Source organism: Streptomyces bikiniensis (genome assembly GCF_000716625.1).
Lineage (GTDB): Bacteria > Actinomycetota > Actinomycetes > Streptomycetales > Streptomycetaceae > Streptomyces > Streptomyces bikiniensis.
Genome location: NZ_JNXJ01000002.1, coordinates 1 through 57671 on the forward strand (window position 1 = coordinate 1; position 57671 = coordinate 57671).

45 protein-coding genes and 1 pseudogene (1 of these 46 running past the window's edge) are annotated in these 57671 nt (G+C 73.0%); 20 read left to right on the top strand and 26 right to left on the bottom strand.

The window, feature by feature from the left end; translation table 11 throughout:
• Positions 1-94: 94 nt before the first annotated feature.
• Positions 95-1003, bottom strand: coding sequence for a phosphatase PAP2 family protein (locus tag OO47_RS01275; protein WP_033207696.1), 909 nt, complete (start codon positions 1001-1003; stop codon positions 95-97).
• Positions 1004-1071: 68 nt separating this feature from the next.
• A pseudogene (locus OO47_RS33205) lies at positions 1072-2113 on the bottom strand (LacI family DNA-binding transcriptional regulator).
• A gap of 368 nt (positions 2114-2481) precedes the next feature.
• On the opposite strand from OO47_RS33205, the gene OO47_RS01285 reads away from it, so the two are divergent.
• The 7 genes from OO47_RS01285 to pulA all read left to right on the top strand — a co-directional run bounded on the left by OO47_RS01285 (position 2482) and on the right by pulA (position 15687).
• On the top strand, positions 2482-3762 hold the full coding sequence (locus tag OO47_RS01285) for an extracellular solute-binding protein (RefSeq protein ID WP_030205863.1): 1281 nt from the start codon (positions 2482-2484) through the stop codon (positions 3760-3762).
• A 20-nt stretch (positions 3763-3782) separates the two neighbouring features.
• Positions 3783-4796 carry a carbohydrate ABC transporter permease gene (locus OO47_RS01290; RefSeq protein ID WP_030205856.1) on the top strand — a complete coding sequence of 338 codons (1014 nt, stop codon included), beginning with the start codon at positions 3783-3785 and terminating at the stop codon, positions 4794-4796.
• Entirely contained in the window at positions 4790-5662 is an 873-nt protein-coding gene (locus tag OO47_RS01295) for a sugar ABC transporter permease (protein ID WP_030205854.1), read from the top strand. Before OO47_RS01290 ends, OO47_RS01295 begins: the two co-directional genes overlap by 7 nt.
• Before the next feature lie 50 nt (positions 5663-5712).
• Entirely contained in the window at positions 5713-7380 is a 1668-nt protein-coding gene (locus OO47_RS01300) for a glycoside hydrolase family 13 protein (RefSeq protein WP_030205853.1), read from the top strand.
• Positions 7368-8474 (top strand): LacI family DNA-binding transcriptional regulator, encoded by a 1107-nt coding sequence (locus OO47_RS01305; protein ID WP_030205851.1) that lies wholly within the window; start codon positions 7368-7370, stop codon positions 8472-8474. The genes OO47_RS01300 and OO47_RS01305 overlap by 13 nt, the downstream gene beginning before the upstream one ends.
• A 122-nt stretch (positions 8475-8596) precedes the next feature.
• The gene (locus OO47_RS01310) at positions 8597-10288 is read left to right on the top strand and encodes a carbohydrate-binding module family 20 domain-containing protein (RefSeq protein ID WP_030205849.1); all 1692 of its coding nucleotides are present in this window, start codon (positions 8597-8599) and stop codon (positions 10286-10288) included.
• 107 nt (positions 10289-10395) lie between these two features.
• A complete protein-coding gene (gene pulA / locus OO47_RS01315) occupies positions 10396-15687 on the top strand; it encodes a pullulanase-type alpha-1,6-glucosidase (protein WP_030205848.1) in 5292 nt (1763 codons plus the stop codon).
• Between the two features lie 113 nt (positions 15688-15800).
• On the opposite strand, the gene OO47_RS01320 is transcribed toward pulA, so the two are convergent.
• Positions 15801-16544 carry a TetR/AcrR family transcriptional regulator gene (locus tag OO47_RS01320; protein WP_030205845.1) on the bottom strand — a complete coding sequence of 248 codons (744 nt, stop codon included), beginning with the start codon at positions 16542-16544 and terminating at the stop codon, positions 15801-15803.
• A gap of 37 nt (positions 16545-16581) precedes the next feature.
• Here OO47_RS01320 and OO47_RS34560 point away from each other — a divergent pair, with 37 nt between their 5' ends.
• Positions 16582-17109 carry a hypothetical protein gene (locus tag OO47_RS34560; RefSeq protein WP_078489431.1) on the top strand — a complete coding sequence of 176 codons (528 nt, stop codon included), beginning with the start codon at positions 16582-16584 and terminating at the stop codon, positions 17107-17109.
• Positions 17110-17157: 48 nt separating this feature from the next.
• Here the strand turns inward: OO47_RS34560 and OO47_RS01330 are convergent, their stop codons facing one another.
• The 3 genes from OO47_RS01330 to OO47_RS01340 all read right to left on the bottom strand — a co-directional run bounded on the left by OO47_RS01330 (position 17158) and on the right by OO47_RS01340 (position 20043).
• The gene (locus OO47_RS01330) at positions 17158-18231 is read right to left on the bottom strand and encodes a PDR/VanB family oxidoreductase (RefSeq protein ID WP_030205839.1); all 1074 of its coding nucleotides are present in this window, start codon (positions 18229-18231) and stop codon (positions 17158-17160) included.
• On the bottom strand, positions 18231-19115 hold the full coding sequence (locus OO47_RS01335) for a metal-dependent hydrolase (RefSeq protein ID WP_030205837.1): 885 nt from the start codon (positions 19113-19115) through the stop codon (positions 18231-18233). Before OO47_RS01335 ends, OO47_RS01330 begins: the two co-directional genes overlap by 1 nt.
• 127 nt (positions 19116-19242) lie before the next feature.
• Complete coding sequence (locus OO47_RS01340; protein ID WP_030205835.1) at positions 19243-20043, bottom strand: tyrosine-protein phosphatase; 801 nt, start codon at positions 20041-20043, stop codon at positions 19243-19245.
• Positions 20044-20207: 164 nt separating this feature from the next.
• Here OO47_RS01340 and OO47_RS01345 point away from each other — a divergent pair, with 164 nt between their 5' ends.
• Entirely contained in the window at positions 20208-20627 is a 420-nt protein-coding gene (locus OO47_RS01345) for a hypothetical protein (protein WP_234323049.1), read from the top strand.
• A 48-nt stretch (positions 20628-20675) separates the two neighbouring features.
• Here OO47_RS01345 and OO47_RS01350 read toward each other — a convergent pair whose 3' ends face one another.
• Positions 20676-21677: an NAD-dependent epimerase/dehydratase family protein gene (locus tag OO47_RS01350; protein WP_030205833.1), complete on the bottom strand. Its 1002-nt coding sequence runs from the start codon at positions 21675-21677 to the stop codon at positions 20676-20678.
• 231 nt (positions 21678-21908) lie between these two features.
• On the opposite strand from OO47_RS01350, the gene OO47_RS01355 reads away from it, so the two are divergent.
• Positions 21909-22541 carry a hypothetical protein gene (locus OO47_RS01355; protein WP_234323050.1) on the top strand — a complete coding sequence of 211 codons (633 nt, stop codon included), beginning with the start codon at positions 21909-21911 and terminating at the stop codon, positions 22539-22541.
• Between the two features lie 56 nt (positions 22542-22597).
• Positions 22598-24046, top strand: coding sequence for a PepSY-associated TM helix domain-containing protein (locus OO47_RS01360; protein ID WP_030205829.1), 1449 nt, complete (start codon positions 22598-22600; stop codon positions 24044-24046).
• On the opposite strand, the gene OO47_RS01365 is transcribed toward OO47_RS01360, so the two are convergent.
• The 4 genes from OO47_RS01365 to OO47_RS01380 all read right to left on the bottom strand — a co-directional run bounded on the left by OO47_RS01365 (position 24047) and on the right by OO47_RS01380 (position 28772).
• Positions 24047-24601, bottom strand: coding sequence for a winged helix-turn-helix domain-containing protein (locus OO47_RS01365; RefSeq protein WP_030205820.1), 555 nt, complete (start codon positions 24599-24601; stop codon positions 24047-24049).
• Positions 24602-24973: 372 nt separating this feature from the next.
• Entirely contained in the window at positions 24974-26005 is a 1032-nt protein-coding gene (glnII, locus tag OO47_RS01370; protein WP_030205817.1) for a glutamine synthetase, read from the bottom strand.
• 212 nt (positions 26006-26217) lie between these two features.
• A complete protein-coding gene (locus OO47_RS01375; RefSeq protein WP_030205812.1) occupies positions 26218-27381 on the bottom strand; it encodes an ARPP-2 domain-containing protein in 1164 nt (387 codons plus the stop codon).
• On the bottom strand, positions 27378-28772 hold the full coding sequence (locus OO47_RS01380) for a hypothetical protein (protein ID WP_030205809.1): 1395 nt from the start codon (positions 28770-28772) through the stop codon (positions 27378-27380). The genes OO47_RS01375 and OO47_RS01380 overlap by 4 nt, the downstream gene beginning before the upstream one ends.
• Before the next feature lie 203 nt (positions 28773-28975).
• Here OO47_RS01380 and OO47_RS01385 point away from each other — a divergent pair, with 203 nt between their 5' ends.
• The gene (locus OO47_RS01385; RefSeq protein WP_030205807.1) at positions 28976-29881 is read left to right on the top strand and encodes a Gfo/Idh/MocA family protein; all 906 of its coding nucleotides are present in this window, start codon (positions 28976-28978) and stop codon (positions 29879-29881) included.
• Positions 29882-29923: 42 nt separating this feature from the next.
• Here OO47_RS01385 and OO47_RS01390 read toward each other — a convergent pair whose 3' ends face one another.
• Positions 29924-30286, bottom strand: coding sequence for an arsenate reductase family protein (locus OO47_RS01390; protein ID WP_030205805.1), 363 nt, complete (start codon positions 30284-30286; stop codon positions 29924-29926).
• Positions 30287-30435: 149 nt separating this feature from the next.
• Between OO47_RS01390 and OO47_RS01395 the strand changes: the two genes are divergently transcribed.
• On the top strand, positions 30436-30711 hold the full coding sequence (locus OO47_RS01395; RefSeq protein WP_030205803.1) for a hypothetical protein: 276 nt from the start codon (positions 30436-30438) through the stop codon (positions 30709-30711).
• 77 nt (positions 30712-30788) lie between these two features.
• Here OO47_RS01395 and glnA read toward each other — a convergent pair whose 3' ends face one another.
• The gene (gene glnA, locus OO47_RS01400) at positions 30789-32213 is read right to left on the bottom strand and encodes a type I glutamate--ammonia ligase (RefSeq protein ID WP_030205800.1); all 1425 of its coding nucleotides are present in this window, start codon (positions 32211-32213) and stop codon (positions 30789-30791) included.
• A 275-nt stretch (positions 32214-32488) separates the two neighbouring features.
• Here glnA and OO47_RS01405 point away from each other — a divergent pair, with 275 nt between their 5' ends.
• Complete coding sequence (locus OO47_RS01405) at positions 32489-32956, top strand: RDD family protein (protein WP_030205798.1); 468 nt, start codon at positions 32489-32491, stop codon at positions 32954-32956.
• A 79-nt stretch (positions 32957-33035) separates the two neighbouring features.
• On the opposite strand, the gene OO47_RS01410 is transcribed toward OO47_RS01405, so the two are convergent.
• The 4 genes from OO47_RS01410 to lipB form a co-directional block, all read right to left on the bottom strand.
• A complete protein-coding gene (locus OO47_RS01410) occupies positions 33036-33740 on the bottom strand; it encodes a DUF4191 domain-containing protein (protein WP_030205795.1) in 705 nt (234 codons plus the stop codon).
• A gap of 10 nt (positions 33741-33750) precedes the next feature.
• Positions 33751-33966: an SCO2195 family GlnR-regulated protein gene (locus tag OO47_RS01415; protein ID WP_030205790.1), complete on the bottom strand. Its 216-nt coding sequence runs from the start codon at positions 33964-33966 to the stop codon at positions 33751-33753.
• 393 nt (positions 33967-34359) lie between these two features.
• Positions 34360-35313, bottom strand: coding sequence for a lipoyl synthase (lipA, locus tag OO47_RS01420; protein ID WP_030205789.1), 954 nt, complete (start codon positions 35311-35313; stop codon positions 34360-34362).
• A gap of 132 nt (positions 35314-35445) precedes the next feature.
• Complete coding sequence (gene lipB, locus OO47_RS01425; RefSeq protein WP_033207791.1) at positions 35446-36273, bottom strand: lipoyl(octanoyl) transferase LipB; 828 nt, start codon at positions 36271-36273, stop codon at positions 35446-35448.
• 298 nt (positions 36274-36571) lie between these two features.
• On the opposite strand from lipB, the gene OO47_RS01430 reads away from it, so the two are divergent.
• Both OO47_RS01430 and OO47_RS01435 read left to right on the top strand, forming a co-directional pair.
• Complete coding sequence (locus OO47_RS01430) at positions 36572-38041, top strand: hypothetical protein (RefSeq protein WP_030205786.1); 1470 nt, start codon at positions 36572-36574, stop codon at positions 38039-38041.
• 354 nt (positions 38042-38395) lie between these two features.
• On the top strand, positions 38396-38938 hold the full coding sequence (locus tag OO47_RS01435) for a hypothetical protein (RefSeq protein ID WP_030205784.1): 543 nt from the start codon (positions 38396-38398) through the stop codon (positions 38936-38938).
• Positions 38939-39277: 339 nt separating this feature from the next.
• Here the strand turns inward: OO47_RS01435 and OO47_RS01440 are convergent, their stop codons facing one another.
• Together OO47_RS01440 and OO47_RS01445 are read right to left on the bottom strand one after the other, a co-directional pair.
• Positions 39278-40639 (bottom strand): FAD-dependent oxidoreductase, encoded by a 1362-nt coding sequence (locus OO47_RS01440; RefSeq protein WP_051715188.1) that lies wholly within the window; start codon positions 40637-40639, stop codon positions 39278-39280.
• Between the two features lie 245 nt (positions 40640-40884).
• Complete coding sequence (locus OO47_RS01445) at positions 40885-41796, bottom strand: TIGR01777 family oxidoreductase (RefSeq protein ID WP_030205776.1); 912 nt, start codon at positions 41794-41796, stop codon at positions 40885-40887.
• Between the two features lie 290 nt (positions 41797-42086).
• Here OO47_RS01445 and OO47_RS01450 point away from each other — a divergent pair, with 290 nt between their 5' ends.
• Entirely contained in the window at positions 42087-42569 is a 483-nt protein-coding gene (locus OO47_RS01450) for a GNAT family N-acetyltransferase (RefSeq protein ID WP_030205774.1), read from the top strand.
• A 55-nt stretch (positions 42570-42624) separates the two neighbouring features.
• On the opposite strand, the gene OO47_RS01455 is transcribed toward OO47_RS01450, so the two are convergent.
• Positions 42625-43146, bottom strand: a complete 522-nt coding sequence (locus OO47_RS01455; RefSeq protein WP_030205772.1) for a DUF4240 domain-containing protein — start codon at positions 43144-43146, stop codon at positions 42625-42627.
• 99 nt (positions 43147-43245) lie between these two features.
• Between OO47_RS01455 and OO47_RS01460 the strand changes: the two genes are divergently transcribed.
• On the top strand, positions 43246-44184 hold the full coding sequence (locus OO47_RS01460) for an SDR family oxidoreductase (protein ID WP_030205770.1): 939 nt from the start codon (positions 43246-43248) through the stop codon (positions 44182-44184).
• A 53-nt stretch (positions 44185-44237) separates the two neighbouring features.
• On the opposite strand, the gene OO47_RS01465 is transcribed toward OO47_RS01460, so the two are convergent.
• The 6 genes from OO47_RS01465 to OO47_RS01490 form a co-directional block, all read right to left on the bottom strand.
• Entirely contained in the window at positions 44238-45203 is a 966-nt protein-coding gene (locus OO47_RS01465; protein WP_033207708.1) for a helix-turn-helix transcriptional regulator, read from the bottom strand.
• Positions 45204-45247: 44 nt separating this feature from the next.
• Positions 45248-47962 carry a pyruvate dehydrogenase (acetyl-transferring), homodimeric type gene (gene aceE, locus OO47_RS01470; protein ID WP_030205767.1) on the bottom strand — a complete coding sequence of 905 codons (2715 nt, stop codon included), beginning with the start codon at positions 47960-47962 and terminating at the stop codon, positions 45248-45250.
• Between the two features lie 395 nt (positions 47963-48357).
• Positions 48358-48981 (bottom strand): GntR family transcriptional regulator, encoded by a 624-nt coding sequence (locus OO47_RS01475; RefSeq protein WP_030205765.1) that lies wholly within the window; start codon positions 48979-48981, stop codon positions 48358-48360.
• Positions 48982-49111: 130 nt separating this feature from the next.
• The gene (gene sucB, locus OO47_RS01480; RefSeq protein WP_030205764.1) at positions 49112-50950 is read right to left on the bottom strand and encodes a 2-oxoglutarate dehydrogenase, E2 component, dihydrolipoamide succinyltransferase; all 1839 of its coding nucleotides are present in this window, start codon (positions 50948-50950) and stop codon (positions 49112-49114) included.
• 62 nt (positions 50951-51012) lie between these two features.
• On the bottom strand, positions 51013-52401 hold the full coding sequence (gene lpdA, locus OO47_RS01485; RefSeq protein ID WP_030205762.1) for a dihydrolipoyl dehydrogenase: 1389 nt from the start codon (positions 52399-52401) through the stop codon (positions 51013-51015).
• Positions 52402-52656: 255 nt separating this feature from the next.
• Entirely contained in the window at positions 52657-54165 is a 1509-nt protein-coding gene (locus tag OO47_RS01490) for a leucyl aminopeptidase (protein WP_030205759.1), read from the bottom strand.
• A 316-nt stretch (positions 54166-54481) separates the two neighbouring features.
• Here OO47_RS01490 and OO47_RS01495 point away from each other — a divergent pair, with 316 nt between their 5' ends.
• The gene (locus OO47_RS01495) at positions 54482-56566 is read left to right on the top strand and encodes a hypothetical protein (RefSeq protein WP_030205752.1); all 2085 of its coding nucleotides are present in this window, start codon (positions 54482-54484) and stop codon (positions 56564-56566) included.
• Between the two features lie 27 nt (positions 56567-56593).
• Positions 56594-57671 carry the 5' portion of a GT4 family glycosyltransferase PelF gene (pelF, locus tag OO47_RS01500; protein ID WP_030205750.1) on the top strand. The gene runs 455 nt beyond the window's last position, so 1078 of the gene's 1533 nt are visible here — the first part of the coding sequence; it begins with the start codon at positions 56594-56596; the stop codon falls past the right edge of the window.

Consider the following 57671-nt stretch of genomic DNA (forward strand, 5'->3'; position numbering starts at 1 on the left):
CCAGTATCGGGGCGACCCTCCGCCTTGCGATCGCACGCACCGGACACCGCCGGGCCTGCCCTCCGGGCAGACGGCGCTACTTTCGACACACGCCCTAGCGGCGGGAGTCGACCGGCCGTTCCAGACCGCCCTCGCGCTCCGCCTCCGCGACCGGGCCGCCCCGCACGACCGCGCCCACGGGCTCCACCGGCTCCACCAGCTTCGGCAGCCGGTGGGGCCGCGAGCCGTACCAGAAGTACGAGACGGCGAAGCCGAAGCCCAGGCAGACCATGCCGCCGACCGCGTCCAGCCAGAAGTGGTTGGCGGTGGCCACGATGACGACGAGGGTGGCCGTCGGGTAGAGCAGGCCCAGGATCCGCGCCCAGGGCGCCTTCGCGAGCAGGAAGATCGTGATCCCGCACCAGAGCGACCAGCCGATGTGCATCGACGGCATCGCCGCGTACTGGTTCGACACGTGCTTGAGGTTCCCCGAGGCCATCGAGCCCCAGGTGTGGTGGACCAGGACCGTGTCGATGAAGTCCTGGCCGTTCATGAGCCGGGGCGGCGCGAGCGGATACAGGTAGTAGCCGACCAGGGCCACGCCGGTGGTCGCGAACAGGACCGTGCGGAACGCCGCGTAACGGCCCGGCTGCCACCGGTACAGCCACACCAGCACACCGATGGTCACGACGAAGTGCAGCGTCGCGTAGTAGTAGTTCATCCCCACGATCAGCCACGTCACCGAGTTCACGGCGTGGTTGACGGTGTGCTCGAAGGCGAGCCCCATGGACTCCTCGGCCCGCCAGATCCAGTCGGCGTTCCTGAGCGCCTGGGCCTTCTGCTCCGGCACCGCGTTGCGGATGAGGGAGTACGTCCAGTAGCTCACCGCGATGAGCAGGATCTCGAACCAGATCGTGGGGCGCCGGGGCACGCGCGTGCGCAGCCGCGACAGCCTGCCGTCGGCCACGATGGGTGACGACGGGGTCGTCCGGTTGTCCAAACTCTTCACGGTCGTTTCACCCATGGGGAGAGAGTCTGCCAGATGGCCGCCCCCGACCGATCATCCCAAGGTCGGGTCCGGAGCGCACCCGGTCAGTCCTGGGAAGGAGGCCTGACGGCGGACGGCGCGGAGGCGGTGGAGCCCCGGACCACCAGCTCGGGCATGAAGACGAACTCGGAGTGCGGGGCCGGGGTGCCCCCCACCTCTTCGAGCAGCGCGCGGACCGCGGCCTGCCCCATCGCCTGCACCGGCTGCCGGATGGTGGTCAGCGGCGGATCGGTGAACGCTATGAGGGGGGAGTCGTCGAAGCCGACGACGGAGACGTCCCTCGGCACGTCGAGCCCCTGCTGCCGGGCCGCCCGGATCGCGCCGAGCGCCATCATGTCGCTCGCGCAGACGATCGCCGTGCAGCCCCGCGAGAGCAGCGCGCCCGCCGCCGCCTGGCCGCCCTCCAGGGTGTAGAGGGAGTGCTGGATCAGCTCCTCGGACTCCTCCGGGGAGAGGCCGAGCCGCTCCTCCATGCCCTTGCGGAAGCCCTCGATCTTGCGCAGCACCGGCACGAACCGCTTCGGCCCGACGGCGAGCCCGATCCGGGTGTGCCCGAGCGCCGCCAGGTGCGTCACCGCGAGCCGCATCGCCGCCCGGTCGTCGGGCGACACGAAGGGCGCCTGCACCTTGGGCGAGAAGCCGTTGAGGAGGACGTACGGGACGCCCTTGCCGCGCAGCCGGTCGTAGCGGGACGTGTCGGCCGTGGTGTCGGCGTGCAGACCGGAGACGAAGATGATGCCGGCGACGCCGCGCTCCACCAGCATGTCGGTCAGCTCGTCCTCGGTGGACCCACCGGGGGTCTGGGTGGCGAGGAGCCGGCGTGTACCCCTGCCGGGTCAGGGCCTGCCCGATGACCTGCGCGAGGGCGGGGAAGATCGGGTTGTCCAGTTCGGGGGTGATGAGGCCGACGAGCCCCGCGCTGCGCTGCCGCAGGCGCACGGGCCGCTCGTAGCCGAGCACGTCGAGCGCGGCGAGGACGGATTCGCGGGTGGCGGTGGCCACGCCGGGCTTTCCGTTGAGCACGCGGCTGACTGTGGCCTCACTGACCCCCGCCTGGGCTGCGATGTCGGAGAGCCGCGCGGTCATGGGAGTGGACTGTACCGGTCACGGGGCGTATTGCCCACCGCCCCGGCACACCCCGTCCGCCGTGGCCGGGAGCAGCCTTCCTGCAAGGCCTTGCAGTTCTTGCGAGGCGTTCCGGAGGGGGCACGGGGGTGCGTCGGGGGCGCGCGAGGTGCGGAAGGGCGTGCTCCCGCCCGTGTTAAGCGACCCGTCGGCAACCTTAGGGACACGCGGATGTAACGATCCCCGGGTCTTGCAGAAAATTCCCGCAAGGTCTTTCGGCTCGTTTTCATCCCTGTTACGTTCCTGCCAACCCGGAGCGCCGCGAGGGAGCGGTCGCATGAGGAAGGTTCCAGCCCCTCGTCCCCCCGGGATCAGTTGAAGGAGTTCACATGCGGCGTGGCATAGCGGCCACCGCGCTGGTCGCGGCCCTGGGCGTGACCCTGGCGGCGTGCGGCGGAAGCGACAGCGGTTCCAACGGCGGCGGCTCGAAGGGCTCGGGAGAGCTCTCCGGCACCGTGACCTGGTGGGACACCTCCACGGTCGGCTCCGAGGACAAGGTCTTCAAGAAGATCGCCGAGGACTTCACCAAGAAGCACCCCAAGGTCACCGTCAAGTACGTGAACGTGCCGTTCGGCGAGGCGCAGAACAAGTTCAAGAACGCCGCGCAGTCCGGCTCCGGCGCGCCCGACGTCATCCGCTCCGAGGTCGCCTGGACCCCCGAGTTCGCGGACCTCGGCTACCTGGCCCCGCTGGACGGCACCACGGCCCTCAAGAACGCCGACGACTTCCTGGACCAGGCCGCCGCCTCCACCAAGTACAACGGCAAGACCTACGCCGTCCCGCAGGTCATCGACTCCATGGGCATCTTCTACAACAAGAAGATCTTCAAGGAGGCCGGCGTCGAGGTCCCCAAGAGCATCGCCGAGCTGAAGACCGTCTCCGCCACGATCAAGGAGAAGACCGGCAAGACCGGTCTCTACCTGCGCGGCGACGACCCGTACTGGTTCCTCTCCTTCCTGTACGGCGAGGGCGGCGACCTGGTCGACGCCGAGAAGAAGACGGTCACCATCGACGGCGAGCCCGGCGTGAAGGCGCTCAAGGTCGTCAAGGACCTGGTCGACTCGAAGACCGCGATCACCGACGCGACCAACGGCTGGGACAACATGCAGGCCGCCTTCAAGGACGGCAAGGTCGCCATGATGATCAACGGCCCCTGGGCCGTCGCCGACACCTACGCCGGCAAGGAGTTCGCGGACAAGGCCAACCTGGGCATCGCCCCGGTCCCGGCCGGCACCGGCGGCCAGGGCGCCCCGCAGGGCGGCCACAACCTCGCCGTCTACGCGGGCTCCAAGAACCTCGACGCCTCCTACGCCTTCGCCGAGTACATGACCTCGGTCGAGACCCAGACGGCGATCGCCAAGGAGCTCAGCCTCCTCCCGACCCGCGAGTCCGTCTACATCAAGCCGGACGTGGCGACCAACGAGATGATCGCCTTCTTCAAGCCGGTCGTCGAGAAGTCCGTCGAGCGCCCGTGGATCCCCGAGGGCGGCAGCCTCTTCGAGCCCGTCAAGGTCGAGTACACCAAGGTCCTCACCGGCCAGACCACCCCCGAGGCCGGCGCCAAGGCGATCGGCGAGTCCTACCGCAAGCTCCTGAAGGACTGGAAGTAAGAAGGAAGGCAGGCCGGCTGATGGCCGTGGACACCACCGGCCAGTCGGTGGCGAAGGCCGCGGGCGACACCGTCGCCCGCGGCCGGAGCCGCGGAACTGGCAAGCGCCGGAGCACGCGCAAGCGCTCCTTCGCCACCCACTGGTACGCCTGGGCGATGGTCGCCCCGGTGGTCGTCGTGATCGGCGTGATCATCGGCTACCCCCTGGTGCGTGGCATCTACCTGTCGTTCACCGACGCGAACGAGCGGAACGTCGCCCGGTCCATCGGCGTCAACCAGATCCCGGCGACCTACGAGTTCGTCGGCGTGGACAACTACGTCGACGCGCTCACCGGCAGCCAGTTCCTCGGCACGCTCGTCTGGACCGTCGTCTGGACGGTCGCGTGCGTGTCGATCACCTTCGCCCTCGGCCTCGGCCTCGCCAACCTGCTCAACCGCAGGATCGCCGGCCGCTCCGTCTACCGGACGCTGCTGATCCTGCCCTGGGCCGTCCCCGGCTTCGTCTCCGTCTTCGCCTGGCGCTTCCTCTTCGACGAGCGCCGCGGCCTGCTCAACGAGATCCTGACCGGCGGCGGGCTCTCCGCCGTGCCCTGGCTCAACGACCCGACGGTGGCGAAGCTCGCGGTCATCGCCGTCAACGTCTGGCTCGGCGTCCCCTTCATGATGGTCGCCCTCCTCGGCGGCCTCCAGTCCATCCCCGGCGAGCTGTACGAGGCCGCCGAGATGGACGGAGCCAACGCCTGGCAGCGGTTCCGCAACATCACCATGCCCGGCCTCAGCTCGGTCTCCACGACGGTGATCCTGCTCTCCACCATCTGGACCTTCAACATGTTCCCGGTGATCTTCCTGCTCACCCGGGGCGGGCCCGGCGAGGCCACCCAGATCCTCGTCACCCAGGCCTACAAGTTCTCCTTCGAGATCAGCCCGCGCGACTTCGCGCAGTCCTCCACGTGGGGCGTGCTGATCCTGGTCCTCCTGATGGTCTTCGCCGCGATCTACCGGCGCGTCCTCCGCAAGCAGGGAGAAGTCTGGTGACCACCACGACCCCCACCCCCCAGGCCCTGAACGCCCCGCTCCGCGGCCGCCGTTCGCCGCTCGCCTCGGCCGGGCTGCACCTCACCCTGATCGTCACCTCGGTGATCGCCGTCTTCCCGGTGCTCTGGGTCCTGCTCACCTCGCTGAAGCCGGCCAAGTACGCCTCCACCACGGACTTCGTGAAGGAGACGACCTTCGAGAACTACACGAACCTCCTGAAGGACACCCCGTTCCTCACCTGGTTCGGCAACTCGCTGCTCGTCGCCGGCCTCACCACGCTCATCGGCGTCTTCATCTCGGCCACCACCGGCTACGCCGTCAGCCGCTTCCGCTTCCCCGGCAAGCGCGGCCTGATGTGGACGCTGCTCATCACCCAGATGTTCCCGGTCGCCGTCCTGATCGTGCCGATCTACAACATCATGTCCTCGATGGGCCTGCTCAACCAGCCGGCCGGCCTGGTCATCACGTACCTGACCATCGCCGTCCCGTTCTGCGCCTGGATGATGAAGGGCTTCTTCGACACCATCCCGCGCGAGATCGACGAGTCGGGTTACGTCGACGGCCTCACCCCCTTCGGCACCTTCTGGCGGCTGATCCTGCCGCTCGCCAAGCCGGGCATCGCCGTCACCGCCTTCTACTCCTTCATCACCGCGTGGGGCGAGGTCGCCTACGCCTCCGCCTTCATGGTCGGGGACGAGAACCTCACCCTCGCGGGCGGACTCCAGAAGTTCGTCAACCAGTACGGCGCCCAGTGGGGCCCGATGTCCGCGGCCTCCGTGCTCATCGCCATCCCCGCGGCGCTGGTGTTCCTCTTCGTCCAGCGGCACCTGGTCACCGGCATGTCCGCCGGTGCCGTCAAGGGCTGACGGCCCTGAGCACCGCATCTGAACGCCCCTCCTTACCTCCCAGGGAAGACATGACCCAGCATCTCGCCACCCCGGCCGACGTCCCCACCACCGGAACGCACACGGGCTGGTGGAGAGACGCCGTGATCTACCAGGTCTACCCGCGCAGCTTCGCCGACGGCGACGGCGACGGCATGGGCGACCTGGAGGGCGTCCGCAGCCGGCTGCCGTACCTCAGGGACCTGGGCGTGGACGCCGTCTGGCTCTCGCCGTTCTACGCCTCCCCGCAGGCCGACGCCGGTTACGACGTCGCCGACTACCGGGCCATCGACCCGATGTTCGGCTCCCTGCACGACGCCGACGCGGTGATCCGCGAGGCCCACGCCCTGGGCCTGCGGATCATCGTGGACCTCGTCCCCAACCACTCCTCCGACCAGCACGAGTGGTTCCAGCGGGCCCTGCGCGAGGGCCCCGGCTCCCCGCTGCGCGAGCGCTACCACTTCCGCCCCGGCAAGGGCGCGGACGGCGCACTGCCGCCCAACGACTGGGAGTCCATCTTCGGCGGCCCGGCCTGGACCCGCACCGAGAACCCGGACGGCACCCCCGGCGACTGGTACCTGCACCTCTTCGCCCCGGAGCAGCCCGACTTCAACTGGGAGCACCCGGCCGTCCGCGACGAGTTCCGCTCCATCCTGCGCTTCTGGCTCGACATGGGCGTCGACGGCTTCCGCGTCGACGTCGCCCACGGCCTGGTCAAGGCCGCCGGCCTGCCCGACATCGGCGCCCACGACCAGCTCAAGCTGCTCGGCAACGACGTGATGCCCTTCTTCGACCAGGACGGCGTCCACGAGATCTACCGCTCCTGGCGCAAGGTCCTCTCCGAGTACGACGGAGAGCGCGTCCTCGTCGCCGAGGCCTGGACCCCCACCGTCGACCGCACCGCCAACTACGTGCGCCCCGACGAGATGCACCAGGCCTTCAACTTCCAGTACCTGGGCACCCACTGGGACGCCACCGAGCTGCGCACCGTCATCGACGCCTCGCTCGCCGCGATGCGCCCGGTCGGCGCCCCCACCACCTGGGTCCTGTCCAACCACGACGTCACCCGGCACGCCACCCGCTTCGCCAACCCGGCGGGCCTCGGCACCCAGCTCCGCGAGGCCGGCGACCGCGAACTCGGCCTGCGCCGGGCCCGCGCCGCCACCCTCCTCATGCTGGCCCTGCCCGGCTCGGCCTACGTCTACCAGGGCGAGGAGCTCGGCCTGCCCGACGTCACCGACCTGCCCGACGAGGTCCGCCAGGACCCGTCCTTCTGGCGGGCCAGCGGCCAGGACGGCTTCCGCGACGGCTGCCGCGTCCCGATCCCGTGGACCGTCGAGGGCTCCTCGTACGGCTTCGGGGCGGGCGGCTCCTGGCTGCCGCAGCCCGCGACCTGGGGCGCGCTGAGCGTCGAGGCGCAGACCGGCGACCCGGGCTCCACCCTGGAGCTGTACCGCAGCGCGCTCGCGGTGCGCCGTGCGCAGCCCGGACTCGGCGCGGGCGAGGACATCCAGTGGCTGGACGCCCCCGAGGGCGTCCTCGCCTTCCGGCGCGACGGCTTCGTCTGCACCGCCAACACCACCGGCCGGGCCATCTCCGTCCCGCTGCCCGGCCGGTTCCTCCTCTCCAACGAGCCCGTCGCCCCCGGCGCGGACACGGTGGAGCTGCCCGCCGACACCACCGTCTGGTGGGCGGTGTGACGATCCCCCTGCCGCGGGGCGCCGGAACGGGCGCCCCGCGGCTCGCGGACATCGCGGCCCAGTCCGGCGTCAGCGAGGCCACCGTCAGCCGCGTCCTCAACGGCAAGGCGGGGGTGGCCGGCGCGACCCGGCACAAGGTGCTTGCCGCGCTCGACGTGCTCGGCTACGAGCGCCCCGTACGCCTCAAACGGCGCAGCGCGGGCCTCGTCGGGCTCGTCGTGCCCGAGCTGACCAACCCGATCTTCCCGGCGTTCGCCCAGGTCGTCGAACAGGTCCTCGCCGGACACGGCTACACCCCGGTCCTGTGCACCCAGATGCCCGGCGGCGCCACCGAGGACGAGCTGGTCGACCAGCTCGTGGAGCGCGGGGTCTCCGGCATCGTCTTCCTCTCCGGACTCCACGCCGACGCCACCGCCGACCCGGCCCGCTACGCCCGGCTCGCCGACCGGGGCGTGCCGTTCGTCCTCATCAACGGCTACAACGAGCACATCGACGCCAACTTCGTCTCCCCCGACGACCGGGCCGCGGCCCGGATGGCCGTGCGGCACCTGGTCGAGCTGGGCCACGAGCGCATCGGCCTCGCCATCGGCCCCACCCGCTACGTCCCCTCCCGCCGCAAGGCCGAGGGCTTCGCCGCCGAGCTGTACGAACTCCTCGGCGTCGAGCGCGCGGACGCCGAACGCTTCATCAGACCCACGCTCTTCGGCGTCGAGGGCGGCCACGCCGCCGCCGACATCCTGCTGCGCGAGGGCTGCACCGGCATCGTCTGCGGCTCCGACCTGATGGCGCTCGGCGTGATCCGGGCGGCCCGGGAGCAGGGGCTCGACGTGCCCGGGGACGTCTCCGTCGTCGGCTTCGACGACTCGCCCCTGATCGCCTTCACCAGCCCGCCGCTCTCCACCGTCCGCCAGCCCGTGCAGGCGATGGCCACGGCCGCCGTGGGCGCGCTCCTGGAGGAGATCGAGGGGAACCCCGTCCAGCGCACCGAGTTCGTGTTCCAGCCGGAGCTGGTGGTGCGCGGCTCGACGGCGCAGCCGCCCGTACGGGACGTCCCGGGCGCTTCGGGTTCCGCGGAGCCGCACGTCCTTTCGTAACAACTTGCGTCGCGGCGTCCGGAGGGTTGACCGGGCGTCGGGCCACTCGTACGGTCACGGCTGAAAACAGTTGCTGAAGTTTTCGGCAACTTCTTGCGACAGTGAAGTCAGCAGGAGGAAACATGGCCAGAAGGACCGTGGCCGCTGCACTCGCCCTCGTGGCGGGAGCCGCTGTGGCCGTCACGGGAAACACCCCCGTCCAGGCCGCACCGCCCGGTGAGAAGGACGTCACCGCGGTGCTGTTCGAGTGGAAGTTCTCCTCGATCGCCCGGGAGTGCACCGACCGCCTCGGACCCGCCGGATACGGCTACGTCCAGGTCTCCCCGCCCCAGGAGCACGTGCAGGGCGGCCAGTGGTGGACCTCGTACCAGCCCGTCAGCTACAAGATCGCCGGGCGTCTCGGGGACCGCGCCGCCTTCAAAAACATGGTCGACACCTGTCACGCGGCGGGCGTGAAGGTCGTCGTGGACTCCGTGATCAACCACATGGCGAACGGGTCGGGCACGGGAACGGGCGGGACCCCGTTCTCCAAGTACGACTACCCGGGCCTCTACTCGGGCGCCGACATGGACGACTGCCGGGCCGAGATCACCAACTACCAGGACCGGGGCAACGTCCAGAACTGCGAGCTGGTCCACCTCCCCGACCTCGACACCGGCGAGGACCACGTCCGCGGGCGGATAGCAGGCTACCTGAACGACCTGCTCTCCCTGGGCGTCGACGGCTTCCGCATCGACGCCGCCAAGCACATGCCGGCCGCCGACCTCGCGAACATCAAGTCGCGGCTCACCGACCCCGGCGCGTACTGGAAGCAGGAGGCCATCCACGGCGCCGGCGAGGCCGTCTCCCCGAGCGAGTACCTCGGCAGCGGCGACGTGCAGGAGTTCCGGTACGCCCGCGACCTCAAGCGCGTCCTGCAGAACGAGAAGCTGGCGTACCTCAAGAACTTCGGCGAGGCCTGGGGCCACATGCCCTCCGGCCGGGCCGGCGTCTTCGTCGACAACCACGACACCGAGCGCGTCGGCGACACCCTGTCCTACAAGGACGGCGCGCGCTACACCCTCGCCTCCGTCTTCATGCTCGCCTGGCCCTACGGCTCCCCGGACGTCCACTCCGGCTACGAGTGGACCGACAAGGACGCCGGACCGCCCAACGGCGGCCAGGTGAACGCCTGTTACTCCGACGGCTGGAAGTGCCAGCACGCCTGGCGCGAGATCTCCTCCATGGTGGCCTTCCGCAACACCGCGCGCGGCCAGGCCGTCACGGACTGGTGGGACAACGGCGGCAACGCGATCGCGTTCGGCCGCGGCTCCAAGGCGTACGTGGCCATCAACCACGAGTCCTCGGCGCTCACCCGCACCTACCAGACCTCCCTGCCCGCCGGCACCTACTGCGACGTGCAGTCGAACAACCCCGTCACGGTCGACGGTTCGGGGCGGTTCACGGCCACCCTGGGCGCCGACACGGCGCTCGCCCTGCACGTGAACGCCAAGAGCTGCGGCACCACCCCGCCGCCCGCCTCCGCGGGCACCTCCTTCCAGGCCACCGCGACCACCGTCCCCGGCCAGAACATCCACGTCACCGGGAACCTCGCCGCACTCGGCAACTGGTCCCCGGCCTCGGCCCCCAAGCTCGACCCGGCCGCCTACCCGGTCTGGAAGCTGACGCTCTCCCTGCCCGCCGGGACGACCTTCGCGTACAAGTACGTCCGCAAGGACGCCGCCGGGAACGTCACCTGGGAGTCCGGCGCCGACCGCACCGCGACCGTCCCCGCCTCCGGGCAGCTCGTCCTGAACGACACGTTCCGCAGCTGAACCGCGACTGACTCCCCACCACTCGCACCCCGTCCACCGACCCCGCACCGCAAGGGCCGCCCCACCCGGGGCGGCCCCCTCTTCCCGTACCTCCAGGGAGCTCCCCCGTGATACGCAAGAGAACGGCGGTCGCACTGGCCGCCGCCCTGTGCGCGGCCCTCGTGCCCGCCGTGCCCGCGACCGCCGCGCCGAAGCCCCCGGCCCCGCCGTCCGACCGGGCGCTCGCGGCCGAGCCCGCCCGCCAGGACCTCACCCGCGAGCAGTTCTACTTCGTCCTGCCCGACCGCTTCGCCAACGGCGACCCTTCCAACGACCGCGGCGGCCTCACCGGCAGCCGCACCCGGACCGGCTTCGACCCCGCCGACAAGGGCTTCTACCAGGGCGGCGACCTCAAGGGCCTGACCCAGCGGCTCGACTACATCAAGGGCCTCGGCACCACCGCCATCTGGATGGCGCCGATCTTCAAGAACCGGCCCGTGCAGGGCGAGGGCGAGAACGCCAGCGCCGGCTACCACGGCTACTGGATCACCGACTTCACCCAGGTCGACCCCCACTTCGGCACCAACGCCGACCTGGAGCGGCTGATCGCCGCCGCCCACGCCAAGGGCATGAAGGTCTTCTTCGACGTCATCACCAACCACACCGCCGACACCGTCGACTACGCCGAGAAGAAGTACGGCTACCGCCCCAAGGGCGCCCACCCCTACCTCGACAAGGACGGGCGCCCCTTCGACGACCGGAACGCGATCGGCAGGGTGGACGCGGACTCCTTCCCGTACACCCCGGTGGCCGAGAAGGGCGTCAAGGTCCCGTCCTGGCTCAACGACCCCGCGATGTACCACAACCGGGGCGACTCCACCTGGGCCGGAGAGTCCGCCGAGTACGGCGACTTCGTCGGCCTGGACGACCTCTGGACCGAGCGGCCCGAGGTCGTCGAGGGCATGAAGCGGATCTACGAGAAGTGGGTCCGCGACTTCAAGATCGACGGCTTCCGCATCGACACCGTCAAACACGTCGACCTGGACTTCTGGACCCAGTGGGCCACCGCCCTCGACGCCTACGCGAAGAAGCGGGGCCGCGAGGACTTCTTCATGTTCGGAGAGGTGTACTCCGCCGACACGGCCGTCACCGCCCCCTACGTCACCCGGGGCCGGCTCGACGCCACCCTCGACTTCCCCTTCCAGGACGCGGCCCGCGCCTTCGCCTCCCAGGGCGCCGGGGCCGACCGCCTCGCCAAGGTCTTCGCCGAGGACTACCGGTACACCACCGACAAGGCCAACGCCTACGAGCAGGTCACCTTCCTCGGCAACCACGACATGGGCCGCATCGGCACCTTCCTCAAGCAGGACAACCCGAACGCCACCGACGCCGAACTCCTCGAGCGGGCCCGCCTCGCCAACGAGCTGATGTTCCTCTCCCGGGGCAACCCGGTGATCTACTCCGGCGACGAGCAGGGCTTCACCGGCGCCGGCGGCGACAAGGACGCCCGCCAGCCCCTCTTCGCCTCGAAGGCCGCCGACTACCTGGACGACGACCAGATCGGCACCGACCGCACCCACGCCACCGACGCGTACGACACCGGCCACCCGGTCTACCGCTCCGTCGCCGCCCTGTCGAAGCTCACCCGCGAACACCCGGCCCTGCGCGACGGCATCCAGCAGGAGCGGTACGCCGAAGGCTCCGTCTACGCCTTCTCCCGCACGGACGCGAAGGCGCGCACCGAGTACCTCGTCGCCACCAACGGCTCCACCGCCGACAAGACCGTCGGCGTCCCCGTCGACTCGGCGAGCTTCCGCACCCTGTACGGGGGTCAGGGTGCCGTCGCAGCCGAGGGCGGCAAGGTCACCGTCACCGTCCCGGCCCTCTCCTCCCTGGTCCTCAAGGCCGACCGGCCCCTCCAGGCCCCGGCCGTGAAGCCCTCCGTGAACCTCAGGGCCCCGGCCGCCGGAGCCACCGGAACCGTCGAACTCTCCGCCGACGTCACCGGCGGCGGCCTCAACCGGGTCGTCTTCGCCGCCCAGGTCGGCAACGGCCCCTGGCGGACCCTCGGCACCGCCGACCACGCCCCCTACAAGGTCACCCAGCACGTGACCGCCCCCGCCGGCACCGCCCTGCGCTACAAGGCCGTCGCCGTCGACAGCTCCGGCCGCACCGCGAGCGCCACCGCCGCCACCACGGCGGGCGCGCCCCCGGCCCCCGGGAAGCCGGTCGCCGTCGAGCGCACCCACGCGATCGTCCACTACCGGCGCCAGGACGGGGACTACGACGGCTGGAAGCTGAAGGCCGCAGGCCAGGAGGCCGCGTTCACCGGCCGCGACGCCCACGGCGCCTTCGCCTGGGTCAAGGTCCCCGAGGGCGCTTCCACGATCCCGTACACCGTCGAGAAGGGCGGCGCCGCCGACGGCCCGCAGCGGACCGTCGACCTCGGCCGCACCGGCGAGGTCTGGATCACCCAGGGCCAGGACGGCCAGTCCGACACCGATCCCGCCCCCGTCACCCCGGACAAGACCAAGGCCGTGCTGCACTACCAGCGCGCCGACGGCGACTACGACGGCTGGGGCCTGCACACCTGGACCGGCGCCGCCCAGCCCACCGACTGGTCCAAGCCCCTCATGCCGGTCCGCGTCGACGCGTACGGCGCCGTCTACGAGGTGCCGCTCGCCGAGGGCGCGACCTCCCTCTCGTACATCCTCCACAAGGGCGACCAGAAGGACCTGCCCACCGACCAGTCCCTCGACCTCGCCACCTACGGCCACGAGGTCTGGCTGCTCGGCGGGGAGCCCGAGTACCTCCTGCCGACCGTCGGCGGCGCCCCCGACCTCGACCTCGGCAAGGCCTCGGCCCAGTGGATCGACCGGAACACCGTCGTCTGGAAGGTGAAGGCCACCGACGCCACCAGCCAGCAGCTGGTGTACGCGAAGGACGGCGGGATCGCCGTCACCGGCGGCGCCCTGAACACCGAGGGCCAGTGGCTCCGGCTGAACCCGGCGACGCTCACCGACGCCCAGAAGGCCAAGTACCCGCACCTCAGGGAGTACCCGGCCTTCACCGTCGACCCGCGCGACGCCGACCGGGTCCGCGACTCCCTGCGCGGCCAGCTCATCGCCACCCAGCGGGCCGCCAACGGCGCCCTGCTCGCCGCCACCGGGGTCCAGACCGCCGGCGTCCTCGACGACCTGTACGCGAAGAAGGCGACCGGGGCCGCCCTCGGCCCGGTCTTCGGCCGCCACGGCGTCACCCTCTCCGTCTGGGCCCCCACCGCCCGGTCCGTCGCCCTCGAACTCGACGGCCGGACCGTCGCCATGCGCCGCGACGACACCACCGGCGTCTGGTCCGCCACCGGCCCGAAGTCCTGGACCGGCAAGCCGTACCGCTACGCCGTGAGGGTCTGGGCCCCCACCGTCCAGAAGATGGTCACCAACAAGGTCACCGACCCCTACTCCACCGCCCTCACCACCGACTCCGCCCGCAGCCTCGCCGTCGACCTCACCGACCCGAGGCTCGCCCCGACCGGCTGGAAGCAGCTCGAGAAGCCCGCCGCCGTGCCGCTGCGGGACGCCCAGATCCAGGAACTCCACATCCGCGACTTCTCGATCGCGGACCCCACGGCCCGCGCCGACCACCGGGGCACCTACCTGGCCTTCACCGACGAGGACAGCAAGGGATCGAAGCACCTGCGCGACCTCGCCGCCTCCGGCACCTCCTACGTCCACCTCCTCCCGGCCTTCGACATCGGCACCGTCCCCGAGAAGAAGTCCGACCAGGCCGCCCCTGCCTGCGACCTCAAGGCGTACGCCCCCGACTCCGAGGAGCAGCAGGCCTGCGTCGCCGCCGCCGCGGCGAAGGACGCCTTCAACTGGGGCTACGACCCGCTGCACTACACCGTCCCCGAGGGCTCCTACGCCACCGACCCCGAGGGCACCCGCCGCACCGTCGAGTTCCGGCGGATGGTCCAGGCCCTCAACGGCGACGGACTGCGCACCGTCATGGACGTCGTCTACAACCACACCGTCGCCGCCGGACAGTCCGACAAGTCCGTCCTCGACCGGATCGTGCCCGGCTACTACCAGCGCCTCGACGCCGACGGCGCCGTCACCACCTCCACCTGCTGCGCCAACACCGCGCCCGAGAACGCCATGATGGGCAAGCTCGTCGTGGACTCGGTCGTCACCTGGGCCAGGGAGTACAAGGTCGACGGCTTCCGCTTCGACCTCATGGGCCACCACCCGAAGGAGAACATCCTCGCCGTCCGCAAGGCCCTCGACGCCCTGACCGTCGCGAAGGACGGCGTCGACGGCAAGGCGATCGTCCTCTACGGCGAGGGCTGGAACTTCGGCGAGGTCGCCGACGACGCCCGCTTCGTCCAGGCCACCCAGAAGAACATGGCCGGCACCGGGATCGCGACCTTCTCCGACCGGGCCCGCGACGCCGTGCGCGGCGGCGGTCCCTTCGACGAGGACCCGGGAGTCCAGGGCTTCGCCTCCGGCCTCCACACCGACCCCAACACCTCGGCCGCCAACGGCACCCCGGCCGAGCAGAAGGCCCGTCTCCTGCACTACCAGGACCTCATCAAGGTCGGCCTGACCGGCAACCTCGCCGACTACACCTTCACCGACACGTCCGGCCGCACGGTCAAGGGCTCCCAGGTCGACTACAACGGCTCCCCGGCCGGCTACGCGGCCGCCCCCGGCGACGCCCTCGCCTACGCCGACGCCCACGACAACGAGTCCCTGTACGACGCGCTCGCCTTCAAGCTCCCGGCGGGCACGTCCCCGGCCGACCGCGCCCGCGCCCAGGTCCTCGCCATGGCGACGGCCACCCTCTCGCAGGGCCCGGCGCTCTCCCAGGCCGGTTCGGACCTGCTGCGCTCCAAGTCCCTGGACCGCAACTCGTACGACAGCGGCGACTGGTTCAACGCGATCCACTGGGACTGCCGCGACGGCAACGGCTTCGGCCGGGGCCTCCCGCCGGCCGCCGACAACCGGCCCAAGTGGGGCTTCGGGAAGCCGCTCCTGGCGAACCCGTCCCTCACCGTCGGCTGCGCGCAGATCGACGGCGCCTCGGCCGCCTACCGGGACCTCCAGAAGATCCGCACCACCGAACCGGTCTTCTCCCTGGCCACCGCCGACCGGGTGCAGTCGGCCCTGTCCTTCCCGCTCTCCGGCCGCGACGAGACCCCCGGCGTGATCACCATGCGCCTGGGCGACCTGGTCGTCGTCTTCAACGCCACCCCGAAGACACAGGCGCAGGAGGTCACCGACCTGGCCGGCAAGGGCTACCGCCTGCACCCGGTCCAGGCGAAGGGCTCCGACGCGGTCGCGAAGACCGCCGCCTACGAGAAGGGCTCGGGCACCTTCACGGTCCCGGCGCGAACGGTGGCGGTGTTCAAGGCCGGCTGACCGGCTCCCGGAGGAGCACCCGCTCCGTCAGGGTGACCCCGTGGCGCGTGCCGTCGGCGGCGGGCCTTCCCGGCCCCCGCCGGCGGCACGGCGGTTCGCGGCCCCGAACCGTCCTACCGCCCGCGCTGATCGGGTACGGCGGGCAGGGCCTCCGGGGCGGGGCCGGGCGCCGGCACGAGGGCGAGCAGCCGGGCCACCAGGTCCCCGAAGGGCCCGTCGGCCGGCTCGTCGGCCAGGATTCCGACCAGGACCTCCGCCATCCCGGGGTCGTACGCGGCGCTCACCGCCGCGAGGGCCGCGAAGTCGTGGACGAGCTGCAGCTCCAGCTCCGCGCGCGGCACCCGCCGCCCGTCCAGCCAGAGCAGCGCCGTCGACTCGGCGAGGGACACCCAGGAGCGGACCACCAACTCCAGGCGGGCCGAGGGCTCCCCGACCTCCAGGTGCGCGAGGATCTGCTCGTACGCGGCCTGCCGCACCTCGTCGATCATCGCGTTCGTCGTGGAGGACCCGACGGCCGGACCGCCCCGCATCAGCGCCGCGAAACCGGGCCCGTGCTCGTCCACGAAGTCGAAGAACCGGCCCATCACCCGCAGCAGCCGCGCCCCCAGCGGCCCCCGGGGCGGCTCCACGAACCTGGCCGCCAGCTCGTCGGCGGCCCGCCGCAGGGCCGCCTCGTAGAGGCTCTGCTTGCCGGGGAAGTAGTGGTAGACCAGCGGGCGCGAGATCCCGGCGGCGGCGGCGATCTCGTCGATGGACACCTCGTCGGGAGAGCGGTGGCTGAAGAGTTCGAGGGCCACCCCGATCAGCTGCTGCTTGCGCTCCTCGACGCCCATCCTGCGGCGTACCCCGGTCGTCATGCGAACAGCCTAACGGTGTCCGTTACGCTCCTGCCCCATGAGCGCTTCCGACCAGGGCCCCCCGGCGACCGGGGCCGCGAAGACCGCCGAGGCCGCGAAGGGCCCCGAAGTCCCCGACGCGGCGGGGGAGTCCGAAGCCCCGGTCACGGAGAAGCCCGCCGCCGGAGAACCGTCCGGCGAACCCGCCGGAGAACCGTCCGGCGAACCCGCCGGAGAACCGTCCGGCGAACCCGCCGGAGAACCGTCCGGCGAACCCGCCGGAGAACCCGAGGAGGACGAGCACGAAGAGGAGGGGGACGACGAGGGCGGGGGCCTCACCCCCAGGCAGGCGAGGCGGCTGCGCATCGCCGCCGCCTCGGTCCTCCTCGTCGCCCTCGCCGTCGTGCTCGTCGTCCGCCTCGCGAGCCGCACGTCCGTCCTGGTCGTCGGGGTGTACGGACTCGCCATGATCCTCTGCGGGATCGTGATCGAGCTGTCCCGCAACGGCCGCACCCGCCTCGGCACCTGGCTCCTGGCGGGCGGTCTGCTCACCGCGCTCGCCCTGGACTGGCTGGTCCTCCCCTAGGGCCTGCCCGGCGGCCCGGGGCCGGACAGGCCCCGGGGCCGTACGGGATCAGAGGTCGAGCACGAGCCGCTTCCCCGCGCAGCGCGAGACGCAGATCAGGATCGAGTCGTCCCGCTCGGCGTCGGTGAGCAGTTCGTCCCGGTGGTCGATCTCGCCCGCCAGGACCCGCTGCCGGCAGGTCCCGCAGAAGCCCTGCGTACAGGAGTACGGGACGTCCGGCAGCTCCGCGCGGACCGCGTCCAGGAGCGTCCGGTCGGCCGCCACCGCCACCGTGCGGCCGGAGCGGCGCAGTTCGACCTCGAAGGGGGCGCCACCGGTCGTCGCGGACGCGGACGCGGAGAAGCGCTCCAGGCGCGGGGCCCGGCCCTCCGGCAGCGCCGCGCCGACCGCGTCCATGAGACCGTCGGGACCGCAGCAGTACACGGCGGTCCCCTCCGGCACGTCCGCGAGGAAGCCCAGGTCGGGCAGGCCGGACTGGTCCTCGGCGACGACGGTCGTACGGCCGCCGTCACCGCCCAGCGCCTCGACCTCGGCGAGGTACGGCATGGTGGCGCGGCTCCGGCCGCAGTAGAGGAGCCGCCAGTCCGCCCCGGCCGCCTCGGCGGCGCGCAGCATGGGCAGGACGGGGGTGATGCCGATGCCGCCGGCGACGAAGACGTACGCGGGCGCGTGGACGAGCGGGAAGCGGTTCCGGGGGCCCCGGATCTCGATCTCCACGCCCTCGTGGAGCTGTTCGTGGACCTCGCGCGAACCGCCCCGGCCGCCCTGCCCGGCCTCGATGAGCCGGGTGGCCACCGTGTACGCGCTGGTGTCGGCGGGGTCGCCGCAGAGCGAGTACTGCCGGACGAGCCCGGAGGGCAGGACCAGGTCGACGTGGGCGCCGGGCCGCCAGGCGGGCAGGCCGGCGCCTTCGAGGCGCAGTTCCACGACGCCCTCGGCGGGCGCGGTGCGGGCGGTGACCAGGACCTTGCGGGGGACGGTGCGGCCCCGGCCGTACCCGGAGACGGGCTCGTCCAGGGCGGGCATCGGCCACAGCGGGGCGGTGGACATGCGGCGGCGGACGGCGCGGCGGACGAGCAGGGCGGTCCCGGCGGCGAGGGCGACGGCGGCGAACCGGGCCATCAGCGGTCCCCGTTGGCGCCGGGCGAGGAGGCGAGGTAGGCCACGGCCTGCGCGGTGTCGCCCTCCTGGGAGGGGTGGTAGGAGCGGCTGAGGTAGCGCGGGACGGAGCGCAGCATGGCCGGGGTGGAGGGCAGCACGCCCCGCCGTCCCCGGCGGACGAAGTCCGCGAGGGAGGGCTTGGCGTCGAAGAGGCCCGGGTCGTTCTCCATGAAGAAGCGGACGCCCCGCTGCCAGAAGAAGGCGAGCCCGCCGAAGGCGACGGCCCAGGTGCGGGCGCGGCGCCGGTAACCGCCGTCCAGGTGCATGAAGAGGTCGAAGGCGACCGAGCGGTGCTCGACCTCCTCGGCCCCGTGCCAGCGCAGCAGGTCGAGCATGACCGGGTCGGCGCCGACCCGGTCGAGCGCGTCGGCGTTGAGGACCCAGTCGCCGAGGAAGGCGGTGTAGTGCTCGATGGCGGCGATGACCGCGACCCGCTCCCTCAGCCACCAGCGGCGCGCCCGGCCCGGCGGCAGGGCGCGGTCCCCGAGCAGCTTCTCGAAGAACCAGTCGACCTGCGCGGTGTACGGGGTGGGGTCGAGGCCCAGCTTCCGCAGGTGCGGCAGGACGTCGTCGTGGGCCTGGGAGTGGACGGCCTCCTGGCCGATGAAACCGATGACGTCCTCGCGGAGCCGGTCGTCCGTGACGTACGGCAGCGCCTGCTTGTAGACGTGCACGAACCAGCGCTCGCCGGCCGGGAGGAGCAGGTGCAGCACGTTGATGGTGTGCGTGGTGAACGGATCGCCCGGAACCCAGTGGAGCGGCGTCTCCTCCCAGTCGAAGGAGACCTTGCGGGCCTTGAGCTCGACGTGCTCCGACGCCACCGGTGCGGGCTGCGTATGAGACATGCCGTCAATGTACTGAGGGGTACGCGACGGGAACAGGTGCGTGCGGGGCCTTTTTGCGGGCGGGGCGCCACCCCCGCGCCCGTCATCCACCGCCCGCCGTCATCCACCGCCCGCCGTCGACTGCCCGTCATCCACCGCCCGCCGTCAACCGCTCGCGGATCCGCTCGACCACCTCGTCCGGCACCCCGAGCCCCTCCCGTACGTACTTCTCCATCGAGCCGTGCCGCACCGCCACCTCGTCGAGCGCCGCGTCCAGGTACTCCGGGAGCACCCCGATCAGTTCGAGCGCGAGCGCCGGGTCGCCGCCCTGGGCCGTGAACCCCTCGATCATCGGCGCGAACGCCTGCCGCACCGCGGGATTGACCGACAGGTACTCCTCCCGCACCGTCCCCTCGTCCGCCCCGAGCAGCGACAGGACGACCGTCGCCGCCCACCCCGTCCTGTCCTTGCCCGCCGTGCAGTGGAAGAGCAGCGGCCCGGCGTCCGGGGCGCCCAGCTCGGCGAGGAGGACGGCGTAGGAGGCGCGGGCGGAATCGGCGGAGACGAAGGCCCGGTAGGTGCGGGCGAAGGCCTCCCGCATCCGGCCCCCGCCCAGGTGCTCCTCGGCCAGGGCCGGATGCGAGAGCAGCGTCTTCAGGCGCGCGGCCGGCGGAAGGCCGCTGGTGGCCAGCCAGTCGGCGAGCACGTCCGCGACGAGCAGCCGCGCACCGGCCGGCAGCCGGTCGGGCCGCTCTTCGCGCTCGCCGTCCGTCCGGAAGTCCATGACCGTGCGAAGACCCAGACCCGCCACGACGGGATCGTCCGGGTCCAGCCGGTCGAGCTGCGCGGAACGGAACACGAGCCCCGGACGGACCGTACGCCCGCCGGGCAGCGGCAGGCCGCCGAGGTCACGGAGGTTGGCGACGGAGACGGCGGGAATGGCGGCCATGACGTCGACTCCTCCGGTTGGCGGACCTTCGTACCTCTTCGTGCGGCTTCGCACCTTTTCCTGTCGACCGTAAGCGATCACGCCGGTACGGGCAGGTCCTGGCGGCCCTCCCGGGGTGCCGGTCCCCTCTCCCCGCCGGGCCCGGGGCCTGTTTGAATGCTCCGGTGATCGGGATACCGATGCTCCTGGCGGCGGCCGCCCTGGCGACCTGGCTGGTCCGCCGCAAGGCGCGACAGCGCGTGGAGGCCGCCGGGCGGGGCGACGGGATCGGGGTCCCCTGCATGCTGCGGCACCCTGCGCGCGAGGGCCGGTGGCTGCGCGGCCGGATGCTGGTGGGCCCCTCCGGGACGACCTGGGCCCCGAGCACCAGGGCCGGGGCGGCGGTGTCGCTCCCGGCGGAGCTGCGGCGGACCGGCCTGCGCGCCCCCTCGCTGCGCGAGGCGATCACGATCAACGGCGGCTCCAGGATCGTCGAGTGCGCCTCCCCCGAGGGCACCGTCCTCATCGCCGTCATGCCGTACGAGGTGGAACACGTCCTCGGGGCCCTGGACGCCGCGCCGCGAGCGGAGCGGCCGGAGCGGTAGCCGGGAGGAGGCGCCCGCCGGCACGACGGGCGCCGCCCCTCCGCCCCCTCACCTCCCGGCCAGCGCCGCGAGCACCTCCGCCTCCCGCTCCGGGGAGAGGCCGGCCCCCGAGCGGTCCGGCCGCTGGGGCGCGACCCCGCCGAGGGACCGCAGCCACGCCCAGGTGTCCGCGACCGTCTCCGCCACGGGCCGGCAGCGCAGCCCGGCGGCGAGCGCGCGGGACACGTCGGCGGTGTGCATCGCGTCGTACGCCTCGCCCGGCGGCAGCCACACGGGCAGCTCCGTCCACGGCTCCGCCCCCGCCGCGAGCAGCTCCTCCGGCGCGGTCCAGCGCAGCTCGGCGTCCGCACCGGTGGCCCGGACGCAGGCGTCGAGGAGCCCGCCCATGGTGGTGTGCCCGGGTGGCGAGACGAGGTTGTACGGCCCCGAGAGCCCGGCCGCCACCGCGTCCAGCGTCCACGCGGCCAGGTCGCGCACGTCCACGTACTGGATCGGCGCCGCCTCGGGACCGGGGGCCAGGACCGGGCCGCCGCGCGCGATCCGGTTCAGCCACCAGGGGAGCCGGCCCACGTTCTCGTACGGTCCGAGGATCAGGCCCGCGCGGACGAGCAGCGTCCGGTCGGCGCCGAAGGCGGCCCCTGCGGCCAGCTCCCCGCCCCGCTTGGCCTCCGCGTACGGCACGTCCCCGTCGTCCGGCGACCCCGCCACCAGCGGCCCGTCCTCCGCGAGTCCGGCCGCCGGGGGCCAGGCGTACACGGAACGGCTCGACACGTACGCGTACCGCCCGGCCCGGTCCGCGAGCGGCCCGGCCGCGTCGCGCACCGCCGAGGGGGCCGCCGACCAGGTGTCCACGACCGCGTCCCAGGAGCCGCCGGCGAGGGCGGCGAGACCGTCCGGACCGGTGGTGCGGTCGCCCGTGAGGGACCGGGCCCCCTCCGGGGCGGCGTGCCGGCCCCGGTGGAAGACCGTCACCTCCCAGCCCCGCTCGAGCGCGTCCTCGGTGACCGCGCGACCCGCGAACTCCGTACCTCCGAGCATCAGCAGCTTCATGATCCGAGCCTGCCCGGCGGCCCGGTCGGCGGGCCAGGGGTTCCGCTCCCGGAGGATTCCGCCGGGGGCGGAAACGGAAGGCGGACGAGTGGGGCCGGGGGGTCTGTCCGGCCGCATGGCGGGATGACACCATGGCGGGCGATGACGGATGCCCGGTCGCCGCTGCGCGCCCTGCGAGCCGCACTGTTCGCGGTGGTGTGCGTCGCTTTGGCGGCCGTGGGGCATTCGTCCATGTCTGCGCACCGGCTCCCGGCCACCGCCCTCCTCGGCGCCTTCGTCGTGACGGCCGCCGTCGCCTGGGCCGCGGCCGGCCGCCGCCGGGGCGCGCCCGCCGTCGCGGGCGCACTGCTCGGCCTCCAGGGCGCGCTCCACGTCCTCTTCTCGGCGACGGGCGCCCACGGAGGACACGCGACCCGCCCGGCGGCTCCGAACGGATCCGCCGGCACGGCCCCTCACCACCACGCGACGCACGGCCCGCACGACGCGGCCGCGTCCGCGACGGGCGCGGAGGGCGTGACCTCCGCCCTGGACCCGGCCGTCGCCCAGGTCGCGGACTCCCTCACCTCCTCCGGCACCGGCATGCTCGCCGCCCACCTCTTCGCCGCGCTCCTCTGCGGCCTCTGGCTGGCCCACGGCGAGGCCGCGTTCTTCACGCTCGCCCGCGCCGCCCTCGCGTACGCCTTCACCCCGCTGCGCCCGCTGTTCGCGCGCGTCCGCGTCCCCGACGCCCCGCGCGGCCCGGTCCGCCGGGCGCGCCGGAACGCCCACCGTCCGCACACCGTCGTCCTCGCCCACGCCCTGTCCCGGCGCGGCCCGCCCCGGCTGTCCGCACCCCGCGCCACGGTCCTCGGAGCACACGTCTGACCCGGGGGCCGCTTCCCCCTGTCCACACGTACCGAGAACCAGGACGACAGCCACTCATGACGATCGACGATCCCGCACGCCCCGGAACGCCCGAGGCGCCACCGTCGGACCCCACTCCGCCCGCTCCCCGCAAGCCCACCACCTGGAGCGCCCTCCGCCCCCTCCTCCTCCGCCTCCACTTCTACGCGGGCGTCCTCGTCGCCCCCTTCCTCCTCGTCGCCGCCCTCAGCGGCCTGCTCTACGCGCTCTCCTTCCAGGCCGAGAAGGCGGTCTACGCGCACGAGCTCGAGGCCCCCGTCGGCGACACCGTCCTGCCGCTCTCCCGGCAGGTGGACGCCGCCCGCGCGGCCAACCCGGACGGCACCGTCACCGCCGTCTGGCCCGGCGCCGAACCCGGCGCGACGACCCGGGTCCTGATGGCCGACCCCGAGGCCCCCGAAGGCACCTCGCTCGCCGTCTTCGTCGACCCCCACACCGGGGACGTGCGCGGGCAGCTGCCCAGCTACGGCAGCTCCGGCGCCCTGCCGCTGCGCACCTGGATCGACGGCCTCCACCGCGACCTGCACCTGGGCGAGTTCGGCCGCAACTACAGCGAACTCGCCGCGAGCTGGCTGTGGGTGATAGCGCTCGGCGGCCTGCTGCTCTGGATCGGCCGGCGCCGGAAGAGCCGCCGCGCCCTGTTCGTGCCGGAGGGCGGCCCGGCCTCCCGCCGCCGCACCCTCTCCTGGCACGGCTCGCTCGGCCTGTGGGCGGCGGCCGGCCTCGTCCTGCTCTCCGCGACGGGCCTGACCTGGTCGCGGTACGCGGGCGAGAACATCGGCGCCGTCCAGGACGGCCTCGGCGGCGCGACCCCCGTGCTCACCGCGACGGTCGGCGGCGCGCCCACCGGCCACGAGGGGCACGAGGGCCACGGCGGCGGCCACTCCGGCACCGGAGCCGGCCCGGCCGCACCCCAGGGCCCGGACATGGGCGTGGACGAGGCCGTCGAGGCGGCCCGCGCCGCCGGCATCGACAGCCCGCGGATCTCGGTGGCCCTGCCCGCCGACGGCAAGGGGTACGTGGTCAAGGAGACCGACACGCAGTTCCCGCTCGAACTCGACTCGGTCGCCCTCGACCCGGCCGACGGCACGGTCCTCGACCGGCTCGCCTTCGCGGACTACCCGCTGCTCGCGAAGCTCACCCGGATCGGCATCGACGCCCACACGGGCGTCTTCCTGGGCCTGTTCAACCAGCTGCTGCTCGCGGCCCTCGCGCTCGCCCTGGTCCTGCTGATCCTCTGGGGCTACCGGATGTGGTGGCTGCGCCGCCCGGGCCGCCCGGCGGCGCGCGGGGCCTGGCGGAGGGTCCCGGCCACCCTGCTGCTCCCGCTCGCGGCCGCCACGGCGCTGGTCGCCTGGTTCGTCCCGCTGCTCGGGATCAGCCTGCTGCTGTTCCTGGCCGTGGACCTGGCCCTGGCCCTCACCGCGAAGGTGAGGAACAGGGCCGGGACGAACCGAACCGCCTGATCAGGGCGTGTACTTGTAGCCGACCCGCCGCACGGTCTGGATCGTGTGGCGGTGCTCGGCGCCCAGCTTGCGGCGCAGCCGGGCCACGTGGACGTCGACCGTACGCCCGTCGCCGACGTGCCCGTACCCCCACACGGTGGTGACCAACTGGTCGCGGGTGTGCACCCGGTGGGGATGTGCCACCAGGTGGGCGAGGAGTTCGAACTCCAGGTACGTCAGGTCCAGCGGCTCCCCGTCCACGACGGCGACCCGCTGCACGTCGTCGATGGTCACCGGCCCCCGCTCCTCGGCCGCGACGGGCGCGGTCACGGGGGAGGGGACGGCCACGGGCAGGTGCGGCTGCTGGTCGGCCGGGACGAGCACGAGGTACCCGACCATCGGCGGGCGGCCCGGCAGCGCGGGGAGCGCGTGCGGGGGCGCGGGCAGCAGGGTGGCACCGGGCGGCAGGAAGTCCGCCACCTGGGAGAAGTCGACGACCTCGTTCGGATCGACGGCACGCAGTCGGTGCCGGCCGGGACGGACGGCCGTGAGGGAGGCGGTCTGGGTGTGGGCCATGGCGGATCAGCTCTTTCGCGCGGAGAAACGGACGGACAGGCGTCGTACGTCGTGCGCGTCGGCCGGAGGCCGGGGATCGGACAGGGCCGATCGGGGCTTTAGAGGGCCGACGCGTTCCTCGCGCGGCAACACACCCGGTCGAAGTCGTGATGCTGCCGGGAAGGCCAGAACGGCTCGAGGTCGTGACGACCCGTCGCGGTGTCGTTCTGCAGGTTGGCCATATCCCTAGTCTACTACTCGGGAATCGGATTGGACCCCCGGAGCGGTCGAAACCTGTGTTGTGCGTCCCACATGACGGAAGGGGCGCCCACCGTACGAAACGGTGGGCGCCCCTCCGGAAGGCGTTCGGGAGACCTGCGGAAGGCCTTCCGGTCAGACCTGGCCGGCCTTCGCCAGGGCCTCGCAGCAGGTGTCCACCAGGAGGCGGGTCACCACGTACGGGTCGACGTTGGCGTTCGGGCGGCGGTCCTCGATGTAGCCCTTGCGGTCCTGCTCGACCTGCCACGGGATGCGGACCGAGGCGCCGCGGTCCGAGACGCCGTAGGAGTACTCGTCCCACGGGGCGGTCTCGTGCAGACCCGTCAGGCGCTCGTCGATGCCGGCGCCGTAGTTCTTGACGTGGTCGAGCGGCTTCGAGCCCTCGCCCAGGGACTCGCACGCGGTGATGATCGCGTCGTAGCCCTCGCGCATCGCCTTGGTGGAGAAGTTGGTGTGCGCGCCCGCGCCGTTCCAGTCGCCCTTCACCGGCTTCGGGTCCAGGGTCGCGGCGACGTCGAAGTCCTCCGCCGTGCGGTACAGCAGCCAACGGGCCACCCACAGCTGGTCGGAGACCTCCAGCGGGGCCAGCGGGCCGACCTGGAACTCCCACTGGCCGGGCATGACCTCGGCGTTGATGCCGGAGATGCCGAGACCGGCCTTCAGGCAGTTCTCCAGGTGCGCCTCGACGATCGGGCGGCCGTGGATCTCGTCCACGCCGACGCCGCAGTAGTAGCCGCCCTGCGGGGCCGGGAAGCCGTTGACCGGGAAGCCGAGCGGGCGGGTGCCCTCGAAGAAGGTGTACTCCTGCTCGATGCCGAAGATCGGCTCCTGCGCGGCGTACTTGGCGGCGACCTCGGCGAGCGCGGCGCGCGTGTTGGACGAGTGCGGCGTCATGTCCGTGTTGAGGACCTCGCACAGGACCAGGACGTCGTCGCCGCCGCGGATCGGGTCCGGGCAGACGAAGACCGGCTTGAGGACGCGGTCCGAGGCGTGGCCCTCGGCCTGGTTCGTGCTGGAACCGTCGAAGCCCCAGATCGGCAGCTCGTCGAGCGTCGCGCCCCCACCCGTGATGATCTTCGTCTTGGAGCGAAGCTTCGCGGTCGGCTCGGTGCCGTCGATCCAGATGTACTCAGCCTTGAAGGTCACGGGGCTCATCCTTAGGGCGCGTGGCGTGCTGCTGGGGTTTCCCCCGGCGCCCGGAGGCGGCGGGAGGGGCTGCCCGCGGCGGCTCGCGGCGCTGCGAGAAGCTGCGGTCTCCGCACGGACCCGGCCGGGGCCGGACCATACGGTTGCTTTCGGACCGCAGCTTCGCAACACGGGATTTCCCGTCGGTTGCCCGTTTGTGAACCCCGTGTTACTCAGCCTTCCCGGGCCCCTTTCGCCTTCCGTGCGACCACGTGGGCGTCCAGGAGCCCCCCGAGCCCCGCCGCCCCGATCCGCCGCACCAGCTCCGGATACGTGGTGCCCAGCGCCTCCGCGGTCCGCCCGAGGTGCCAGTCGTGGTCCGCGAGCCGGTGCAGCAGGTACCCCTTCCTGACCTGCTTCTCCGAGAGCCGGAAGGTCTTCAGATAGGCCGCCCGCCCCTTGTGGTCGGTGATCAGCTCCCCGATGTGCTGCTCCCGCCCGTCCCGCCGGAACGGCGGCAGGAACCGGTACAGGTCGAACTCCCCCGCCCGGTACACCCGCTCGAAGGAGTACGAGGTCTCCAGGAGGTCCCGCGCCATCAGCCCGTCGTGCGCCGCCGCCCAGGCCCGCTCCTGCCCCAGGGCCGCCGCCCGCAGGTCCGTGAGCGTGCGGACGCCGCCGGCGCCGTCCCGGATCCGCGCGGTGAACTCCGGCACCGGGGCGCCGTAGTGCGCGTACTGGTGGACCAGCTCCCCGTACAGGTCCTCGACCAGGGTCGGGTGCAGGACCCGGTAGTCCTCCGGGTGCGGCACGACGAAGGCCGCGGCCAGTGCGTCGGCCACGTACAGGAGCGTCCCGCACTGCCCCGGGTGCAGCTCGAACACCCGCAGCGCCTCCCCGAGCCCCGGCACGTCCCACCCGGCGTACGCCGCCTCGGCCCGCGGCGAGAGCCCGCGCCGCACCGCCTCCCGGGACCAGTCGTCCCACACCACGGACGGCCCGCCGAAGTGCAGCGCGAGATAGCCCTCCAGGGCGAGGTGCAGCGGCAGGAACCGCAGCCGCCGCTCGCCCCGCCGGCGCTTGGCCGGCCGGTGGACGCGGCGCACGGGCACGCAGGGAGGGGGCCCGTCCGTACGATCGCCGAGCAGCGTCCCGTACGCGGCGGACTCGCCGTCCTGCCGGGAGCCGGACCAGTCGGCGACGAAGCCGTGCGGCACGTACGAGGTGTACGCGGTCCGGTCGCCGAGCTCCACCGAGGCCGTCCCGGCCCCCTCGTACACCTCCCGGCGCAGCCGCAGTCCGGCCACCGGCTCGGACCGCACGAGCGGCACCAGCCGCACTCCGCCCCACACCTGCGCGGGCCGCGCGTCGAGCCCGCCGAGATCGATCCGGGTCACCCTCCGGCCCCCTTCAGGAACGCCTCCACCCGCCGGTCCAGATAGTCCCGCAGCTCCCCGAACCCCGTGCGGCCCTCCGCGAACTGGGCGATCTCCACCAGGGCCGGCAGGTCCTCCGCGTCCCGGACGCCGGCCGTCGGCACGCCCGGCGCGAGCCGGCGCACGTCGAAGCCCCCCGCGTCGTATACGGGGTTGAGGTGCACGACGCTCGTCCGGCGCTCCGGATCGAGCCGCGTCCGCCACACCCGCAGGACCTCGCCCGCGAGCCCCGGCGGGGCGTTGTCCCAGCCGTCCGAGACGATCACCAGCCGCTCGGGCCCGGTCTCCAGGGCGTCCAGGACCCGCAGTCCGAGCGGCGTCGGCCCGTACGGCCGGACGAGCAGCGGATCGTCCCCGCCCGAGGTCCACAGCGGGGTGTACGCGCCCGGCGCCGCCAGGGCCTCCAGGAGGAAGTGGCAGCCCAGGGCCACGGCCAGCGGACGGCGCCGCTTCACCGCCGAACCGGAGGACGAGAAGCTGTCGTCCAGCACGGCCGCCACCCGCCCCCAGCTCCCGGCGTGCGGCCCGGCCGCACGGCGGGCGGCGGCCCGCAGCGCCCCGGTCAGCTCGCCCCGCCGGGCGACCCGCTCGGCGAAGGGCAGGGACAGCACGTACACGGCGAGCCGGGTCAGCGGCACGGCGGACCAGTCCTTCGTGTTCCCCGCCGTCCGCTCGGTCCTGAGCCGTTCGAACCGGGTCATCCGGGGCGCGATCCGCTCCAGGAACAGCGCGCGGGGCACGCCGTGCTTCGCGGCGAACCCCTCCGCGACGGTGAACGGCAGCTCGTACAGCGCGGCCTGCTCGTAGTGCGCCCGGCGGTACGCGTCGAGCAGCGGGCTCCCGTACCGGACGCGTCGGCGGGGCGCGAAGAGGAAGTCGCCCGTCTCCGGATCGGCCGCCGGCCCGTGGACGTGCCGGAGGGCGGTCTTCACACCGGGCCGGTACTTCACGGCGTCGAGCGCCGGATCGGGCCGGGCCGCGATCCACTCGCGCACGATCGCGCGCGTGCGCCGGTTGTTGACCTTGGCGGCGCGCAGCGCCCGGAACAGCCGGTAGACGCGCTGAGGGGGCAGCAGGGCGAGCCGGGCGGCGATCAGCCGCCCCTCGCCGGGACCGGCCTCCGCCGGGGTGCGCAGCAGGTGCTCGACGATAAGGGCGGCGTTGTGGTCGTTGATGTCGAGCGCGAGCGAAGCGGCGTACACCTGCCGGTAGTTGACCCGTACGTACGCGTGGAGGAAGGCGAGCGAGAGCCGCTGCTCGCCGGCGGAGGAGCGGAACTCGCGCTGGCCGGTGGCGGTGACGGCGGCGTTGACGAAGAGGAGCACGTCCTCGGCGGCGACGAGCTCGGACACGTCTCTCCCCTTCCCTAGGGCGCCGGCCGGGGAATGAGGGCGCGAACAGCGAAGACGTTGCTTCAGAGGCAGGTTCCGGAAGTCGCGCCGGAGTCCCGCGGCCGGCGGGGGAACGCTAACCCGGGAGGGGGGAGGGGAGCCAGGGGGTTTCGGTGCGCACCCCGTCACCGCCGCCCGTCGGAGCCACCCGGCAGACTGTGTCCATGGCGAAGCAGCTCGGGGCGAGGCCCCGCATCGGACTCCTCGGCACCGGCCCCTGGGCCGGTCACACCCACGCGCCGGCGCTCGCCGCGCACCCGGACGTCGAGTTCAGCGGGGTGTGGGGCAGGCGCGCGGAGGCGGCGGAGGCGCTGGCCGCCGCGTCGGGCACGCGCGCGTACGAGGACGTGGACGCGCTCTTCGCGGCGAGCGACGCGGTGGCCCTCGCCCTCCCGCCGGACGTGCAGGCCCCGCTGGCGGTGCGGGCCGCGGCCGCGGGCTGCCACGTCCTCCTGGACAAGCCGGTCGCCACGACGGTGGCCGGGGCCCGCGAGGTGGCGGAGGCGGTCGAGGCGGCCGGGGCGGCGTCGGTGGTCTTCTGCACCCTCCGGTTCGCGGAGCCGACGGCCTCCTGGATCGCCGAGCGGGCGGCGGCGGACGGCTGGTTCCTGGGCGAGGCGCACTGGCTGGGCTCGCTGTACGGCTCCGGCTCCACGAGCGAGTACGCGGCCTCGCCCTGGCGGCGGGAGAAGGGCGGCCTGTGGGACGTGGGCCCGCACGTCCTCTCGGTCTACCTGCCGATCCTCGGGGACGTCACGGAGGTCACGGCCGCGCCGGGGCCGGGCGACACCCACCATCTCGTCCTGCGCCACGCGTCGGGGGCGAGCAGCACGGCGACCCTCACCCTGAGCGCCCCGCCGGAGGCGGCGGAGGCGGCCCTCACCCTGTACGGCACGGAGGGCCGCGCCGAGATGCCCCGCTGGAACGGCGCGGTGGACGCGTTCGGGGCGGCGGTGGACGCCCTGGCCGTGGCGGCCCGCACGGGCGTCCCGCACCCCTGCGACGCCCGCTTCGGCCTGCGCCTGACGGAGATCCTGACGGAGGCGGAACGCCTGACGGCGAGGCGCTGAGGCTCCGGGAGCGGCCCCGGGGGCGATCCCGGAGCGCCGCCCTCAGCGGCGGGAGAGCGCGTCCCGTACGGCCTCCTCGGTCCGCCCCACGACGGCGGTGCCGTCCTCGGCGGTGATGATCGGCCGCTGGATGAGCCTCGGGTGCGCGGCGAGGGCCTCGATCCACCGGTCGCGGCCCGCCGCGTCCCGGGGCCACTCCTTCACCCCGAGCTCCTTCGCCTCGGCCTCCTGGGTCCGGGTGACGTCCCACGGTTCGAGCCCGAGCCGCCCGAGCACCTCCCGGATCTCGTCGGCCGAGGGCACGTCCTCCAGGTAGCGCCGGACGGTGTACCCGGCCCCCTCGGCGTCGAGGAGGGTGAGGGCGCCGCGACACTTGGAACAGGCGGGATTGATCCAGATCTCCATGGCGCCCACGCTACCCCCGAGCCCCCCTTCCGTACTGCCGAAAACCACTCCTGGCCAGGGACGATTGTCAGTGGGGGCCGGTAAAATAAGGGGTGAAGGTGAGGGTCCCGAGGAGGGCCCGCACCCCGCCGTTCGCCAGGAGGTAGCCCATGGCTCTCGCCGTGATCCGGACGCCGTCCCTCGAACCCTGGAAGCCGCTCCAGAAGCAGCCGCTCCCCGCGGGCCGGCCCCGCGAGTGGTACGTCACGCACAACCGGCGCCTGAAGGCCATGCGCCTCGCGATCGCCCTCCTCGACGCCGGCGTCTACGTCCCGTCGAAGGCCACGAACGCGACCATACGCACCACGGCCGAGCAGCTCGGCATCCACCCGCCCTCGGACACCACCTGCCGCATGGTCCGCGCCCTGATCCGCTACGGGCGCTGACGGGCACCGCACGCACGGCGAAGGCCGCCGCCCCCGGACTTCCGGGAGCGGCGGCCTTCGTACGAAGGGCCCGCGATCTAGAGGTCGAAGTACAGCTCGAACTCGTGCGGGTGCGGGCGGAGCTGTATCGGGGCGATCTCGTTCGTGCGCTTGTAGTCGATCCAGGTCTCGATCAGGTCCGAGGTGAAGACGCCGCCGGCCTGGAGGTACTCGTTGTCCTCCTCCAGGGCCGAGAGGACGGCCTCCAGGTTGGTCGGGACCTGCGGGACGTTGGCGTGCTCCTCCGGAGCCAGCTCGTACAGGTCCTTGTCGATCGGCTCCAGCGGCTCGATCTTGTTCTTGATGCCGTCGAGGCCCGCGAGGAGCAGCGCCGAGAAGGCGAGGTACGGGTTCGAGGACGGGTCCGGCGCGCGGAACTCGACGCGCTTGGCCTTCGGGTTCGCGCCCGTGATCGGGATGCGCATGGCGGCGGAGCGGTTGCGCTGCGAGTACACCATGTTGACCGGGGCCTCGAAGCCCGGGACCAGGCGGTGGTACGAGTTCACCGTCGGGTTGGTGAAGGCGAGCAGCGACGGGGCGTGCTTGAGGATGCCGCCGATGTAGTAGCGGGCGGTGTCCGAGAGGCCCGCGTAGCCCGTCTCGTCGTAGAACAGCGGGTCGCCGTTGGCCCACAGCGACTGGTGGACGTGCATGCCCGAGCCGTTGTCGCCGAAGATCGGCTTCGGCATGAAGGTCGCGGTCTTGCCGTTGCGCCAGGCGACGTTCTTCACGATGTACTTGAAGAGCATCAGGTCGTCGGCCGCGGCGAGCAGCGTGTTGAACTTGTAGTTGATCTCGGCCTGGCCGGCGGTGCCGACCTCGTGGTGCTGGCGCTCGACCTGGAGGCCGACGTTCTCCAGCTCCAGGGAGATCTCGGAGCGCAGGTCGGCGAAGTGGTCCACCGGCGGGGCCGGGAAGTAGCCGCCCTTGTAGCGGACCTTGTAGCCGCGGTTGTTCTCCACCGCACCGGTGTTCCAGGCGCCGGCCTCGGAGTCGATGTGGTAGAAGCCCTGGTTCGCCGAGGTCTCGAAGCGCACCGAGTCGAAGACGTAGAACTCCGCCTCGGGGCCGAAGAACGCGGTGTCGGCGATGCCGGTGGAGGCCAGGTACGCCTCCGCCTTCTTCGCGATGTTCCGCGGGTCGCGGCTGTACTGCTCACCCGTGATCGGGTCGTGGATGAAGAAGTTGATGTTCAGCGTCTTGTCGCGGCGGAAGGGGTCCACGCGGGCCGTCGACAGGTCGGCGCGCAGCGCCATGTCGGACTCGTGGATCGCCTGGAAGCCGCGGATCGACGAGCCGTCGAAGGCGAGCTCCTCCGCCGGGTCGAAGGCCGATGCAGGGATCGTGAAGTGCTGCATCACACCCGGAAGGTCGCAGAACCGGACGTCGACCATCTTGACGTCGTTGTCCTTGATGAACTTCTGGGCCTCTTCGGCGTTCTGGAACCCGTTCGTCTGGGACATCCCACTCCTCCTACTCCCGGCCCGGGGAGGGGCGGGGTTGCAGCTCGGTCGTGCGGCCAGTGCGGTGGCACACGCTGGACCCGACCATAGGCAGACGTGATTTCTCAAGCATGACCCAATTGTTTCGTCGAAGTTAACCGGGGTGGGTGCTGGTCATGCCCGGAGCGCGCCCGGAGCGCGCCCGGACCGCGCCCGGCGCGGTCCGGAGGAGGCCGCCGGATGCCTTTCCCCACCCGGGCCGAAGAGATCGAGAACGGGCGCAGTACCGTGGTCGGGTGGACAACAGGCAAGCAATCGGATCGTGGCTCTCCGGCCCCCGCGCGGCGGCCGAGGACGCAGGCGTCGACTTCGGCTATCGCGGTCAGCAGCTGGGGCTGCCCGAGGAGGGTCCCGGTTCGATCGCCCGCCCCGGGCGCCGCCTCGGCGCCCTCGCCGCCGACTGGGCCCTCTGCATGCTGATCGCATACGGCCTGGTCACCGACGGCTACAACCAGGCCACCGGCAACTGGGCCCTCGGCATCCTGTTCGTCACCAGCGCCCTGACCGTCGGCACCGTCGGCGCCACGCCCGGCAAGCTCCTCTTCCGGCTGCGCGTCGTCTCCGTGCACGGCGGCCGGCTCGGCCCGCTGCGCGCGGTGCTCCGCTCGCTCCTCGTCTGCCTGGCGATCCCGGCCCTGATCTGGGACCGCGACGGCCGCGGCCTCCACGACCGCCTCTCCGGCGCCGTCCAGGTCCAGGTCTGACGCCGTACGGCCGCACGTACGAGGGAGGGGCTCCGGACCGCACGGTCCGGAGCCCCTCCCTCGTGTTCGGTCGGGCGCGTCAGCGCATCTTTCCGCCGCGCGGCATCCGCATGCCCTTCGGCATCGGGCCCTTCGGCAGGGGCATGTTGCTCATCAGGTCGCCCATCGCGCGCAGCCGGTCGTTGGCCGCGGTCACCTGCGGGCCGGAGAGCACCCGGGGCAGCTTCAGCATGGTCGTGCGGACCTTCTTCAGCGGCACCTGGCCCTCGCCGTCGCCGACGATGATGTCGTGCACCGGCACGTCCATCACGACGCGGTTCATGCGCTTCTTCTCCGCCGCGAGGAGGGCCTTGACCCGGTTCGGGTTGCCCTCGGCGACCAGGACGATGCCCGCCCGGCCGACCGCGCGGTGCACGACGTCCTGGTTGCGGTTCATCGCGACCGCGGGGGTCGTCGTCCAGCCGCGCCCGACGTTCTGCAGCACCGCCGCCGCCGCGCCCGGCTGGCCCTCCATCTGCCCGAAGGCCGCGCTCTCGGCGCGCCGCCCGAAGACGATGGCCATCGCCAGGAGCGCCAGGACGAAGCCCAGGATGCCCAGGTAGACCGGATGACCGATGAGGAAGCCGATCGCGAGGAGGACACCGAGTACGCCGATGCCCACGCCCGCGACGACGAGACCGACCTTCGGGTCGGCCTTCCGGGTCATCTTGTACGTGAGGGCGATCTGCTTCAGTCGCCCGGGGTTGGCAGCGTCAGCGCTGCTCGTGTTTGCCTTCCTCGCCATGTCCTGAAGTTTACGTGGCCCGGGAAGCGCGGCCCGACGCGACCTCCATCACGCGCTGGGCCTCGACCCGGTCCTTGGCGCGGCGCCGGTCCTCCAGGACGGAGTTCCAGGCGTTGCGCCGGGCGGTGCGCTGTCCCGAGCCCAGGAGCAGCGATTCCACGACCCTCAGGGCGTCGGTGACGGACGGGATCGCGGTGACGCGGACGTGCGTCGATGCGGCCGGCATGGCGGGGTCCTCCCTCGATGGCGGGTGAGACGAGGTGGGGGTGTGAGCGGGTGGTGGCGGTGTGTGAAACCAGGCTCACAGATCGGTGTTACCAGGGCGTGACCCGACGGTCAAACACTGATGAAACGTCGGTGCGGCCGGTCGGCCCAGCGGGAGGACGGCGGCGCGGCCCGTACGCACCCGCTGAGCTGCGGGGTCGTAGGGACCGCACCGGATCCGGCCACTACCGGCCGGTAACCACTTGTGCTCGGATTCACGCGAGGGTGCGCCCGCCCGTGCGCGCACGGCTCACGCGGTCTGCGCGGCCACCCGCTTCTCCGGCCTTCGGTCGCGCTCCGCCTCGCCACCGCTCCGGCCGCGTGCCCGCCCTCGTTCCTCGGGCGGACCCGCGACCTACGCTCCGGCTCGGCTGCGCCGCTCCATCGCCTGCTGGTAGAGCCGCCCCGCGCGGTACGAGGAGCGGACCAGCGGGCCCGACATCACGCCGGAGAAGCCGATCTCGTCGGCCTCCTCCTTCAGCTCCACGAACTCCTGCGGCTTCACCCAGCGCTCCACCGGGTGGTGGCGGACCGAGGGGCGCAGGTACTGGGTGATCGTGATGAGCTCGCAGCCCGCGTCGTGCAGCTGCTGGAGCGCCTCGCTGATCTCCTCGCGGGTCTCGCCCATGCCGAGGATCAGGTTCGACTTCGTGACCAGACCGTAGTCACGCGCCCGCGTGATGACGTCCAGGGAGCGCTCGTACCGGAAGCCGGGGCGGATGCGCTTGAAGATGCGCGGCACCGTCTCCACGTTGTGCGCGAAGACCTCGGGGCGGGAGTCGAAGACCTGCTCCAGGAGCTCCGGCACCGCGTTGAAGTCGGGGGCGAGCAGCTCGACCTTCGTACGGCCGGCCTCGCGGTCCGCCGTCTGCTGGTGGATCTGGCGCACGGTCTCCGCGTACAGCCAGGCGCCGCCGTCCTCCAGGTCGTCGCGCGCGACGCCGGTGATCGTGGCGTAGTTCAGGTCCATCGTGACGACCGACTCGCCCACGCGGCGCGGCTCGTCGCGGTCGAGGGCCTGCGGCTTGCCCGTGTCGATCTGGCAGAAGTCGCAGCGCCGGGTGCACTGGTCGCCGCCGATGAGGAAGGTCGCCTCGCGGTCCTCCCAGCACTCGAAGATGTTGGGACAGCCCGCCTCCTGGCAGACCGTGTGCAGGCCCTCGCTCTTCACGAGGCCCTGCATCTTCGTGTACTCGGGCCCCATCTTCGCCCGGGTCTTGATCCACTCGGGCTTGCGCTCGATGGGGGTCTGGGCGTTCCGGACCTCCAGGCGCAGCATCTTGCGTCCGTCGGGTGCGACTGCGGACACATCGGCTCCTGTAGCTTCGATTCTTCGGCGTACACCAGGGTACGCCCGTGGCTTCCATGCCTGCCTACGTCCGGCCAACCTCTGGCCATCGCCCCCGCATTCCCGGGGCCGTGCGGACGGGGCGGCCCGGGGTCAGGCGGACGCGGGCTCCACGGTCCGGGGGGCGCCGGACGCGGGCTCCACGGCCCGGGGCTTGAGGTCCGCGTGCTCCAGGACCTCCCGCAGGTGCTTCTCCACCACCGGCAGCACCTCCCGGACCGTGACGTCCCGGCCCAGCTCGTTGGCGAGCGAGGTGACGCCCGCGTCGCGGATGCCGCACGGGATGATCCGGTCGAACCAGGCGTTGTCCGGGTTCACGTTGAGCGCGAAGCCGTGCATCGTGACGCCCTTGGCGACCCGGATGCCGATCGCCGCCAGCTTCCGGTCCTCGCGGCGCTGGCCGGCGTTGGAGGGCGCGTACTCCGGCCCGTTCAGGCGCGGGTCGAACTCCTCGTCGTTCAGACGCGGGTCGAAGTCGAGCGAGAGCCCACCGAGCGACGGCCGCCGCTCCACCGGATCGCCGAGCACCCACACCCCGCTGCGGCCCTCGATCCGCGTCGTCTCCACGCCGAACTCCGCGGCCGTGCGGATCAGGGCCTCCTCCAGGCGCCGCACGTGCGCGACGACGTCCACCGGGCGGGGCAGCTTCATGATCGGGTAGCCGACCAGCTGTCCGGGGCCGTGCCAGGTGATCTTGCCGCCCCGGTCCACGTCCACCACCGGCGTCCCGTCGAGCGGGCGCTCGCTCTCCGCCGTGCGCCGGCCGGCCGTGTAGACCGGCGGGTGCTCCAGGAGCAGACAGGTGTCCTCGACCTCGTCGGCGAACCGCGCGGCGTGCACCTCGCGCTGCCTGTCCCAGGCCACCCGGTAGTCGACGGCGTCCTCGCCGAAGCCGAGACGGACGAATCGCAGCTCACTCACGGCCATGCCTCCTCCTGTGCCGGGAGTCCGGGGACCGGGGATCATCCCGGGCCGGTTCGGCACCATGCGTCATTCGCGCCCATGCCACTGTACGGCGGCGCCGGGACCACCCCTCCGGCGGGCGGACGGAGCGCCCGGGCGGGGCGCCCACGTCAGCGATGCCGTCAATCCTCACACGATCGGATGAATGTGGGGCGAAGGCGGCGGTACGGACCGCGCGGGCCGCTAAATTCACGCCGTTCCAGGAGGGTCCGAAGGGGTGCCGCCCGGGCCCGGAAAACAGGAGACCGCACAGCTGATGACGGAACGACCCCCGCAGCGCATCCCGAACAGCCGGCTCGCCGCGCTCATCGCCGAAGCAGGGTTCTCCCACGCGGGCCTCGCCAGACGGGTGGACCAGCTGGGCCTGGAACACGGCCTCGACCTGCGGTACGACAAGACCTCCGTGACCCGCTGGCTCCGCGGCCAGCAGCCGCGCGGCACCACCCCCGCCCTCATCGCCGAGGTCTTCACCCGCCGCCTGGGCCGCCGGCTCTCCGCCCAGGACCTCGGCCTCGACGCCTGCGCGCCCGTCTACGCGGGCCTGGAGTTCGCCGCCACCCCCGAGGAGGCGGTCGACATCGTCAGCGGCCTGTGGCGCAAGGACTCCGGCAGCCACGCCGAACTCCGCAAGATCGCCTTCACCCCGGCGGGCCTGGTCGTCCCCAGCCGGGACTGGCTGATCGGCCGCGCCGACGAGCGGGTGGCACGCGGCGAATCCGCCCCCTCCCGCCCCTCCGCCGGGGCGCCCCCGCACGATCCCCGGGTCCCGGCCCAGGGCCGCTTCTCCGTCCCCCGCCAGCGCGGCACGGACCGGGGCCCCGGACAGCGCGTCTCCAGCGGCGACGTCGCCGCCCTCCGCTCGGTCGGCGAACTCTTCCGCACCCTCGACCACGCCTACGGCGGCGGCCACGCCCGCCAGGCCCTCGTCCGCTACCTGGAGCACGAGGCCGAGCCGATGCTGCGGGGCACGTACGGCGAGTCCACCGGCCGCCGCCTCTTCGCCGCCGCCGCCGACCTCACCCGGCTCGCGGGCTGGACCTCGTACGACATCGCCGCCCACGGCCTCGCCCAGCGCTACTTCGTCCAGGCGCTGCGCCTCGCACAGGCCGCCGGGGACCGGGCGTACGGCTCGTACGTGCTCCTCACCATGAGCCGCCAGGCCGTCTACCTCGGCCACGGGCGGGAGGCCGTGCAGCTCGCCCGGGTCGCCCAGCAGGGCGTCGGACCCGCCGCGCCGCCCGTCGTCCAGGCGATGCTGCACGCCGTCGAGGCGCGCGGCCACGCCGTCCTGGAGGAGGCGCGCGCGTGCAGCGCCTCCCTCGTCCGGGCCGAACGGGCCCTGGGGGCGGCCCGGCCCGGTGACGAGGTGCCGTACTGGGCCCGGGCCTTCGACGAGGCGCAGCTCGCCGACGAGCTCGCGCACTGCCACCGCGACCTCCAGCAGTACCGCCCCGCCGCCCAGCACGCCGAGCGCTCCCTCCAGCTCCGCGCCCCCGGCTACGCCCGCAGCCGCCTCTTCTGCCGGGTCGTCCTCGCCACCTCCCGGCTCGCCCTCGGCGAACTGGAGCAGGCCTGCGCGCTCGGCGCCGAGGCCGCCAAGGAGGCCTCCGAGATGCGCTCCGCCCGCGCCGCCGAGTACGTACGCGACTTCGAGCGCCGCCTGGAGCCCTACCGCGACGCGGCCGCCACCCGCGCCTACCGCGACCGGGTGGCCGCGATCGGCTGACCGGAGCCCGCCCGGCCACCGGGCGCCCCGGCCCGCGGGGCCGTCGACGCGAGCGGGGGGCGGGCGGGCCGACGGTGCGCGGGCTCTGCGGCACGGCAGGGCGTCCCGCTGTCGGACGGGTCTTCTCCTTCAACGGGATTTCATCGGTCGTGCAGTGGCTCGGAGCAGGATGGGCGACGTCGCGTCGCAAGGCTCCGCCGGGGACCCGGCGCGTGCAGCACCCCCACCCGAGACCGGCGACGAGCGCTCCCGGCACCTGCCGCGGCCGTCGTCCGGCTCCGATCGTGATCGGAGGGACAAGCCCTCGTGCTCGTCCGACCGGGGCCGGCCCACACCTCACCCACGGGGAACACCTTGAAGATCCGACCGAAGCACGCCGCCCTGATCGCCCTCTCCACCGTCCTCCTCACCGCCTGCTCCTCCGGACAAGAGCTCTCGTACGGCGGGAAGGCCACCGGAGAGGACCTCGAAGTGACCGTCCTGAGGGTGGAACAGGGCGGCGCCGACGACCTGTCCGTGCTCCGGAATCCCGAGCGGTACGCGGGGCGGACGCCGTACTACGTCCACTACCGCGTCACCAAGACCACGGACGGGGCCGCCGAGTGGCCCGACCTCGACGTCAGCGGTGACGAGGGGCGACTGACGCATCTGAGCATCCGGCCCGGTTTCCCCACCCCGACTGTCGACGCGAACGGCGACGTCACCATGGTTCCGGCACCGGAGTTCACGGCGTGCGTCCCCGATGACACGGACGGGAAGGACTTCGACGCCGCCCCGAAGGGCAGGAGCTACCCGTCGTGCGGCGTCTACCTCACCGACGAGGGCGGAACGGGACCGACCCGGGTCGAGTGGCTGCCCGGCTCCGGCAAGGGGGACCCGATCGCCGTCTGGAAGTGACGCCACCGGCCCCATGACGTCGCCGCGCGACCCCGACGCGGACGAGGACGGCGAGGGCATCGCCGCCGACACGCGCGCCGCCGAGGCCGTGCCCGGGCGTGCCGTACGGACGGCACCGGCCGGGGAGAGGACTGGTACCGGCAGGCCGGCCACCCGTCGAAGCCGGAAGCGGGCGATCCCCGGGGCCCTTCCCCCGTGAGCGTCTCCACCCGCGACGGTCCGGCTCCCCACACCCCGCGCGCGGGAAACGCGACTGCCTGCACACCGCGCGGGAGGGGCGACGGCAACATCCCACGCGCGCGGGGGAAACGCCCGCTTCCCGGCCTTCTGCGACACGCTTCAGGCCGTCTCCCGGGCCGGGAGCTCCGCCGGGAGGCGGACGCCCAGGTCCGTCAGGAGGGCGCGGGCCGCGCGGTGGCCCGAGGCGAGGGCGCCCCGGGGGCTGCTCGTGGCGCGGTGGTCGCCGCAGACGTAGAGCCCCGCGAGCAGCCGGACCGAGCGGTGCCCGTCGTGCCCGGGCGGCATCGCGGGGACCGCGTCCGGGGTGTGCCGGAGCGCCAGCAGCTCCCACTCGTCGGTCGACGTGCCGTACAGCGTGGCGAGGTGCTTGCGGACCCGCCGCTCCGTGTCGTCCGGCGGCGTCCCGAGCACCGTCGAGGTGATCAGGGCCCGGCCCGCCGGGGCGCGGCCCGGGTCGACCGCGCTCATCACGGACGTGTGGGCCACCGGCCCGCCCGGGTCCGACTCCAGGAGCAGCACCGGATCGCCGGTGGGCGCGACCGGCGCCGTGTGGTGCAGGACCGTCACGGCGTGGAACGCGGGCGTCCGCAGCCCCGGCAGCAGCTCCGCCGCCGTGCGCGCCCCCGTGGCCAGGACCACCGAGCGACAGCGGAACACCCCGTGCTCCGCCGTCGTGACCCGGGACACGGACGCCTCCGTGACCCGTACGCCGGTACGGACCGTGCCCGGCGGCAGCCCGGCCGCCAGCAGCTCCGGGAGCGCCGCCGCGCCGCCCTCCGGCACCGCGAGCCGCCCCCGGGCGAAGGCGCGCAGCGCCAGGTCCGCCCGCCGACTGGACGTGCCGAGGTCCGGGTCCGCCAGGAGCGCCGCGAGCAGCGGCCGCAGCACCCCCTGGACGGTCCGGGCCGGCAGCCGCGCGTTCAGGGCCTCGCGCGCGGTCCGCTCGGGCCGGGCCAGGATCCGCTGCGGCGGGGTCGCGGCGAGCCGCACGAGGGACGCGCCGAGCCGCGCCTGGTCGAGCGAGGCCGCCGGACGGCGGGGGGCGCTCGCGAGGGCGCGCGCCACGCTGAACGCTCCCCCCACGCTCCGGCCGCCCGCCGTCCGGGGCGCTCCGGCCGCCCGGCGCGGGTGCGACGCACCCCACCGCGCGTACCGGCCGTCGCTGTGCACGAGGACCCCCGGGGCGAAGGGCCGCAGCGCGAGGCGGTCGAGCCCCGGCAGGGTGCGCAGTTCCCCGTACGAGAGGGTGAGCGGCGGGCCCACCCGGTCGAGCCGGAAGCCGTCGACGGACGCGGTCGCCATCCGGCCCCCGATCCACGGCTCCGCCTCCAGGACGGCGACGGAGAGCCCGGCGCGGGTCAGCCGGTGGGCGGCCGCGAGCCCCGCCGCCCCGGCCCCCACGACGACCACGTCGACGGTTCCGCCGGTTCCGCCGGTGTCGCCCGTGGTGACTGTGCTGATGGTGTGTTCCGTGCTGCTGACGGTGTTGTCTGCGCTGCTGAGCACGTGCCCCTCCCCAGGTCGGCGCGGCCGGTGGGAGGCCTATGCCCCCAACGGGCCTCCGGAATGCCGGAGTTCACGGTCCGCGTCGAGCCTAGGCAGCGCTCCCACGGGTGCCAGGAGCGCGCGACCGGGGTGCGCGCGGCACGGGGGAGCACGGAGGGGGCGGGGGAGGGTCGCGGACCGCCTTGCCGTCGGGGCGCGGATCAGCGGGCGGCGGCCCGGATCGCCTCGTCGACCGTCGGGAACGCGAAGTCGAAGCCGGTCTCCAACAGACGCCCCGGCAGCACCCGCTGACTGCCCAGCACGTCCTGCGCGAAGTCCCCGAGGGCGATCCGCAGGGCCGGCGCCGGGACCGTGAGGAGGGTCGGCCGGCGCAGCACCCGGCCCATCGCCGCCGTCACCTCGCGGTTGGTGACCGGCTCGGGGGCCGTCAGGTTCACCGGGCCCGACAGGGACGGGGTGTCCACCATGTGGCGCAGGGCGGCCACCTCGTCGTGCAGGGAGATGAAGGACCAGTACTGGCGGCCGTCGCCCATCCGCCCGCCGAGCCCGGCGCGGAAGAGCGGGAAGAGCCGCCCCCAGGCCCCGCCCTCGCGGGCCACCACCAGACCGGTGCGGGCGTGGGCGACCCGGACGCCGGCCTCCTCGGCCGGGGCCGCCGCGGCCTCCCACTCCACGCAGACCGAGGGCAGGAAGCCCGTCCCCGCCGGGGCGTCCTCGTCGACCGCGCGGCTGCCGGTGTCCCCGTACCAGCCGATCGCCGTGCCGCACACCAGGACCTCCGGCGGCTCCGCGAGCGAGGCGAGCGCCTGGGCGACCGCCGTCGTGCCGAGCACCCGGCTGTCCCGGATCTCCTTCTTGTACGCCTCGTTCCAGCGGCGCTCGCCGACCCCGGCGCCCGCCAGGTGCACGACGGCGTCCACGCCGACGAGCCCGGCGGCGTCCACGTACAGCCGCTCGGGATCCCACTCGACCTCGTCGGCGGTACGGGCCGGGCGGCGGACGAGCCGGAGGACGTCGTGTCCGTCGGCGCGCAGGGAACGGACCAGGGCCGAGCCGATGAGCCCGGAGGCGCCGGTGACGGCGACACGCTTGCGGGAGGCGGAACGCTGCATGGGTCCATCCTGCCCCCTCCCGGCCGGGGCATGGCACAGTGACCGTCATGACCGAGCCGGAGAAGAACGCGCCCGAGGCGGAAGCGCCCGAGGCGGGAGCGCCGGAGGCGGGAGCGTCCGAGAAGAACGCGCCCGAGGCGGAAGCGCCGGAGAAGAACGCGCCCGAGGCGGGAGCGTCCGAGGCGGGAGCGCCGGAGGCGGGAGCGTCCAAGAAGAACGCGCCCGAGGCGGAAGCGCCGGAGAAGAACGCGCCCGAGGCGGAAGCGCCGGAGACGGAAGCGTCCGAGACGCTGATACGCGTCGCCGTCCACGGCGACGACGCCGACCTCGGCGCCCTCGACCGGGACACCTGGTCCCCCCTCCACGCGGTGGTGCCCGCGCCGGTCCCGCCGTACGGCCCCTTCTTCGACGACCGCCACCTGCCCGAGGACTACCTGGTGGCGGTGGCCGGCGGCGAACTCGTCGGCTACGTCCGGGTCGCGCAGCCCATCCCGCTCGCCTCCCACGCGCACGTGCTCCAGATCCAGGGCCTGGTGGTCGCCGGGTCCGCCCGGGGGAGGGGCGTCGCGCGGGCGCTGCTGCGGGCGGCCGGGGACCTGGCGCGGAAGCGGGGCGCCACCCGGCTCACCCTGCGGGTCCTCGGGCACAACGCCCCGGCCCGCGCGCTGTACGCCTCCGAGGGCTTCGCGGTGGAGGGCGTCCTGCCGGGGGAGTTCCTGATCGACGGGGAGTACGTGGACGACGTGTGCATGGGGCGGTCGCTGGCGGGCTGAGGAGACCCCGGCCGGTTTCCGCGCCCCGCCCGGGCCCGGACGAGCCCGCTCCCGGTCACCCCGCCCCGAAGCGCTCCCACAGCCGGGGGAAGCGGGCCGCCAGGGCCTCGTCGTCCGTCAGGTCGATCGGGGTCCCGAGCGGCTCGCCCCCCGGCATCGGAATGCCCAGGTCCGGCGTCTCGGCCCCGGTCAGTGCCTCGTACGCCTCGTCCGCCGCGAAACCGATCTCCTCGCCGTCCCCGTCGATCTCCACGTCGAAGTCGTCCAGCAGCTCCGCGAGCGAGTCCGGGTCGTGCACGGCCCCCTCGTACACCTCCCGGCCCTGGCCGATCAGCCAGCAGCGGAAGGAGTCGAAGGCCTCCTCGCCCGCCCCGTCGAACAGCACGGCCGCCGCGCCCCACAGGTCCCAGAGGTACGCGCGGTTGTAGCGGGCCTCGAAATGGCGCGCGTAGTCGAGCACCGAGTCGGGGTCCAGCCGGGTCAGCCGCTCCACCAGCAGGTCCGCCTGCTCCTCGGCGTCGCCCTCGGCGTCCTCCCGGGCGGCGTCGACGATCTTCCAGAACTCGGTCTCGTCCATCACGGGACCAGCATCCTGCCCCGGAGGGAACGACGCACCCGGAAAGCCCGAAATGAATCCGGACAGAAGGTGTCTTGCTTTCCTGCCAGCCTGGTCCCCATGAGCACCGAGACACCCGACAACAAGCCCCTGCGCGGACGGATCTGCCTGGTCGCCGGGGCGACCCGGGGCGCCGGACGGGCCATCGCCGTCCAACTGGGCACCGCCGGAGCCACCGTCTACGTCACCGGGCGCACCACGCGCGACAAGGTCAGCGAGGTCGGCCGGACCACCGAGACCATCGAGGAGACCGCCGAACTGGTGACGGCCGCCGGAGGCGAGGGCGTCGCCGTCCCCACCGACCACCTGGAACCGGAACAGGTCCGCGCCCTGGTCGACCGGATCGACCGCGAGCGGGGCCGCCTCGACGTCCTGGTCAACGACATCTGGGGCGGCGAGCACCTGGTCGTCGCCGGGTTCGACAAGAAGATCTGGGAGGTGGACCTCACCGACGGCCTGCGGATGCTGGAGCTGGGCGTCAAGAGCCACCTGATCACCAGCGCGGCCGCCACCCCGCTGCTCGTCCGCAACCCCGGAGGCCTCCTCGTCGAGGTCACCGACGGCACCCAGGAGTACAACGGCACCCGCTACCGCGAGAACGTCTACTACGACCTCGCCAAGAACGCCCCGATCCGGATGGCGTTCGGCCTCGCCCGCGAACTGGAGCCGGCCGGCTGCACGGCCGTCGCGCTCACCCCGGGCTGGCTCCGCTCGGAGCAGATGCTGGACCACTTCGGCGTCACCGAGGAGAACTGGCGCGACGCCGCCGAGAAGCTCCCCGACTTCGCCGTCGCGGAGTCCCCGGTCTACGTCGGCCGCGCGGTCGCCGCCCTCGCCGCCGACCCCGACCGGGCCCGCTGGAACGGCCGCTCCCTCTCCAGCGGACAGCTGGCGAAGGAGTACGGCTTCACCGACGCGGACGGCTCGCGGCCGGACGCGTGGGGCTTCATCGTCGCCAAGGAGAAGGACGAGAACGTGTCGGTGGACGACTACCGGTAGACCGACGAAGGAGACGACCGGGGCCTGTCCGGCGGATCAGGGTCGGACAGGCCCTACCGGTAGAGCCGTCCCAAACCCCGCGCCGCCTCCGCGAACCGCTCCCGGAGCGCGGCCGGGGCCACCGCCTCCGCCTCCGGGCCGAGCCCGAGCAGCTGCCCGAAGGCGACCTCCTCGCTCTCGACCCGCAGGGCCACCCGCAGCCGCCCGTCGGCCTCCGCCGTGCCCGCCGCCAGGGCCTCTTCGGCCGCCGCCCGGTCCGTCACGTACGGCAGCCGCCGCGCCCCCTCCTCCGTCAGGAGCAGCACGGCCTCGGCCCGGAGCAGGGAACGGGTGAACTCCAGGGAGCGGGCGGACCAGAAGGCGGGCAGGTCGAAGTCCGGGTCGCGCTCGAAGCGCTCCCCGCCCACCGCCACCGCGGTGAACCGGTCCACCCGGTACGTACGGAACGAACCGTCCGTCCACGCGCACGCGTACCAGACGCCCGCCTTCAGGACGAGCCCGTACGGCCGCAGCTCCCGCTCCACCTCCGTGCCGTCCCCGCGCCGGTAGCGGACCCGGGCGCACCGGTCGTCCCAGACCGCCTCCGCGAGCGCGGGCAGCAGCTCCGGGGTCACCGGTTCCTGGTACCAGCCGGGCGCGTCCAGGTGGAAGCGCTGGGCCGCCGTGCGGGGCGCGTCCCGCAGCGACGGGAGCAGCGCCGCCGACACCTTCAGGCGGGCCGCCGAGGCCGCGTCCTCCAGGCCCATGTCCCGCAGCGCGCCCGGAAGGCCCGACAGGAACAGCGCCTCCGCCTCGCCCCGGGCGAGCCCGGTGAGCCGGGTGCGGTAGCCGTCGACGAGCCGGTAGCCGCCGCCCCGGCCCCGGTCCGCGTACACCGGCACCCCCGCCTCCGAGAGCGCGAGGGCGTCCCGGGCGACCGTCCGCTCCGACACCTCCAGCTCGGCGGCGAGTTCGGCCGCCGTCATCGACGGGCGGGACTGGAGCAGCAGGACCAACTTGATGAGGCGGGCGGCACGCATGACTCCATCATGCGTGCCGCCCGCCCCGTGGAACGGAAGGACCCTTACAGGCCGTAGCGCTCGCGCGCCTCCTTCACGGCCGACGCCGGCACCTCGCCGCGCCGCGCGAGCTGCGCGAGCGCCGCGACGACGATCGACTGCGCGTCGACGCCGAAGTGGCGGCGGGCCGCGTCGCGGGTGTCCGAGAGGCCGAAGCCGTCGGCACCGAGCGAGGACCAGTCCTGCTCGACCCACTGCGCGATCTGGTCCGGAACCTGGCGCATGTAGTCGGAGACCGCGAGCACCGGGCCCTCGGCGCCCGCCAGGGCCTCGCGGACGTACGGCACCCGCTCCTCGCCGCGCAGCAGCGCCGCGTCCGCCTCCAGGGCGTCGCGCCGCAGCTCCGTCCAGGAGGTCGCGGACCACACGTCGGCGGCCACGCCCCACTCGGCGGCGAGCAGCTTCTGCGCCTCCAGGGCCCAGTGGATGGCCGTGCCGGAGGAGAGCAGCTGGATGCGGGAGGGGTTCGCCGGCAGGTCGACCCCGGCGGACTCGGCCGTGTTGAAGCGGTACAGGCCCTTGACGATGCCCTCGTCGATCCCGGCCGGCTTGGCGGGCTGCGGCATCGGCTCGTTGTAGACCGTGAGGTAGTAGAAGACGTCCTGGTCCTCGCCCTCGGCGGCCTCGCCGTACATCCGGCGCAGGCCCTCCTTGACGATGGCCGCGACCTCGTAGGCGAACGCCGGGTCGTACGTCAGGGCCGCCGGGTTGGTGGCCGCGATCACCGGCGAGTGCCCGTCGGCGTGCTGGAGGCCCTCACCGGTCAGGGTGGTGCGGCCGGCGGTCGCGCCGACGAGGAAGCCGCGGCCGAGCTGGTCGCCGAGCTGCCACATCTGGTCGGCGGTCCGCTGCCAGCCGAACATCGAGTAGAAGATGTAGAACGGGATCATCGCCTCGCCGTGCGTGGAGTACGCGGTGGAAGCGGCGATGAAGTCGGCCATCGAACCGGCCTCGGTGATCCCCTCGTTGAGGATCTGGCCGTTCTTGGCCTCCTTGTAGTACATCAGCTGGTCGCGGTCGACCGGCTCGTACGTCTGGCCCTTCGGCGAGTAGATGCCGAGGGACGGGAAGAGGCTCTCCATGCCGAAGGTGCGGGCCTCGTCCGGGACGATCGGGACCCAGCGCCTGCCGGTCTCCTTGTCGCGGATCAGGTCCTTGACCAGGCGCACGAACGCCATGGTCGTGGCCATCGACTGCGCGCCGGAGCCCTTGTCGAAGGCGGTGAACGCCTTCTCGGCCGGGGCCGGCAGCGGGGCCAGCGGGTGGACGCGGCGGGCCGGGGCCGGGCCGCCGAGCGCCGCGCGGCGCTCCTGGAGGTAGCGGACCTCGGGGGAGTCGGCGCCGGGGTGGCCGTAGGGCACCTGGCCGTCGACGAACTGCGCGTCGGAGATGGGGAGTCCGAGGAGGTCGCGCATGTTCTTGAACTCGTCGGTGGAGAGCTTCTTCATCTGGTGGTTCGCGTTCTTCGACGCGAAGCCCTCACCGAGGGTGAAGCCCTTGACGGTCTGCGCGAGGATGACCGTCGGCGCGCCCTCGAACTCCAGGGCGGCCTTGTACGCGGCGTACACCTTGCGCGGCTCGTGGCCACCGCGCGAGAGGTGGAAGCACTCCAGGATCTTGTCGTCGCTCAGCAGCTTCGCCATCTCGACGAGCGCCGGCTCCTTGCCGAAGAAGTCCTGGCGGATGTAGGCGGCGTCGCGGGTCTGGTACGTCTGGACCTGCGCGTCCGGCACCTCACGGAGGCGGCGGACCAGGGCGCCGGTGGTGTCGAGCGCGAACAGCTCGTCCCAGGCGTTGCCCCACAGCGACTTCACGACGTTCCAGCCGGCGCCGCGGAACTGGGCCTCCAGCTCCTGCACGATCTTGAAGTTGGCGCGGACCGGACCGTCGAGGCGCTGCAGGTTGCAGTTGATGACGAAGGTCAGGTTGTCCAGGCCCTCGCGGGCCGCGAGCGCGAGGGCCGCGGTCGACTCGGGCTCGTCCATCTCGCCGTCGCCGAGGAACGCCCACACGTGCGAGGCGGAGACGTCCTTGATGCCGCGGTTGGTCAGGTAGCGGTTGAAGCGCGCCTGGTAGATCGCGGAGAGCGGGCCCAGGCCCATGGAGACGGTCGGGAACTCCCACAGCCAGGGGAGGCGCCGCGGGTGCGGGTAGGAGGGCAGGCCGTTGCCGCCGGACTCCTGCCGGAAGTTGTCGAGGTGCGCCTCGTTCAGGCGTCCGTCGAGGAAGGCGCGGGCGTAGATGCCGGGGGAGGCGTGGCCCTGGATGTAGAGCTGGTCGCCGGAGCCGGGGGCGTCCTGCGACTCCTTGCCCTTGAAGAAGTGGTTGAAGCCCGTCTCGTACAGCCAGGCCGCGGAGGCGAAGGTGGCGATGTGGCCGCCGACGCCGTACTTGGAGCCGCGGGAGACCATCGCGGCCGCGTTCCAGCGGTTCCACGCGGTGATCTTCCGCTCCATCTCCTCGTCGCCGCCGAACTCGGTGACCGAGGGTTCGGCGGAGGTGGGGATGGTGTTGACGTAGTCCGTCTCCAGGAGCTTGGGGAGGGCGAGGCCCGCGCCCTCGGCGTGCTGGAGCGTGCGGCGCATCAGGTAGGCGGCCCGGTGCGGGCCGGCGGCCTTGGTGACGGCGTCCAGGGAGGCCGCCCACTCGGCGGTCTCCTCGGTGTCACGGTCCGGGAGCTGGTCGAGCTCGCTCGGAATCTTGCCTACGGGATCGGTCATGATCGCCGCCTTCCGGACAGGTGGGGGTGGAGATGGGGCCCTTGTCTGGCAGGACAGGGCGAAGGGCCGGGTACGGCCCGCCGAAGACTGTAAACCGGCGATCGATGATCGATCAAAGGGTTGAAGGGGAAAACCTCTCCGGATCGAGAAAGTCGGCACAGGGTGCCGCGAAAAAGGGCACCCGGTGCCTTGTTTTCGCAGGTGAGACCGGTTCTCTGAGGGGGCGCGCGCACGGATGAGCGGGCGTGCGGGCGGGGACGAGGGGGTGTGCGGGCACGAAGAAGCGGGCCCGTCGAAGGACGGACCCGCCGGTGTTCCCGTACGGCCCGCCGGTGTTCCCGTACGGTCGGACCGCCGGGCTCTCCGTACGGTCGGACGCCGGGCCCTCCGTACGGTCAGGCGCGCGGCGCGCAGCCCAGGACGTGCGCCTTCACCAGGGCGCCGATGTTCGGGTCGCCCCGCCGGAAGGCCTCCACCAGCTCCTGGTGCTCCTCCGCGTACGACTTCTGGACCGTCCCCAGCCAGCGGATCGAGAGGGCCGTGAAGACCTCGATGCCGAGCGTCTCCCAGGTGTGCAGCAGCACGGCGTTCCCCGCGGCCTTCACCAGCTCCCGGTGGAAGGCCACCGTGTGCCGCACCTGCGCCGTCCCGTCCGAGGCCGCGTCCGCCTCGTACAGGGCCGCCACGTGCGGCTCCAGGGCCGAGCAGTCCGCCGAGAGGCGCCCGGCCGCCAGCTCGGCCGCGATCTGCTCCAGACCGGCCCGTACGGGGTAGCTCTCCTCCAGGTCGGCCGCGGTCAGGTTGCGGACCCGGACGCCCTTGTTGGGCGCCGACTCGATCAGCCGCAGCGACTCCAGCTCGCGCAGCGCCTCGCGGACCGGGGTCTGGCTGACCTCCAGCTCGGTCGCGATCCGGCGCTCCACGATCCGCTCGCCCGGCTTCCAGCGGCCGCTCACGATCCCCTCCACGATGTGCTCGCGGATCTGTTCGCGCAGCGAGTGGACGACGGGGACGGTCATGAAGGGCTCCTCGGGGAGTGTTGACCCTTAGACAATACGGCGGCGCCCCCGTCCGGAAACACTTCCGGACGGGGGCGCCGCAGGTGAGGCTCGTTACGTTGCGGACGGGCCGGAGCCCGCCCGCACGCGCCTACAGGCCGAGGTCGACCTCGAACTCGCCGGCCTCCAGGATCGCCTTGACGGCCGTCAGGTAGCGGGCGGCGTCGGCGCCGTCCACCAGACGGTGGTCGTAGGACAGCGCGACGTACGTCATGTCGCGGATCGCGATCGTCTCGCCCAGGTCCGGGTGGTCGATGACGACCGGACGGCGCACGGTGGCGCCGATGCCCAGGATGGCGACCTGGTTCGGGGGCACGATGATCGTGTCGAACAGCGCGCCGCGCGAACCGGTGTTGGAGATAGTGAAGGTCGCGCCGGCCAGGTCGTCCGGCGTGATCTTGCCGGCACGCACGGCGCCGGCGAGGTCCGCGGTCTTCTTCGAGATGCCGGCGATGTTGAGGTCGCCCGCACCCTTGATGACCGGGGTCATCAGACCCTTCTCGGAGTCCACCGCGATACCGATGTTCTCGGTGTCGAAGTAGGTGATCGTGCCCTCGTCCTCGTTGATCCGGGCGTTGATGACCGGGTGGGCCTTCAGCGCCTGGGCCGCCGCCTTCACGAAGAACGGCATCGGGGAGAGCTTGACGCCCTCACGGGCGGCGAAGGCGTCCTTGGCGCGGGCGCGCAGCTTCATCAGCTTGGTGATGTCGACCTCGACGACCGAGGTCAGCTGGGCCTGGCCGTGCAGCGCCTTCATCATGTTGTCGCCGATGACCTTGCGCATGCGGGTCATCTTGACGGTCTGGCCGCGCAGCGGGGAGGCCTCCAGCGCGGGGGCCTTCGGCGCGGACGCGGCCGGAGCGGCGGCGGCCGGGGCCTGCTGGGCGGCCTTCTTGGCCTCGGCGGCCGCGAGGACGTCCTGCTTGCGGATGCGGCCGCCGACGCCGGAGCCCTTGACGGAGCCCAGGTCGACACCGTTCTCGGTGGCGAGCTTGCGGACCAGCGGGGTCACGTACGCGCCGTCCTCCGACGGCGCAGCGGGGGCCGGGGCGGACGGAACGGGGGTGACCACGGCCGGGGCGGTGGAGGGCGCGGCCTGGGCCGGAGCGGCCGGAGCCGGAGCGGCCGGAGCCGGAGCGGCCGGAGCCGGAGCCTGGGCGGCCGGAGCCGGGGCGGCGGGGGCGGCCGGGGCGGGAGCCGGAGCCGGGGCGGGGGCCGCGGGGGCCTCCTCCTGCTTCGGGGCCGGAGCGGCCTCGGGGGCCGGGGCCTCCTGCGCCGGGGCGGCGGCCGGAGCCGAGCCCGCGGCACCGATGACGGCCAGCTTGGCGCCGACCTCGGCGGTCTCGTCCTCGTTGACGACGATCTCCAGGAGGACGCCGGAGGCCGGGGCCGGGATCTCGGTGTCGACCTTGTCCGTGGAGACCTCGAGGAGCGGCTCGTCGGCCTCGACGGTCTCGCCGACCGACTTCAGCCAGCGGGTCACGGTGCCCTCGGTGACGGACTCGCCCAGGGCGGGCAGCACGACGTCGGTGCCCTCGGCGGAACCGCCGCCGGAGGCGGCCTCGGCCGTCGGGGCCGGGGCGGGCTGCTCGGTCTCGGTGGACGGCTCGGCCTGCGGGGCCTCCGGAGCCGGGGCCTCCTGCGCCGGGGCGGACTCGGCGGCCGGGGCCTTGGCCTCGGCGGAGTCGCCGGAGCCGTCGTCGATGATGGCCAGCTCGGCGCCGACCTCGACCGTCTCGTCCTCGGCGACCTTGATGGAGGCCAGGATGCCCGAGGCGGGGGCGGGGATCTCGGTGTCGACCTTGTCGGTCGAGACCTCGAGCAGCGGCTCGTCGGCCTCGACGCGCTCGCCCTCGGCCTTGAGCCAGCGGGTGACGGTGCCCTCGGTGACGCTCTCGCCGAGCGCCGGCAGGGTTACGGAAACCGACATGGTTTCAGTTGCTCCTAACGAATTGCGGAAAGTGGTCGTCGCGCCCTGTGATGACGTGAGCGTCAGTCGTGGGAGTGCAGAGGCTTGCCGGCCAGGGCCAGGTGGGCCTCGCCGAGCGCCTCGTTCTGCGTCGGGTGGGCGTGGATGAGCTGCGCGACCTCGGCCGGCAGCGCCTCCCAGTTGTAGATCAGCTGCGCTTCGCCGACCTGCTCGCCCATGCGGTCACCGACCATGTGGACGCCGACCACGGCACCGTCCTTGACCTGGACGAGCTTGATCTCGCCCGCGGTCTTCAGGATCTTGCTCTTGCCGTTGCCCGCGAGGTTGTACTTCAGGGCCACGACCTTGTCCGCGCCGTAGATCTCCTTGGCCTTCGCCTCGGTGATGCCGACGGAGGCGACCTCGGGGTGGCAGTACGTCACCCGCGGCACGCCGTCGTAGTCGATCGGGACGGTCTTCAGACCGGCCAGGCGCTCGGCGACGAGGATGCCCTCGGCGAAGCCGACGTGCGCGAGCTGGAGGGTGGGGACGAGGTCGCCCACGGCCGAGATCGTCTCCACGTTGGTGCGCATGTACTCGTCGACCAGGACGTAGCCGCGGTCCATCGCGACGCCCTGCTCCTCGTAGCCGAGGCCGGCGGAGACCGGGCCGCGGCCGATGGCGACCAGGAGGACCTCGGCCTCGAAGGTCTTGCCGTCGGCCAGGGTGACCTTGACGCCGTTGTCGGTGTACTCGGCGGACTGGAAGAAGGTGCCGAGGTTGAACTTGATGCCGCGCTTGCGGAACGCGCGCTCAAGAAGCTTCGAGCTGTTCTCGTCCTCGACCGGCACCAGGTGCTTCATGCCCTCGATGACGGTGACGTCGGTGCCGAAGGACTTCCACGCCGAGGCGAACTCGACGCCGATGACGCCGCCGCCGAGGATGATCGCGGACTCCGGGACCCGGTCCAGGGTCAGCGCGTGGTCCGAGGTGATGATCCGGTTGCCGTCGATCTCCAGACCGGGCAGCGACTTCGGCACGGAGCCGGTGGCCAGCAGGACGTGACGCCCCTGGACGCGGCGGCCGTCCACGTCGACGGAGGTCGGGGAGGAGAGGTGACCCGTGCCCTCGATGTAGGTCACCTTGCGGGAGGCGACGAGACCCTGCAGACCCTTGTAGAGGCCCGCGATCACGTCGTCCTTGTACTTGTGCACGCCCTTGATGTCGATGCCCTCGAAGGAGGCCCTGACACCGAACTGCTCCGCCTCGCGCGCCTGGTCGGCGACCTCGCCGGCGTGGAGCAGGGCCTTCGTCGGGATGCAGCCGTTGTGCAGGCAGGTGCCGCCGAGCTTGTTCTTCTCGATCAGTGCGACGTCCAGGCCCAGCTGCGCTCCGCGCAGCGCCGCGGCGTAACCGCCGCTACCGCCGCCGAGGATCACTAGGTCGAAAACGGTGCTGGCGTCGTTCGCCACGTCACGTCCTCCATGCATGTGCGCTCGTCGCCGGTCGTCCATGACCGGGCGGCGGCTGGTGTTCGGCCGCTTATTTTCCGGCCCTGTGATGGGGGCCCTGTCCTGCCGAGAACCCATCTTCGCACTTGTTGACGGATGGCGGGACGCGGGGCCGTTCTCCGAGACGGCCGATCGTCCGTACGGAGGGCTCCCGAACGGGTACGGCCCCGGGCTCGGAGCCCGGGGCCGTACCCGTCGCACGGGGGCGGACGGTGCTCAGAGCTCGCCCTCGGCGGCCCGCTCGGCCAGGCGCACCAGGGTGCGGACCGAGGAGCCGGTGCCGCCCTTGGGGGTGTAGCCGTACGGGGCGCCCTCGTGGTAGGCCGGGCCCGCGATGTCCAGGTGGGCCCAGGTGATGCCCTCGCCCACGAACTCCTGGAGGAAGAGGCCGGCGACCAGGCCGCCGCCCATCCGCTCGCCCATGTTCGCGATGTCGGCGGTGGGGGAGTCCATGCCCTTGCGCAGGTCCGCCGGGAGCGGCATCGGCCAGGACGCCTCGCCGACCTCCTCCGCGACCTCGTGGACCGTGGAGCGGAACTCGTCGTCGTTGGCCATGATGCCGAAGGTGCGGCTGCCGAGCGCCAGCATCATCGCGCCGGTCAGGGTCGCCACGTCGACGATCGCGTCCGGGTTCTCCTCGGAGGCCCGGGTCAGCGCGTCGGCCAGGACCAGGCGGCCCTCGGCGTCGGTGTTCAGGACCTCGACGGTCTTGCCGCTGTACATGCGCAGGACGTCGCCCGGGCGGGTGGCGGAGCCGGACGGCATGTTCTCGGCGAGCGCCAGCCAGCCGGTGACGTTGGCCTCCAGGCCGAGGCGGGCCGCGGCGACGACGGTGGAGAACACGGCGGCGGCGCCGCTCATGTCGCACTTCATCGTCTCGTTGTGGCCGGCCGGCTTCAGGGAGATGCCGCCCGAGTCGTAGGTGATGCCCTTGCCGACCAGGGCGAGGGTCTTCTCCGCCTTCGGGTGGGTGTAGGCGACGCGGACCAGGCGCGGCGGGTTCTCCGAACCGGCGCCGACGCCGAGGATGCCGCCGTAGCCGCCCTTGGCGAGGGCCTTCTCGTCGAGGACCTGGACCTTCAGGCCGTGCTCCTTGCCGGCGGTCTGCACCGCGGCGGCGAAGGCGGCCGGGGTCAGGTCGTTCGGCGGGGTGTTGATCAGGTCGCGGGCGCGGTTGATCTCCTCCGCGACGGCCTGGGCGCGCTCGGCGGCGGCCTTGTGGGCCTTGTCGCGCGGCTTGGCGCCGAGCAGGGCGACCTCGGCGAGCGGCCTCTTCGCGTCCTTGCCGACCTCCTGGTAGGCGGTGAAGGCGTACGCGCCGAGCAGGGCGCCCTCCCCGACGGCGGAGACGGCGGCGGCGTCGGCGACCGGCAGGGCGAACGCGGCCTTCTTCGTGCCGAAGAGCGCGCGGGCCGCGGTGCCGGCGGCGCGGCGCAGGGTCTCCGTGCCGAACGCCTCGCCGTCCTCGGGGGCGCCGCCCAGGCCGACGGCCAGGACGACGGGGGCCTTGAGACCGGCGGGGGCGGGCAGCTTGGTCGCCTCACCCTCGGCACCCGAGGCGCCCAGGGTCTCCAGGACGGCGGCGAGCCGGCCGTCGAAGGCCTTGTCGACGGCCTCGGCGCCCGGAGCGACGATCAGCTCCTTCCCGGACTTGGCGACGCCGACGACGAGGGCGTCGGCGCGCAGCGTCGCCGCGCCGGCAGTGCTGAGAGTGAGAGCAGTCACGGTGGTGAATTCTCGCTTCCATTGAGTTCTGTGGCGGTCGGGGGATGGGCCGACCGTGCCCGCCGCATCGTATTTCGGCCCGGAGAACGCCGGTGACGAGCCTACGCTCGCTCACCCGGTTCGCTCACGGCGGCGGTGATTCACTCATCCGTGGTGTCTCTTTCATGTTTACCGGCCAGGCTCGGAGAGCTGCCTCCACACTCGCCTCAATCACGCAAGGGCGACGTCCTCGCCTTCGCGCCATCTGCGACATCTCCACAGGTCCGCCCGGTCCCGTCCCGGTCCGGCGCGGTCCTGCAGAGGGGGGAAACCACCGATGGACTCCGGCCGAATCCGCATGCCCGGAAACAGGTCCCGCACCGCCCACCGCATAGCCCGGACGGCGGCCCTGGCCGTCGCCGCGCTCGTCGCCACCGCCGTGCCGTCCGCGCAGGCCGCCACCGCCCCTGCGCCCCGCGTCGACCTCACCGTCCTCGTCGTGGACGACGGCGGCAGCGCGGTCGGGGCGATCACCGCCGAGCTGGAGGGCTCCGGCGTCCCGTACCGCAGGATCGACCTCGACGACCCGAACCGGCCGGTCGTGGACCAGGCCTTCCTCAGCGACAGCGTCGACGGGCGGCCCCGCGCCAAGTACCAGGGCGTCGTCCTGCCCCACGAGACCGCCTTCGGCCCCGACTCCGCCGAGCACACCGCGCTCCGGGCGTACGAGCGGACCTTCGGCATCCCGCAGGTCGACGCCTACACCTGGTCGCACCCGGGCGTCGGCCTCGACTACACCAGCGACGGCGGCCTGTCCGGCGTCCTCGACGGGGTCACCGCCTCCGTCACCGCCGCCGGGAAGGCGGGCCCCTTCCGGTACCTGGCCGGATCGCTCGCCTTCGAGGACAACGACCCGGCGATCGCCGAGAGCTACGGCTACGCGGGCCGCCCCCGCGCCGGGTACACCAGCTACCTCGACGTGCCCGTCGGGGGTGCCGGCGGCGGCCGGGCCAGCCTCGTCGGCGAGTACGCCGCCGACGGGCGCCGCGAGCTGGTCGTCACCTTCGCCTACAACCAGCACCAGCGGCAGTTCCGGGCCCTCGCCCGCGGCATCGTCGAATGGCTCACCCAGGGCGTCCACCTCGGGCAGAGCCGCAACCACCTCTCCGTCCACGTGGACGACGTCTTCGCCCCCGACGCCCGCTGGGACCCCGAACGCGACTGCACCCCCGGCGACTTCGACTGCGCCGGCGGCGACGGCGGGGGCACGGCCCCGATCCGCATGACCGCCGCGGACGCCCAGTACGCCGCCGCCTGGCAGAAGGCCTCCGGCTTCACCCTCGACATGGTCTACAACGGCGGCCAGGGCGAGCAGTGGAAGGCCGAACACGGCGGCTCCGACCCGCTCGCCGACCGGCTCGTCGCCGACCGCGCCCAGTACCGGTGGATCAACCACACCTACACCCACCCCTTCCTCGGCTGCGTCCAGGACACCACCACCGTCCCCTGGCGGTGCGCCGCGGACGCCAAGGGCGACACCCTCTGGGTCACCCGCGCCGAGCTGTCCGCGCAGATCCGCGACAACCACGACTGGGCCGTCCGCAAGGGCATCTCCGTCGACCGCTCCGAACTCGTCACCGGCGAGCACTCCGGCCTGAAGACCCTGCCCCAGCAGCCCGCCGACAATCCGAACCTGGCCGGCGCGCTCGCCGACAACGGCGTGAAGTGGATCGCGAGCGACAACTCCCGCGAGCCGCGGCAGCGCACGGTCGGCACCGCGACCGGCGCCGCGCAGACCGTGCCCCGCCACCCCATGAACGTGTACTACAACGTGGGCACCGCCGCCGAGATGGCCGACGAGTACAACTGGGTCTACACCTCCCGCGCCGACGGCGGCAGCGGGATCTGCGAGTCCAACCCGGCCTCCACCTGCCTGCCCGCCCCGCTGCCCCTCGCCACCGGCTACGCCGACCACATCGTCCCGCAGGAGGCGCGCATCGCGCTCTCCCACGTCCTCGGCAACGACCCGCGCCCGCACTACGTGCACCAGTCCAACCTGGCCGAGGAGCGCCTGCTCTACCCCGTCCTCGACCGCGTACTGACCGACTACCGGGCCCTGTTCGCGCCCTCCGCGCCCCTGGTCAACCCGGCCCAGCGGGACGTCGGCACCGAACTGGCCCGCCGCGCCGCCTGGGACCGGGCCCTCGCCGCCGGGAAGGTCACCGCCTACCGGATCGGCACCACCGTCACCGTCAAGGCCCCCTCCGGCGTCGTCGCGCCCGTGACCGCCCCCGAGGGCACCCGCAAGAAGCTGCTCCTCGGCACCAGCGCCTTCGGCACGGCCTACGCCGGGACCCGCTCCGCCTGGACCTCGCCCGAACCGCTCCAGAGCGCCGTCACCCTCACGATCCCGACCATCTGACCCAGCACGTTCCGGGGGGAACCGCACATGCCGAGCCGTGGCCGTCACGTCACCATGCTCACCGAAGGCACCTATCCGCACGTCCACGGCGGGGTCAGCACCTGGTGCGACCAACTCGTCCGGGGCATGCCCGAGGTGGACTTCGACGTCCTCGCCCTCACCGGCAGCGGGCGGGAGCCCGTCACCTGGGACCTGCCGTCCAACGTCGTCCGGCACACCGCGTTCCCCCTCTGGGGCCCGGCGCCCGTCCGCGCGCGCCGGGCCCCCGGGGGGCGGGAGCGCCGCCGCTTCCTCGACACGTACGAACGGCTCCTGCTCTCCCTGCTCGACCCGGGGACCGGCTACGACTTCGGCACGAGCCTGTACGAGCTGGCCGCCCTGGCCCGGCGGGGGAGGCTCACCGCCGCCCTCCGCTCCGAGGCCGCCCTGCGCTCCCTGATGTGGACGTGGGCCATGCCGCACCTGCCGACGCGGGCGGCCCGGCCCACCGTCCACGACGCCCTCACCGCCACCGACCTGCTCGAACACGCCCTGCGCCCGCTCGCCGCCCGGATATCCACCGGCGGTGTGGCGCACGCCGTCTCCAGCGGACTCGCCACGCTGCCGGCCCTCGCCGCGCGGCACTTCGAAGGGGTCCCCTTCCTGCTGACCGAACACGGCATCTACCTGCGCGAGCGGTACCTCGGCTACCGCACCGAGAAGCAGTCCTGGCCCGTCAAGGCCCTGATGCTCGCCTTCTACCGCGAGCTCAACACCCTCGGCTACCGCGAGGCCGACCTCATCACCCCCTGCAACCGGTACAACCGGCGCTGGGAGGAGCGCGGCGGCGCCCCCGCCGACCGCATCCGCACCGTCTACAACGGCGTCGACCCGGCCCTCTTCCCCGAGGCGGGGCCCGAGCCCGCGACCCCCACCCTCAGCTGGTGCGGGCGCGTCGACCCCATCAAGGACCTGGAGACCCTGATCCGGGCGTACGCGATCTGCCGCGCCGAACTCCCCGCGCTGCGGCTGCGGTTGTTCGGGCCCGTGCCCGCCGGGAACGAGGACTACCGGACCCGCCTGGAAAAGCTCGCCGCCGAACTGGGCGTCACCGACGGCGTCACCT

What these genes read in the sequence shown, in the direction of transcription:
- OO47_RS01320 (WP_030205845.1), bottom strand. Translation starts at nt 16,544, where the DNA reads ATGACGACCGGGGTACGCCGCAGGATGGGCGTCGAGGAGCGCAAGCAG.
- aceE (WP_030205767.1), bottom strand. Translation starts at nt 47,962, where the DNA reads ATGACCGATCCCGTAGGCAAGATTCCGAGCGAGCTCGACCAGCTCCCG.
- OO47_RS01390 (WP_030205805.1), bottom strand. Translation starts at nt 30,286, where the DNA reads ATGGAGATCTGGATCAATCCCGCCTGTTCCAAGTGTCGCGGCGCCCTC.
- OO47_RS01410 (WP_030205795.1), bottom strand. Translation starts at nt 33,740, where the DNA reads ATGGCGAGGAAGGCAAACACGAGCAGCGCTGACGCTGCCAACCCCGGG.
- OO47_RS01335 (WP_030205837.1), bottom strand. Translation starts at nt 19,115, where the DNA reads ATGTCTCATACGCAGCCCGCACCGGTGGCGTCGGAGCACGTCGAGCTC.
- sucB (WP_030205764.1), bottom strand. Translation starts at nt 50,950, where the DNA reads ATGTCGGTTTCCGTAACCCTGCCGGCGCTCGGCGAGAGCGTCACCGAG.
- OO47_RS01445 (WP_030205776.1), bottom strand. Translation starts at nt 41,796, where the DNA reads ATGCAGCGTTCCGCCTCCCGCAAGCGTGTCGCCGTCACCGGCGCCTCC.
- OO47_RS01365 (WP_030205820.1), bottom strand. Translation starts at nt 24,601, where the DNA reads ATGGCCCACACCCAGACCGCCTCCCTCACGGCCGTCCGTCCCGGCCGG.
- OO47_RS01355 (WP_234323050.1), top strand. Translation starts at nt 21,909, where the DNA reads ATGTCTGCGCACCGGCTCCCGGCCACCGCCCTCCTCGGCGCCTTCGTC.
- OO47_RS01290 (WP_030205856.1), top strand. Translation starts at nt 3,783, where the DNA reads ATGGCCGTGGACACCACCGGCCAGTCGGTGGCGAAGGCCGCGGGCGAC.
- OO47_RS01430 (WP_030205786.1), top strand. Translation starts at nt 36,572, where the DNA reads ATGACGGAACGACCCCCGCAGCGCATCCCGAACAGCCGGCTCGCCGCG.
- OO47_RS01275 (WP_033207696.1), bottom strand. Translation starts at nt 1,003, where the DNA reads ATGGGTGAAACGACCGTGAAGAGTTTGGACAACCGGACGACCCCGTCG.
- OO47_RS01300 (WP_030205853.1), top strand. Translation starts at nt 5,713, where the DNA reads ATGACCCAGCATCTCGCCACCCCGGCCGACGTCCCCACCACCGGAACG.
- OO47_RS01475 (WP_030205765.1), bottom strand. Translation starts at nt 48,981, where the DNA reads ATGACCGTCCCCGTCGTCCACTCGCTGCGCGAACAGATCCGCGAGCAC.
- OO47_RS01310 (WP_030205849.1), top strand. Translation starts at nt 8,597, where the DNA reads ATGGCCAGAAGGACCGTGGCCGCTGCACTCGCCCTCGTGGCGGGAGCC.
- OO47_RS01465 (WP_033207708.1), bottom strand. Translation starts at nt 45,203, where the DNA reads ATGCGTGCCGCCCGCCTCATCAAGTTGGTCCTGCTGCTCCAGTCCCGC.
- OO47_RS01385 (WP_030205807.1), top strand. Translation starts at nt 28,976, where the DNA reads ATGGCGAAGCAGCTCGGGGCGAGGCCCCGCATCGGACTCCTCGGCACC.
- OO47_RS01360 (WP_030205829.1), top strand. Translation starts at nt 22,598, where the DNA reads ATGACGATCGACGATCCCGCACGCCCCGGAACGCCCGAGGCGCCACCG.
- OO47_RS01495 (WP_030205752.1), top strand. Translation starts at nt 54,482, where the DNA reads ATGGACTCCGGCCGAATCCGCATGCCCGGAAACAGGTCCCGCACCGCC.
- OO47_RS01330 (WP_030205839.1), bottom strand. Translation starts at nt 18,231, where the DNA reads ATGGCCCGGTTCGCCGCCGTCGCCCTCGCCGCCGGGACCGCCCTGCTC.
- OO47_RS01460 (WP_030205770.1), top strand. Translation starts at nt 43,246, where the DNA reads ATGAGCACCGAGACACCCGACAACAAGCCCCTGCGCGGACGGATCTGC.
- OO47_RS01340 (WP_030205835.1), bottom strand. Translation starts at nt 20,043, where the DNA reads ATGGCCGCCATTCCCGCCGTCTCCGTCGCCAACCTCCGTGACCTCGGC.
- OO47_RS01415 (WP_030205790.1), bottom strand. Translation starts at nt 33,966, where the DNA reads ATGCCGGCCGCATCGACGCACGTCCGCGTCACCGCGATCCCGTCCGTC.
- glnA (WP_030205800.1), bottom strand. Translation starts at nt 32,213, where the DNA reads ATGTCCCAGACGAACGGGTTCCAGAACGCCGAAGAGGCCCAGAAGTTC.
- OO47_RS01285 (WP_030205863.1), top strand. Translation starts at nt 2,482, where the DNA reads ATGCGGCGTGGCATAGCGGCCACCGCGCTGGTCGCGGCCCTGGGCGTG.
- OO47_RS01455 (WP_030205772.1), bottom strand. Translation starts at nt 43,146, where the DNA reads ATGGACGAGACCGAGTTCTGGAAGATCGTCGACGCCGCCCGGGAGGAC.
- OO47_RS01350 (WP_030205833.1), bottom strand. Translation starts at nt 21,677, where the DNA reads ATGAAGCTGCTGATGCTCGGAGGTACGGAGTTCGCGGGTCGCGCGGTC.
- OO47_RS34560 (WP_078489431.1), top strand. Translation starts at nt 16,582, where the DNA reads ATGAGCGCTTCCGACCAGGGCCCCCCGGCGACCGGGGCCGCGAAGACC.
- OO47_RS01395 (WP_030205803.1), top strand. Translation starts at nt 30,436, where the DNA reads ATGGCTCTCGCCGTGATCCGGACGCCGTCCCTCGAACCCTGGAAGCCG.